This window comes from Streptomyces sp. DSM 15324, from assembly GCF_001514285.1.
Classification (GTDB): Bacteria; Actinomycetota; Actinomycetes; order Streptomycetales; family Streptomycetaceae; genus Streptomyces.
Map to the genome: position 1 here is coordinate 685067 of NZ_KQ949023.1, position 57671 is coordinate 742737.

The 57671-nt window shown below is 72.3% G+C and carries 43 protein-coding genes and 4 pseudogenes (2 of these 47 running past the window's edge); 23 read left to right on the forward strand and 24 right to left on the reverse strand.

Annotated features, from left to right (window positions below; translation table 11 throughout):
- Positions 1-1042, reverse strand: the 5' portion of a protein-coding gene (locus AQJ58_RS02930; protein ID WP_067244452.1) for an endonuclease/exonuclease/phosphatase family protein. Its footprint begins 71 nt before the window's first position; only the first 1042 of its 1113 coding nucleotides appear in the window; the start codon lies at positions 1040-1042; its stop codon lies off the left edge, out of view.
- 183 nt (positions 1043-1225) lie between these two features.
- Here AQJ58_RS02930 and AQJ58_RS02935 point away from each other — a divergent pair, with 183 nt between their 5' ends.
- The 3 genes from AQJ58_RS02935 (at position 1226) to AQJ58_RS02945 (ending at position 3865) form a co-directional block, all read left to right on the forward strand.
- Positions 1226-2236 carry an aldo/keto reductase gene (locus AQJ58_RS02935; RefSeq protein ID WP_067244453.1) on the forward strand — a complete coding sequence of 337 codons (1011 nt, stop codon included), beginning with the start codon at positions 1226-1228 and terminating at the stop codon, positions 2234-2236.
- A gap of 26 nt (positions 2237-2262) precedes the next feature.
- Positions 2263-2886, forward strand: a complete 624-nt coding sequence (locus tag AQJ58_RS02940) for a TetR/AcrR family transcriptional regulator (RefSeq protein WP_067244455.1) — start codon at positions 2263-2265, stop codon at positions 2884-2886.
- A gap of 67 nt (positions 2887-2953) precedes the next feature.
- Positions 2954-3865 carry a UTP--glucose-1-phosphate uridylyltransferase gene (locus AQJ58_RS02945; RefSeq protein ID WP_067244456.1) on the forward strand — a complete coding sequence of 304 codons (912 nt, stop codon included), beginning with the start codon at positions 2954-2956 and terminating at the stop codon, positions 3863-3865.
- On the opposite strand, the gene AQJ58_RS02950 is transcribed toward AQJ58_RS02945, so the two are convergent.
- The 3 genes from AQJ58_RS02950 to AQJ58_RS02960 all read right to left on the reverse strand — a co-directional run bounded on the left by AQJ58_RS02950 (position 3862) and on the right by AQJ58_RS02960 (position 6931).
- Positions 3862-5004: a serine hydrolase domain-containing protein gene (locus tag AQJ58_RS02950; RefSeq protein WP_067244458.1), complete on the reverse strand. Its 1143-nt coding sequence runs from the start codon at positions 5002-5004 to the stop codon at positions 3862-3864. The two genes, AQJ58_RS02945 and AQJ58_RS02950, sit on opposite strands and share 4 nt — an antisense overlap.
- 96 nt (positions 5005-5100) lie before the next feature.
- Entirely contained in the window at positions 5101-5328 is a 228-nt protein-coding gene (locus AQJ58_RS02955; protein ID WP_067244460.1) for a hypothetical protein, read from the reverse strand.
- 166 nt (positions 5329-5494) lie between these two features.
- Entirely contained in the window at positions 5495-6931 is a 1437-nt protein-coding gene (locus tag AQJ58_RS02960; protein WP_067244462.1) for an MFS transporter, read from the reverse strand.
- Between the two features lie 101 nt (positions 6932-7032).
- On the opposite strand from AQJ58_RS02960, the gene AQJ58_RS02965 reads away from it, so the two are divergent.
- Complete coding sequence (locus AQJ58_RS02965; RefSeq protein WP_067244464.1) at positions 7033-7929, forward strand: helix-turn-helix transcriptional regulator; 897 nt, start codon at positions 7033-7035, stop codon at positions 7927-7929.
- Here AQJ58_RS02965 and AQJ58_RS43225 read toward each other — a convergent pair.
- The 3 genes from AQJ58_RS43225 to AQJ58_RS02980 all read right to left on the reverse strand — a co-directional run bounded on the left by AQJ58_RS43225 (position 7907) and on the right by AQJ58_RS02980 (position 10487).
- The gene (locus AQJ58_RS43225) at positions 7907-8383 is read right to left on the reverse strand and encodes a hypothetical protein (RefSeq protein ID WP_067244465.1); all 477 of its coding nucleotides are present in this window, start codon (positions 8381-8383) and stop codon (positions 7907-7909) included. The genes AQJ58_RS02965 and AQJ58_RS43225 overlap by 23 nt on opposite strands.
- Positions 8380-8961, reverse strand: a complete 582-nt coding sequence (locus tag AQJ58_RS02975) for an RNA polymerase sigma factor (RefSeq protein ID WP_067244467.1) — start codon at positions 8959-8961, stop codon at positions 8380-8382. The genes AQJ58_RS43225 and AQJ58_RS02975 overlap by 4 nt, the downstream gene beginning before the upstream one ends.
- A 71-nt stretch (positions 8962-9032) precedes the next feature.
- Positions 9033-10487 (reverse strand): MFS transporter, encoded by a 1455-nt coding sequence (locus AQJ58_RS02980; protein WP_067244468.1) that lies wholly within the window; start codon positions 10485-10487, stop codon positions 9033-9035.
- A gap of 65 nt (positions 10488-10552) precedes the next feature.
- Between AQJ58_RS02980 and dusB the strand changes: the two genes are divergently transcribed.
- Entirely contained in the window at positions 10553-11707 is a 1155-nt protein-coding gene (gene dusB / locus AQJ58_RS02985; RefSeq protein WP_067244470.1) for a tRNA dihydrouridine synthase DusB, read from the forward strand.
- 31 nt (positions 11708-11738) lie between these two features.
- Here the strand turns inward: dusB and AQJ58_RS02990 are convergent, their stop codons facing one another.
- The 3 genes from AQJ58_RS02990 to AQJ58_RS44190 all read right to left on the reverse strand — a co-directional run bounded on the left by AQJ58_RS02990 (position 11739) and on the right by AQJ58_RS44190 (position 17640).
- Positions 11739-13547, reverse strand: coding sequence for an alkaline phosphatase family protein (locus AQJ58_RS02990; protein ID WP_067244472.1), 1809 nt, complete (start codon positions 13545-13547; stop codon positions 11739-11741).
- 224 nt (positions 13548-13771) lie between these two features.
- A complete protein-coding gene (locus AQJ58_RS02995) occupies positions 13772-15712 on the reverse strand; it encodes an amylo-alpha-1,6-glucosidase (RefSeq protein WP_067244474.1) in 1941 nt (646 codons plus the stop codon).
- Positions 15709-17640: an MGH1-like glycoside hydrolase domain-containing protein gene (locus tag AQJ58_RS44190; protein ID WP_234359938.1), complete on the reverse strand. Its 1932-nt coding sequence runs from the start codon at positions 17638-17640 to the stop codon at positions 15709-15711. The genes AQJ58_RS02995 and AQJ58_RS44190 overlap by 4 nt, the downstream gene beginning before the upstream one ends.
- A 124-nt stretch (positions 17641-17764) precedes the next feature.
- Between AQJ58_RS44190 and AQJ58_RS03005 the strand changes: the two genes are divergently transcribed.
- The 5 genes from AQJ58_RS03005 (at position 17765) to AQJ58_RS03025 (ending at position 26345) form a co-directional block, all read left to right on the forward strand.
- Positions 17765-18985 (forward strand): ROK family transcriptional regulator, encoded by a 1221-nt coding sequence (locus tag AQJ58_RS03005; protein ID WP_199844516.1) that lies wholly within the window; start codon positions 17765-17767, stop codon positions 18983-18985.
- A gap of 408 nt (positions 18986-19393) precedes the next feature.
- On the forward strand, positions 19394-22114 hold the full coding sequence (gene ppdK, locus AQJ58_RS03010; RefSeq protein WP_067244477.1) for a pyruvate, phosphate dikinase: 2721 nt from the start codon (positions 19394-19396) through the stop codon (positions 22112-22114).
- Positions 22115-22880: 766 nt separating this feature from the next.
- Positions 22881-23297 carry a hypothetical protein gene (locus tag AQJ58_RS03015; protein WP_067244479.1) on the forward strand — a complete coding sequence of 139 codons (417 nt, stop codon included), beginning with the start codon at positions 22881-22883 and terminating at the stop codon, positions 23295-23297.
- 85 nt (positions 23298-23382) lie between these two features.
- Positions 23383-24051, forward strand: a complete 669-nt coding sequence (locus AQJ58_RS03020) for an ABC transporter ATP-binding protein (protein ID WP_234359939.1) — start codon at positions 23383-23385, stop codon at positions 24049-24051.
- The gene (locus tag AQJ58_RS03025) at positions 24048-26345 is read left to right on the forward strand and encodes an FtsX-like permease family protein (protein WP_067244481.1); all 2298 of its coding nucleotides are present in this window, start codon (positions 24048-24050) and stop codon (positions 26343-26345) included. The genes AQJ58_RS03020 and AQJ58_RS03025 overlap by 4 nt, the downstream gene beginning before the upstream one ends.
- Positions 26346-26519: 174 nt before the next feature.
- Here the strand turns inward: AQJ58_RS03025 and AQJ58_RS44195 are convergent.
- Positions 26520-27001 (reverse strand): annotated as a pseudogene (locus AQJ58_RS44195) (SulP family inorganic anion transporter); the annotation flags it as partial.
- A gap of 138 nt (positions 27002-27139) precedes the next feature.
- A pseudogene (locus AQJ58_RS40345) lies at positions 27140-27256 on the reverse strand (carbonic anhydrase); the annotation flags it as partial.
- Between AQJ58_RS40345 and AQJ58_RS44200 the strand changes: the two are divergent.
- Positions 27231-27605, forward strand: a pseudogene (locus tag AQJ58_RS44200) (sensor histidine kinase); the annotation flags it as partial. The pseudogenes AQJ58_RS40345 and AQJ58_RS44200 sit on opposite strands and share 26 nt — an antisense overlap.
- Before the next feature lie 267 nt (positions 27606-27872).
- Here the strand turns inward: AQJ58_RS44200 and nirD are convergent.
- From nirD to AQJ58_RS03045, 3 genes are read right to left on the reverse strand one after another with little or no spacing between them, the layout of a single operon-like run.
- Positions 27873-28226 carry a nitrite reductase small subunit NirD gene (gene nirD / locus AQJ58_RS03035; RefSeq protein WP_067244484.1) on the reverse strand — a complete coding sequence of 118 codons (354 nt, stop codon included), beginning with the start codon at positions 28224-28226 and terminating at the stop codon, positions 27873-27875.
- On the reverse strand, positions 28223-30826 hold the full coding sequence (gene nirB / locus AQJ58_RS03040; RefSeq protein ID WP_067244486.1) for a nitrite reductase large subunit NirB: 2604 nt from the start codon (positions 30824-30826) through the stop codon (positions 28223-28225). Before nirB ends, nirD begins: the two co-directional genes overlap by 4 nt.
- Complete coding sequence (locus AQJ58_RS03045) at positions 30826-32040, reverse strand: NAD(P)/FAD-dependent oxidoreductase (RefSeq protein ID WP_067244488.1); 1215 nt, start codon at positions 32038-32040, stop codon at positions 30826-30828. Before AQJ58_RS03045 ends, nirB begins: the two co-directional genes overlap by 1 nt.
- A 149-nt stretch (positions 32041-32189) precedes the next feature.
- Here AQJ58_RS03045 and AQJ58_RS03050 point away from each other — a divergent pair, with 149 nt between their 5' ends.
- Positions 32190-32972, forward strand: a complete 783-nt coding sequence (locus AQJ58_RS03050; RefSeq protein WP_067244490.1) for a sulfite exporter TauE/SafE family protein — start codon at positions 32190-32192, stop codon at positions 32970-32972.
- Positions 32973-32978: 6 nt separating this feature from the next.
- Here AQJ58_RS03050 and AQJ58_RS03055 read toward each other — a convergent pair whose 3' ends face one another.
- The 3 genes from AQJ58_RS03055 to AQJ58_RS03065 form a co-directional block, all read right to left on the reverse strand.
- Positions 32979-33668, reverse strand: a complete 690-nt coding sequence (locus AQJ58_RS03055) for a class F sortase (protein ID WP_199844517.1) — start codon at positions 33666-33668, stop codon at positions 32979-32981.
- Between the two features lie 119 nt (positions 33669-33787).
- A complete protein-coding gene (locus AQJ58_RS03060; RefSeq protein ID WP_067244492.1) occupies positions 33788-34315 on the reverse strand; it encodes a hypothetical protein in 528 nt (175 codons plus the stop codon).
- Between the two features lie 234 nt (positions 34316-34549).
- The gene (locus tag AQJ58_RS03065; protein ID WP_067244494.1) at positions 34550-34984 is read right to left on the reverse strand and encodes a gamma-glutamylcyclotransferase family protein; all 435 of its coding nucleotides are present in this window, start codon (positions 34982-34984) and stop codon (positions 34550-34552) included.
- 258 nt (positions 34985-35242) lie between these two features.
- Between AQJ58_RS03065 and AQJ58_RS03070 the strand changes: the two genes are divergently transcribed.
- Both AQJ58_RS03070 and AQJ58_RS03075 read left to right on the forward strand, forming a co-directional pair.
- Positions 35243-36892: a M4 family metallopeptidase gene (locus tag AQJ58_RS03070; protein WP_067244496.1), complete on the forward strand. Its 1650-nt coding sequence runs from the start codon at positions 35243-35245 to the stop codon at positions 36890-36892.
- 160 nt (positions 36893-37052) lie between these two features.
- Positions 37053-37796: a DUF6215 domain-containing protein gene (locus AQJ58_RS03075; protein ID WP_067244498.1), complete on the forward strand. Its 744-nt coding sequence runs from the start codon at positions 37053-37055 to the stop codon at positions 37794-37796.
- A gap of 54 nt (positions 37797-37850) precedes the next feature.
- Here AQJ58_RS03075 and AQJ58_RS03080 read toward each other — a convergent pair whose 3' ends face one another.
- The gene (locus AQJ58_RS03080) at positions 37851-39383 is read right to left on the reverse strand and encodes an MFS transporter (protein ID WP_067244500.1); all 1533 of its coding nucleotides are present in this window, start codon (positions 39381-39383) and stop codon (positions 37851-37853) included.
- A gap of 219 nt (positions 39384-39602) precedes the next feature.
- Here AQJ58_RS03080 and AQJ58_RS03085 point away from each other — a divergent pair, with 219 nt between their 5' ends.
- On the forward strand, positions 39603-40331 hold the full coding sequence (locus AQJ58_RS03085; protein WP_067244502.1) for a TetR/AcrR family transcriptional regulator C-terminal domain-containing protein: 729 nt from the start codon (positions 39603-39605) through the stop codon (positions 40329-40331).
- A 3-nt stretch (positions 40332-40334) separates the two neighbouring features.
- Here AQJ58_RS03085 and AQJ58_RS03090 read toward each other — a convergent pair whose 3' ends face one another.
- Entirely contained in the window at positions 40335-42446 is a 2112-nt protein-coding gene (locus AQJ58_RS03090; protein ID WP_067244503.1) for a molybdopterin oxidoreductase family protein, read from the reverse strand.
- A gap of 328 nt (positions 42447-42774) precedes the next feature.
- On the opposite strand from AQJ58_RS03090, the pseudogene AQJ58_RS03095 reads away from it, so the two are divergent.
- The 3 genes and pseudogenes from AQJ58_RS03095 to AQJ58_RS03105 form a co-directional block, all read left to right on the forward strand.
- Positions 42775-44304, forward strand: a pseudogene (locus tag AQJ58_RS03095) (amino acid adenylation domain-containing protein); the annotation flags it as partial.
- A gap of 551 nt (positions 44305-44855) precedes the next feature.
- A complete protein-coding gene (locus AQJ58_RS03100; RefSeq protein ID WP_067244505.1) occupies positions 44856-46103 on the forward strand; it encodes a ferredoxin reductase domain-containing protein in 1248 nt (415 codons plus the stop codon).
- A gap of 14 nt (positions 46104-46117) precedes the next feature.
- Positions 46118-46885 carry an enoyl-CoA hydratase-related protein gene (locus AQJ58_RS03105; protein ID WP_067244507.1) on the forward strand — a complete coding sequence of 256 codons (768 nt, stop codon included), beginning with the start codon at positions 46118-46120 and terminating at the stop codon, positions 46883-46885.
- Between the two features lie 50 nt (positions 46886-46935).
- On the opposite strand, the gene AQJ58_RS03110 is transcribed toward AQJ58_RS03105, so the two are convergent.
- Complete coding sequence (locus tag AQJ58_RS03110) at positions 46936-47613, reverse strand: SanA/YdcF family protein (protein WP_067245703.1); 678 nt, start codon at positions 47611-47613, stop codon at positions 46936-46938.
- Positions 47614-47827: 214 nt separating this feature from the next.
- On the opposite strand from AQJ58_RS03110, the gene AQJ58_RS03115 reads away from it, so the two are divergent.
- A complete protein-coding gene (locus AQJ58_RS03115; RefSeq protein ID WP_067244509.1) occupies positions 47828-48619 on the forward strand; it encodes a sirohydrochlorin chelatase in 792 nt (263 codons plus the stop codon).
- 39 nt (positions 48620-48658) lie between these two features.
- On the opposite strand, the gene AQJ58_RS03120 is transcribed toward AQJ58_RS03115, so the two are convergent.
- Positions 48659-49138: an MSMEG_6728 family protein gene (locus AQJ58_RS03120; protein WP_067244510.1), complete on the reverse strand. Its 480-nt coding sequence runs from the start codon at positions 49136-49138 to the stop codon at positions 48659-48661.
- 59 nt (positions 49139-49197) lie between these two features.
- On the reverse strand, positions 49198-50079 hold the full coding sequence (locus AQJ58_RS03125; RefSeq protein WP_067244512.1) for an SDR family oxidoreductase: 882 nt from the start codon (positions 50077-50079) through the stop codon (positions 49198-49200).
- Positions 50080-50374: 295 nt separating this feature from the next.
- On the opposite strand from AQJ58_RS03125, the gene AQJ58_RS03130 reads away from it, so the two are divergent.
- The 4 genes from AQJ58_RS03130 (at position 50375) to AQJ58_RS03145 (ending at position 56250) form a co-directional block, all read left to right on the forward strand.
- Positions 50375-51628, forward strand: a complete 1254-nt coding sequence (locus tag AQJ58_RS03130) for a deoxyguanosinetriphosphate triphosphohydrolase (RefSeq protein WP_067244514.1) — start codon at positions 50375-50377, stop codon at positions 51626-51628.
- A gap of 143 nt (positions 51629-51771) precedes the next feature.
- On the forward strand, positions 51772-53037 hold the full coding sequence (locus AQJ58_RS03135; RefSeq protein WP_067244515.1) for an NAD(P)/FAD-dependent oxidoreductase: 1266 nt from the start codon (positions 51772-51774) through the stop codon (positions 53035-53037).
- 29 nt (positions 53038-53066) lie between these two features.
- Positions 53067-54974 (forward strand): DNA primase, encoded by a 1908-nt coding sequence (gene dnaG, locus AQJ58_RS03140; protein ID WP_067244517.1) that lies wholly within the window; start codon positions 53067-53069, stop codon positions 54972-54974.
- A 115-nt stretch (positions 54975-55089) separates the two neighbouring features.
- Positions 55090-56250, forward strand: coding sequence for an RNA polymerase sigma factor (locus tag AQJ58_RS03145; RefSeq protein WP_079078666.1), 1161 nt, complete (start codon positions 55090-55092; stop codon positions 56248-56250).
- Positions 56251-56287: 37 nt separating this feature from the next.
- On the opposite strand, the gene AQJ58_RS03150 is transcribed toward AQJ58_RS03145, so the two are convergent.
- Positions 56288-57671, reverse strand: the 3' portion of a protein-coding gene (locus AQJ58_RS03150; protein ID WP_067244521.1) for an ABC transporter ATP-binding protein. It continues 545 nt past the right edge of the window; only the last 1384 of its 1929 coding nucleotides appear in the window; the start codon falls outside the window, past its right edge — the gene reads right to left on this strand; its stop codon occupies positions 56288-56290.

The window sequence follows — 57671 nt, forward strand, 5'->3', positions numbered from 1 at the left end:
AGGACTTGATGCCCTCCGCGTAGATTCCGCGAGTCTCCAGGCCGACATGCTGCACCTCGGGCCACAGTGACGGCGGGAGCAGCACGTAGTCGAGCTTGTCGTCGGTGTTCCGGCAGTCCCCGTGGGTGCCGGGCAGTCCGCGGTAGGCGGGGTGGCTCATGACGTCCCGCAGGCCGGTCTCCCCCAGCTCCACGGCCGGTGTGCTGTCCGGGTCGTCGTTGAGGTCCCCGGCGACAACGACGTGCGGGGTGCGCTCCGACGCGGCACGGTAGATCTCCGCGACCCGCCGTGCCTGGGCCAGCCGCAGATCCGGGTCGTCCTGGAACTTGCTCTTGAGGTGGTTGCCGAGGATCACGAGCGTCGATCCGTCGAGCTCGATCTCGAACTCGGGGCAGTCCCGGCTGAAGAGGCGCTCGTCGGGGCGGTCCGGGCGGGTGTCGAAGACATGGGTGCGGACGGAGGTGATCGGGTACCGGCTGAAGATCCCGACGTCGATGCCCCGGGGGTCGTTGCCGTCGACGAGCAGGTTGTACGGGTACGGCCGCCTGCCCAGTGCCCCGTGCAGGACCTGCGTGTTGAACCGCTCCAGGGCGAGCCGGTCCTCCACCTCCACGGTCAGCAGGATGTCCGCGTCGACCTCCGAGACCACCCGGCCGGTGTTGCGTACGACGCCCAGATCGAGGTCGTCCTGTCCCAGCTCCGCCCAGCCGGCCCACCCGGCACGGCCGTTGGCGGTGACCTCGACCCGGGTGCTCTCGCCCGACCCGGTCGTCTTGAACAGCCCGGAGCCCTTGCCGGGGCGGGACTGGTTGACGAAGATCGGCGGCGGGTCCTCGGGGTTGATCTCGTACGCCCGGTGCTTCTCGATGAGCCTGGCGATCTCCCCCTTGTCCGCGGGCTGGTACACCGGCAGATCGAGGAGCGCGACCAGCTTGGCGAAGTCGCTGACGATCTCATCGCGCTCGGCCGCCTTCTCGAGACGGAAGGCCGTGGGCCGGCGGAACAGGTTCTCCATGTTGAACGTGGCGATACGGATGCTCATGGCAGACCTCCACGGCGGCGCGCAAGGGCCGCTCGGCCGGTGGCAGGCGCCGCCTGGGTGACTGCGCACCGACATGTCCCATTGTCCTCGCCATGCCCGGCGCGTCGACCGGACAGGTGCCGGTCGACGGGTGACAGATGACAGATATTGAAATCTGTCATCTGTCATGTCAGGGTGGAACCCATGACCCTCCCCACCCGCCCCCTCGGCAGCACCGGCCCCCACGTCTCCGCCCTCGGCCTCGGCTGCATGGGCATGACCGCCCTCTACGGCGGCGCGGATCCCGCCGAGTCCGTCGCCACGATCCACGCCGCGCTGGAGGCCGGCGTCACCCTGCTGGACACCGGCGACTTCTACGGCATGGGCAGCAATGAACTCCTCATCGCCGAGGCCCTGCGCACCGCGCCCGCCGCCCGGCGCGAGCAGGCCCTGCTCAGCGTGAAGTTCGGCGCCCTGCGCGGCCCGGACGGCTCCTGGCTCGGCTACGACGGCCGGCCCGCCGCCGTGAAGAACTTCGCCTCCTACTCCCTCCAGCGCCTCGGCGTCGACCACCTCGACGTCTACCGCATCGCCCGCCTCGACCCCGACGTCCCCATCGAGGAGACGGTCGGCGCCCTCGCCGAACTCGTCGAGCAGGGATACGTCCGGCACATCGGCCTCAGCGAGGTCGGTGCCGCGACCATCCGCCGGGCCGCCGCGACCGCCCCGATCGCCGACCTCCAGATCGAGTACTCGCTCATCTCCCGGGGCATCGAGCGGTCGATTCTGCCCGTCACCCGCGAACTGGGCATCTCCGTCACCGCGTACGGCGTCCTCGGCCGGGGCCTGATCTCCGGGCACTTCACCGCCGAACGGCAGCTCGCCGCAGGCGACTTCCGGACCTTCTCGCCCCGCTTCCAGGGCGACAACCTCCGGCACAACCTGACCCTGGTCGAGGCGCTGCGCGCGGTCGCCGACCGCAAGGGCGTCACCGTCGCCCAGACCGTGATCGCCTGGGTCCTCGCCCAGGGCGAGGACATCGTCCCGCTGATCGGCGCCCGCAGCCGGGAGCGGCTCGCGGAGTCGCTGGGCGCCCTGGACGTCGTCCTCGACAAGGCGGACCTCGCGGAGATCGAGGAGGCCGTGCCCGCCGACGCGGCGGCCGGTGCCCGCTACGCCCCCGCCGCGATGGAACACCTCGACAGCGAGCGCTGACCCACCTGCCCGGTACCGTCTGAACCATGGCCCCGCCGCAGACCTCCGAGATCCTGACCCCCGAGCGCATCCTCGAAGCGACCGAGGAGGTGCTGCGGCGCCACGGCCCCGCCAAGGCCACCGTGGTCGACGTGGCCCGCGCGCTCGGGGTCAGTCACGGCAGTGTCTACCGCCACTTTCGCACCAAGGCGGCGCTGCGCGAGGCGGTCACCCAGCGGTGGCTGGACCGCACCTCCGAAGCCCTCGCGGGGCTGGCCGCCGACGAGACGCGCGCCCCGCGGGCCCGGCTGCGCGCCTGGCTCGCCGCCCTCTTCGAGGCCAAGCGGCGCAAGGCGGGCGACGACCCCGAACTGTTCGCCACCTACCTGGTCCTGTCCGACGAGAGCGGCGAGGCCGTCGGCCGGCACATCGCCGACCTCACCGGCCAGCTCGCGACGATCGTCACGGCGGGCGTCGCGGCCGGCGACTTCGCCCCCTGCGACCCGGCCGTCGCCGCCCGCACCGTCTTCCACGCCACCGCCCGCTTCCACGACCCCCGCCACCGCGCCCTGTGGGAGCGGCCCGAGGCGCAGGCGGACTTCGAGGCGCTGGTGGACCTGCTGCTGAGGGGCCTGGGCGCCGCACAGGCGGCTCACATCCCGGCGGACTAGAGTGTGCGGCCGACCGCGCGCGGGACCGACCCCACGCGTGACACCGAGACGAACCGGGAGAGACCCCATGCCCCCGACGATCCGCAGGGCGGTGATCCCCGCCGCCGGACTCGGCTCCCGGCTGCTGCCGCTGACGAAGGCGACCCCCAAGGAGATGCTCCCGGTCGGCGACAAACCGGTGATCGAGCACACCGTGCGCGAGCTGGTGGACTCCGGCATCACGGACATCACCATCGTCGTCTCCGGCGGCAAGTCCCTCATCCAGGACCACTTCCGCCCCAACCCCGCGCTCGTCGAGCAGCTCCGCGCCGACGGCAAGCCCGCCTACGCCGACGCCGTCGAGGAGATCGCCGAGCTGGCCCGCCGGGGCCACATCACCTACCTCGACCAGCGCGGCCCCTACGGCAACGGCACCCCGGTCCTCAACGCCGCCCGCTCCTTCGGCGACGAACCCGTCCTCGTGCTGTGGCCCGACGACGTGTTCGTGGCCGAGGTCCCCCGTGCCCAGCAGCTCATCCGCGCCCACGAGCAGACCGGCTGCCCCGTCCTCGCCCTCATGCCGATGGACCCCGCCGACTCCCAGCGCTACGGCGTCCCCCTCGTCAAGGAGGACCTCGGCGCCGGCACCCTGCGCATCACCGGCCTGGTCGAGAAGCCCGAGCCGGAGGCCGCACCCTCCTCCTACGCGGCCATCGGCGGCTATGTCATCACCCCCGGCATCGTCGACGAACTCCGCGAGCAGACCCGCCGCTGGTACGAGCACCGCACCGGCGAGATCTACCTGACCGACGCGATCAACGCCTACGCCGCCACGCGCGCCGTCTACGGCCAGGTCATCCAGGGCCGCTGGTACGACACCGGCAACCCCGCCGACTACCTGATCGCCCAGATGGCCCACGCCCTGGCCCACCCCGAGTACGGGCCGCGGCTGCGCGGCCTGGTCAGCGACCTCGACGGCACGCCCGACGGTACGCCCTAACGGGCCTGCGCCGTCGCCGCGCACCGCCAGAAGTCCCGCATCAGCGGGGTCGGCGTCGGGTTCTCCATCGCCACCTGGGTCAGCAGGACCGTGACCGTGCCGGTGGCCGGGACGAGGTGCGCCGTGGTGCCCGTGCCGCCGACCCAGCCGTAGCGGCCGGGCACGTTCCACGGGGCCAGGGGAGCGATGTCCACCTGGCCGCCGTAGCCCCAGCCCTGGCCCTCCAGGAACAGGGCGCCCCCGTCGCGCTGACCCGCGCCGAGGTGGTTGCTCGTCATCCGGGCGACCGAGGTGGGGGAGAGCAGCCCGCCGGCGCCGTCCAGGAGCAGCCGGGCGAAGGCCAGCCAGTCGTCGGCCGTGGAGACCAGGCCCCCGCCGCCCGAGGGGAAGGCGGGGAGCCGGCTCCACTGGCCGTCCGGGCGGTCCGTCACCTCCAGTGCCCCGGCGCCGTCGGGACGGTACGCGGTCGTGAAACGGTCCCGCTTCTCCTCGGGGACCGTGAACGCGGTGTCCTTCATGCCCAGCGGCTCCAGCAGCCGCTCGGCCAGGAACCGCGGCAGGGACCGGCCCGACGCCCGGGCGATCAGCACACCCTGGAGGTCGGACGCCGTGCCGTACAGCCAGGCCTCGCCCGGCTGGTGCAGCAGCGGCACCCGGGCCAGCTCGGCCAGCCAGACCTCCGGGGCCGGGTACGCCTGCGGCGCCCGACCGTCCTTCTGCACCCCGAACAGCGCCTGCACCGCCGGGAGCGTGAAGTCGGACGGAAAGCCCCAGCCGGGACGGGAGGACAGCAGGTCCTCGACGGTGATCGGGCGGGCCGCCGGGACGACGTCCGTCACAGGACCGGACGGCGTGCGCGCCACCACGGGGCGGGCCAGCTCCGGAAGCCACTGCGCCACCGGTGCGTCCAGGGCGACCACGCCCTCGTCCACCAGCATCAGCAGCGCGGCCGCCGTCAGCGGCTTGGTGATCGACGCGATCCGGAACAGCGAGTCCCGGGCCATCGGGGCGGAGCCCTCGGCGTCGACCGAGCCCACGGCCACCACCTCCACCTCGTCCCCGCGGGCCACCAGGCCCACGGCCCCGGGAACCGTCCCGTCGTCGACGTACCGTCGCAGGGTGGTGTGGAGCGTGCTCATGGCGGGGGCCTTCCGTGCGGGAACCACGAGAGCTGTCCTGCCTACGACTCCCCGCGCGCCCGGAACTCATCGCCGGTCATGGCCGGTCGCCTCAGGTCATCGCCGCTCCTCGCCGGACCGCCCCTCGGCCGGGTCCACCGTCGCCTGGTGTGCCTCCGCGAGATGGTCGGCCGCCTTCAGCCACGGCAGGAACTGGGCGCCCTCGCGCCAGCCGCACGTGTCGCACTCGACGGTGCGCCGGACGCCCGCCCGCCGCACCCGGACGACATGCCCGCGCCCGTGCCGGTCCCAGCGGCTCACCTTGCTCTCGTCGATCCGCGCCACGACGCCTCCCGCATCCCGGTCCGGGCCCACCCCGGTCGGCAAGGAGTGTGCAGCACGGGCGACGGCAACGGGGCGCTTCCGGGCTGGAGTTGACCAAGCCGTTCCCTCGCGGTGACGGACCCGGTGACCGACGTGCCGACCCACGCGCCGGCCGGCCGGACCGGCGTCAGCCGATCCTGCGGGGCAGACGCAGGCTCAGCAGCCCCGTCACCACCACGCCCGCCACCTGCACGGCCAGCGTCGCCACCAGGGCGTCCCGCACGCCCGACCCCGGGACCAGGGAGAGGAACAGGGTGCCGAGGGTGGCCACCCCCAGGGCCAGCGAGGCCTGCTGGGTGGTCACCATCATCCCACTGCCCACACCCGCCCGCGCCGACGGCACCTCGGACATCACCAGCCGCATGACGACCGGGAGTTGGAAGGCCTGCCCGGCACCCGCCACCGCCGTGCCCGGCAGCAGCTCCAGGACGCCGACGTCGGGCCAGTCGGCGCGGACCGTCAGCAGGATCAGCAGCACACCGATGCCCTGGAGCGCCGCCCCCGCCGTCACCACCCGCGACCCGAACCGGGCCACCAGACGGGGGCCGGCCAGTGAGGCGAGGAAGAACGCCACGGCCATCGGCGCGAGCGCCAGCCCCGCCCGGACCGGGCCGAGCCCCGCCCCGCTCTGCAACGCCACCGCCACCACGAACATGAACCCGCTGAAGCCCACCGCGAGCGGCGCCATGATCGTCAGCCCGCGCCGCAGCGTGGTGAGCGCGAGCAGACTCGGCGGGACCAGCGGCGTCCGGCCGAGCCGGTCGGCGCGCCGCTCGACGCCGTAGAACGCCGCCGCCACCAGCGGGAACGCGGCCAGCGACAGCCAGGTCCAGAGCGGCCACCCGGCCGCCCGGCCCTCGGTCAGCGGGGCGAGCAGCGTCAGCAGGGCGGCGGCGAGCAGGACGGTGCCGGGGCCGTCCACCGGCTCGGGGTGCGGGGAGCGGCTCTCCGGGACGGTCCGCACGGCCAGGACCAGGCCCACGACGACCACGGGCACGTTCACCAGGAACACCGAACGCCAGCCGGTCCCGGCCAGGTCCGCCGCCACCAGCACCCCGCCCAGGATCTGGCCCGCCACCATGGACAGGCCGGCCGTGGCGCCGTAGAGGCTCATCGCCCGGGCCCGGCGCGGACCCTCCGTGGACGACTGGATGGTGGCGAGGACCTGCGGGACCATCGCGGCGGCCGAGGCGCCCTGCGCCACCCGCGCCAGGACCAGCGGCCACGCGCCGGGGGCGAGCCCGCAGGCCAGCGAGGTCAGACCGAAGGCCGCCATACCGCCCAGGAACAGCCGGCGCCGGCCGAAGAGATCGCCGAGCCGGCCGCCGAGGACCAGCAGCACGGCGTACGCGACCCCGTACCCGGCGACGACGAGCTCCAGGACGGACTCGCCCGCGGCCAGGTCCCGGCCGATGGTCGGCAGGGCCACGTTGACGATGAAGAAGTCGATGAGGGGCAGCGCCGCACCGAGCAGCACGGTGAACAGGCCGAGGGGGCCGAGAGGACGGGCCGGGACCGCGGCGCGGACGCCCGACGCGGCGGTGGTGGTCGTTGACTGGGTCACGTCCCCGAGCGTGCGCCGCGCCCCAGACGGGTACCAGAGTGTCCTTATCCTGGTGTCAGCACTACCTGGCAACAGGGTCCGCGCCCCGGCAGGCTGGAGGCATGACGACGATGTTCCAGGAGACCGCGCCCACCGCGCCGACGTCCAACGGCTCCGGCGCGGCGATACGGCGGCACGAACTCGCCGGTTTCCTGCGCAGCCGCCGCGAGCGGATCACCCCGGAACAGGTCGGCCTCCCGCGCGGCGCCCGCCGCCGCACCCCGGGCCTGCGCCGCGAGGAGGTCGCCCATCTCTCGGCGGTCGGCGTGACCTGGTACACCTGGATCGAACAGGCCCGGGACATCCATGTCTCCGTGCAGGTCCTGGACGCCCTGGCCCGCACGCTCCTGCTCGACGCCGGGGAACGCGCCCACCTCTTCCAGTTGGCCGGCGCCACCGACCCGACGCCCGCGGCGAACTGCGAGGGCGTCACCGACGCCATGCGCATGACCCTGGACCAGCTCGACCCGCTGCCCGCCTGCGTCCAGAACAGCCGCTACGACATCCTCGCCTACAACCGCACCTACGCCCGTCTCTTCAACGACCTCGACGCGATCCCGCCCGAGGACCGCAACTGCATGCTCCTCGTCCACACCCACCCCGACTGGCGGGCCGCGATCGTCCACTGGGAGGAGACCACGCGGCTGATGGCGGCCAAGCTGCGCGCCGCCATGGCCGGGCACCTCTCCGAGCCGGCCTGGAAGATGCTGGTCAAGCGGCTCCAGGCGGAGTCCCCGGAGTTCCGCGAGAACTGGGAGCGCTACGAGGTCGTCGCCCACCGCACCAAGAGCAAGGAGTTCCGCAACCCCTACGTCGGTCTCCTCACCCTCCACCACACCGACCTGTGGCTGAGCCCGGACCACGGGGCCCGCCTGGTGTCGTACACACCGGTGGACGAGGAGAGCCGGGGGCGGCTGGAGAGGCTGTACGCGTTGTTCAACGGGAACGGCACAGGGTGACCTTGTCACCGGGGTGCAGGACGACCGGCAGCCGCCAGCTGCTGACCGTCGAGGAGCGGCCGGCCTTGTCCACCGCTACGAGATAGGGCCGCCCCGAACCGTCCGTGCAGGACTGCAGGACGACCTTCGATCCCCACTCCGTCATCTTGATGTGGTCCTCGCTCAGGGTTTTCGCCAGCTCCTGTCGGTCCACCTCACGCAGGCTGCGCTTCTTCAACGTGAGCGTCACGCTGCCGTCCCCGTGCCGCTCCACCGCATACGCCCCCGACCCGCCCGCCGACCCCGGCACCGCGACCGCCACCGCCGCCGCGACGGCACAGGCCCCCAGGGCGAGGGAGACCCGCCGCCGGGTGACGAGCGGCCGCGGCCTCGGGGCGCTCACCTCCTCCCGCAGCTCGATCTCCCGCCGCAGCTCCGCCAGCAGCCGGTCCTCGAAGCTCTCCCGCGCGCTCATGCCTCTCCTCTGACCACGTTCAGCACCGACAGGTCCGGCACCACCGACGCCTCCGTCTCCGCCTCCGCGCGCAGCGCCTTGCGGGCCCGGTGCAGCCGGACCCTGGCCGTCACCTGGCGGATGCCGAGCGCGGTGGCCGCCTCCGCGACCGTCAGCTGATCCACCGCGACCAGCTCGATCACCGCCCGTTCGCCCTCGGGCAGCCGGGACAGCGCGGCCAGCAGCCGCCGGCCCGGGCTCTCCGCGTCGAGCTTGTCCTCCAGCCGGACGATGTCGTCCGCCTCGAGCAGCCGGCGCCCCGAGAACCGCCGGTTCCGCTCCGCCTCCCGCGCGACCCGGCGCCGCTCCGAGGAGACGACGTTGCGCGCGATGCCGTACAGCCAGGCCGTCTCGCTGCCGAGGCCCGGCCGGTAGGTGTGGGCCGAGTCGAGCACGGCGAGGAAGATCTCGGCGGTCAGATCGGCCGCGGTGTGCGGGTCGTCCACCCGCCGCGCCACGAACCGCGTCACCGCGTCCACATGCCGCCGGTAGAACTCCTCGAACCCCGCTAAGAGCCCTGTTCGCTCCCCGCCCTCCACGGACGCCTCCCTCTCCTCGGCTGCACCCGTACTTGGTACGGGCCCCGGGAAGCGTTACGGCGCCTCGGCGGTCAGGCGTTCACCCCGGACGCCGCCCCCCTGGCGTCCCGCGGCTCCTCCTCCAGCCGGCGGGCCGTCCGCTCCGCCGTGCGGCGGGCCCAGGGGCCGGTGGTCAGGGTGCCGAGGGCGAGCACCAGCAGGCCGCAGGCGGTGAGGATCCACCAGCCGGGGACGGCGGCGGCGACGAAGGTCTCGCGGTACGAGGTCACGCTCACGCCCGCCGCCAGCACCGCGCCGACCACCGCGACACCGAGGGTCTGGCCCAGCTGCCTGCTGGTGGAGGCGACCGCCGCCGCGACCCCGGCCTGGCTGCGGGGCATCCCCGAGACCGCCGTGTTGGTGATCGGCGCGTTCACGAAGCCGAAGCCGATGCCGAAGAGGGTGTAGCCGAGGAACAGCGTGACGTTCGAGGTCTCCGCGTCGAGGACCGCGAACAGCAGCGCGCTCGCCGTCATCGCGACGCCCGCGACGACCAGCGGCAGCCGGGGGCCGCGGCTGCCCACCAGCCGGCCGGACAGCGGCGCGCACAGGAACATCGGCACGGCCATCGGCAGCATCCACAGCCCCGCCTCCAGGGCGTCCAGCCCGCGGACGTTCTGGAGGTAGAGCGTGGACAGGAAGAGGAACCCGCCGAGCGCCGCGAACGCGCTGATCGCCACGACCGTCGCCCCGCTGAACGGAGCCGAGCGGAAGAAGCGCAGGTCGATGAGGGGTTCGGCGCGGCGCGGCTCGTAGATCAGCAGTCCGGTGAGCGCGCCGAGCGCCAGGGCGGCGAAGGGGCCGCTGGTCGCGAGGCCCGCGCCGGGCGCCTCGATGATCGCGTACGTCAGGGAGCCGAAGAGCGTGATCACCAGCAGCTGGCCGACGGGGTCGGGGCGGCGGGCCCGCGGCGCGCGGGACTCGGGGACGAAGCGGAGGGTGAGCAGCAGGGCCGCGAGGCCGACCGGGAGGTTGACCCAGAAGATCGCGCGCCAGCCCACCGCCTCCACCAGCGCCCCGCCGAGCAGGGGGCCGGCCGCCATCGAGATGCCCACGACCGCGCCCCACACCCCGATCGCCCGGGCCCGCTCCCGGGGGTCGGTGAAGGTGTTGGTGATGATCGACATGGCGACCGGGTTCAGCATCGAGCCGCCGACCGCCTGCACCATCCGGGCCGCGATCAGCAGGTCCAGGCTGGGCGCGAGGGAGCACAGCAGCGAGCCGAGGGAGAACACCACCAGGCCCGCCATGAACACCTTGCGGCGGCCGATCCGGTCGGCGGTGGAGCCCGCGAGCATCAGCAGCGCGGCCAGGACGACGGTGTAGGCGTCGATGGTCCACTGGAGTCCGGCGGTGGAGGCGTGCAGATCGCGCTCCATCGCGGGCAGCGCGACGTTCAGGGCGGTGGTGTCGAGGCTCACGATCAGCAGGCTCATGCAGCAGATCGCGAGGACGAGCCGACGGCGGCGGGGGCTGAGCTCGGGCATGCGTGAATAGTACGCCTAACTAATGAATATGGCTCGTGGGGCGTGCCGTACGTGAGAATGGGCAAATGTCCACGACCGCGCCCTCGCCGAACACGACCCTGCGGATCGGCCCGCACGCCGTCCAGCCGCCCGTAGTCCTGGCCCCCATGGCCGGCATCACCAACGCGCCCTTCCGCACCCTGTGCCGGGAGTTCAGCGGCGGCAAGGGCCTGTTCGTCAGCGAGATGATCACCACCCGGGCGCTGGTCGAGCGCAACGAGAAGACCATGCAGCTGATCCACTTCGACGCGACGGAGAAGCCGCGCTCGATCCAGCTGTACGGCGTCGACCCCGCGACCGTCGGCAAGGCCGTCCGCATGATCGCGGAGGAGGGCCTCGCCGACCACATCGACCTGAACTTCGGCTGCCCGGTCCCGAAGGTGACCCGCAAGGGCGGCGGCTCGGCCCTCCCCTACAAGCGCCCCCTGCTCCGCGCGATCCTGCGCGAGGCGGTGTCCGGCGCCGGGGACATCCCGGTGACGATGAAGATGCGCAAAGGCATCGACGACGACCACATCACCTACCTCGACGCCGGCCGCATCGCCGTGGAGGAGGGCGTCACCGCCATCGCGCTGCACGGCCGCACCGCCGCCCAGCACTACGGCGGCACCGCCGACTGGGAGGCCATCGCCCGGCTGAAGGAGCACGTCCCCGAGATCCCCGTCCTCGGCAACGGGGACATCTGGTCGGCCGAGGACGCGCTGCGGATGGTCCGCGAGACCGGCTGCGACGGGGTGGTCGTCGGACGCGGGTGCCTGGGCCGGCCGTGGCTGTTCGCCGACCTGGTGGCCGCGTTCGAGGGACGCCACGACGACTTCCGCAGGCCGCCGCTGCGGGAGGTCGCCGACGTGATGGTCCGGCACGCGACCCTGCTCGGCGAGTGGATCGGCGACGAGTCCAGGGGAGTCGTCGACTTCCGCAAGCATGTGGCCTGGTATCTCAAGGGCTTCGCGGTCGGCAGCGAGATGCGCAAGCGCCTCGCCGTCACCTCCTCCCTGGAAGAACTCCGTTCCGGGCTGGACGAGTTGGAACTCGACCAGCCCTGGCCCGTCGGCGCCGACGGGCCTCGCGGCCGTACGTCCGGCAACAACCGGGTGGTGCTGCCGGACGGCTGGCTGAAGGACCCGTACGACTGCGCGGGCGTCGGCGAGGACGCGGAACTGGACACCTCCGGCGGCTGAACCGCCCGGCCGCCCGCGGTCGGTGGGGCGGTCAGTCCTTCTTGGGGTGCATGGTGGAGCCGTAGGCCGTCAGGAAGCGGTCGCGGAAGGAACTCATCTTCCACACCGGGGCGTTGTGGGCGGGCCGCAGACCGTCGGTCCACTTCCAGCTCGCGATCTTGTCGAGGACCTTCGGGTCCTTGGCGACGATCGAGATCGGCACGTCCCGGCTGGCGTTCTCCCCGCTGACCCGGGAGATCGGCTGGTGGTCGCCGAGGAAGACCAGGACGGTGTCGTCACTGCCGTAGCGCTCCAGCCACTCCGTCAGCGCGGTCACCGAGTACTGGATCGACTTGCCGTACTCCTCCTTGGACTTGGTGGGGTCGGCGATGACGTCGGACGCCTTGTTGCCGGCCGCCTCGATCGCGTCGAAGACCGAGCCGTCACCCAGCTCGTCCCAGCCGACCATCTTGGGGATCGGCGCCCACGGCTGGTGGCTGGAGGTCAGGATGATCTCCGACATCAGCGGCTTGTCGCGCCGCTTGGAGTGCTCCAGCTGCTGGAACGCCTCCAGCGCGTACTGGTCGGGCATCGTCGACCAGCTGAACTTCGGTCCCCGGTAGCCCATCTGGAAGGCGTTGTAGACCTTGTCCAGGCCGTAGAACTTCGCCTCCGGCCAGCCCTTCTGCACACCCGGCATGATCCCGACGGTGTCCCAGGCGCCCGTCTTGCGAAACGCCTTGGTGAGGGAGAGGTGGTCGCTGGCCATCACCGTGCGGTAGCGCTGCTGGTTGTCGACCCACAGCCCGGACAGGGTGGTGGAGTGGCCGAGCCAGCTGCTGCCGCCGTACGTCGCCGAGGTCAGCCAGCCGCTCTTCGCGCGGAAGCCGGCCTTCGCGAGGGCCTCGGTGCGGGCCTGGAGGGTGGCGTCCACGCCGGGGGCCATGATCGGGTCCTCGATGGCGCTGCGGCCGTAGCTCTCGATGAACGTGAAGATCATGTCCTTGCCGCGCAGATCGGGCACGAGCTGGTCGGCGGGGGTGTTGCCGAAGGTGTCGCTGCGGGTCTCCTTGCCGAACGCGGCCTCGTCCCGGATGGTGTCCCGCACCTTCCGGGCCTCGGACTGGAGCTGGTTCGCCACCCGGTCGGAGGCGACCGGGATCCCGGCGTACTGCAGGCCCAGCACCGAGCAGGTGATCCAGGCGGTGCCCGCGATCAGGGTGCCGCGGGTGGCCCTGCGGGGGTCGCGGACCAGGATGTTGCTCAGCCGGACGGTGGCCAGCGCCGTCACCGTGATCACGAGGACGACCAGCAGGACCACGCCGACCGCCGCCGCGAGGGCGGCGGTCCTGCCCAGGGTGTCCGCGAGATACGACTGCGCGTCGTCCAGCAGGCCCCAGTCGAGGACCAGGTTGAAGTCCCGGCCCAGGTAGTCCACGAAACCGATGTCGAGCAGGTTCAGCACCGTCAGCGCGCCGAGCACCGCACCGCCGAGCGCCGCCAGCGCGATGCGCGGCCTACGGGGCAGCGCGAGCAGCACCGCCGCCCCGATGATCGCCTCACCCGGCAGCCGGATGAACCGGTTCACCTGCAACGCGGCCATCCGGTTCGGCAGCAGCAACGCCCCGATCACCCACACGAGCGACAACAACGTCACCGCCCACCACACCCCCCGTGCGGCCCCGGGATGCCGCCCCCGCCAGCCCCGCAGATAGGCGATCCGGGCCTTGAGGGAGGGGTGCGCGGCGGAGGCACCCTCGGAATCGGTGACCGGCTCGGAGACGGATTCGGTGACGGGCTCGGTGACGGGCTGCTCCGAGGGGGAGTCCGCCGGTTCCTGCTCGGGTGCCGAAGGGGGCACGTCGGCGTCCTCGGGGTCTTTCGAAGCCGCCGGCTGGGGTGAGGGAGTGGAGACAGGCACCCGAGGGTCCTTCCGTACGAAGCCCGGTGTTCGGCGGACCCGGCGCGGGAAGCCGGATCCGCCTCAGTTTCGTACGGCCTGCCCCCGGCCCGTGTTCAGCCCCCTCGGCCAGTGGTCGGCAAACACCGTGCAAACCTCACCCCAAGCTCCCCGCCCGGCCGCCGCTACGCCCCGCCGACCGCCGTGAGCAGCGCCAACGGGGTGGCCGCCGCACGGGACTCCCGTACGCACGCGTGCGGGTAGGGAACCGGTTCGGCGTGGGTGTCCCGGCCGTAGCCGGCGAGCACCTCGGGGAGCCGGTGCCCGGTCGCCGTCGCCGCGTCGACCAGCGCGCGGGCGACCGTGCGGGCCTCGTCGTGCAGCCCGTACCGCGCGAGCCCCAGGGTGATCAGCGCGTTGTCGTGCGGCCAGACCGAACCCCGGTGGTAGGAGAGCGGGTGGTACGCCGGCTGCCCGGCGGCGAGCGTGCGTACGCCCCAGCCCGAGAAGAAGTCGGGTTCCAGCAGGCGCCGGCCGACGACTTCGCCGTACTCCTTGTCCAGGAGCCCCGACCACAGCAGATGCCCGGCGTCGGAGGCCAGCGCGTCGACCTGGCGGCCCGCCCCGTCCAGCGCGAGCGCAGGGAAGGAGTGCTCCGGCATCCAGAAGTCCCGCTGGAAGCGGTCCCGCAGGTCGGCGGCCGCCTGTTCGAGGAGGGCGGCGTACGTGGTGTCCTCCCACACCGTGCGCGCCACCCACGCCGTGCGGCGCAGCGCGTCGTACGCGTACCCCTGCGCCCCCGCCGCCATGACCGCCCCGGTGGCACGGGTGCCGTCGGCGGAACAGATGGAGCCGGGGGAGTCCTTCCAGTTCTGGTTGGCGAGGCCGCCCTGGTCGGCGCGGTAGATCAGATAGCCGCGGGTGGTCAGGCCGCCGTGGTCGAGCATCCAGGCGACCGCCGCGCGGGCGTGCGGCTCCAGTCGGCGGGCCAGCGCGGTGTCGCCGGTGTGTTCGACGTACGCGCCGAGCACGACGAGGAAGAGCGGGGTCGCGTCGACCGAGCCGTAGTAGCGGCCGTAGGGGACCTGCCCGAAGTGGGCCAGCTCGCCGTGCCGCACCTCGTGGACGATCTTGCCGGGCTGGGACACCGACGGCGCGTGGGACTCGGTCGCCTGGGCGGCGGCGAGCGCCGGGAGTGTGGCGGCGGCCAGCTCCGGTCGGTAGGGCAGCGCGAAGAGGGAGGTGAGGAGGGCGTCGCGGCCGAGGAGGGCGAGGAACCAGGGCGCTCCGGCGGCCGGTACGCGCAGCTCCTCGCCGTCCGGACCCTTGGCCTGAACTTGGAGCGTGGCGAGATCGGCGAGCCCTCGAACACAGGCGGTCGCCAGTTCGGGCCATTCCGTAGGAAAAGCGACACCTTCCATGAACTGTCCCTCAAGCGCAAGAGCCTTTTCAGCCATTGCGGAAGGGGAGCAGGGGACGCGTAGCGCACGCTTCTCGCCATGCGGCCGGGCCATCACGCGCAGGATCAGCTCGGCGCTGCCGTGCGCCTCCAGCTCCAGCGTCCACACCAGCCGGCGGGCGCCGGTGCCGGTCTCCTCGACGGCGTCCGGGGCGGGTTCGGCGGTCACCGTCGTACAGGACCGCCACTCCCCGCGCCGGTAGCCGAACTCCACGCCGTCGTCGAGGATCTCGCGGCGGCGGACGACGCCCGTCTTGGCGTACGTACGGTGGTCGGCGCGCAGCTCGAACTGGTCCGTGAAGTCCGCGTCCACGGTCAGGGCGAGCCGGACCGTGGTCGGCACCGGACGGTTGCCGACCACCCGTACCGACTCCACGAACGAGCAGTCCCCGACGGCCTGTTCACGGAAGAGCGTGCAGGACGGCGGCTCGTCGCGCCCGCCGCGCGGGACGAGCACACAGCGGGTGGTGTCCCCGCCCGCGACCGGCGCGAGTTCCTCCGGCACCGCGCCGTCCACCGTGAGCTGCCAGCGGCTGAGGTGCCGGGCGTCCCGGACGAACAGCCCCTGCGGGGCGGAGCCGACGCCCCTCACCCCGCTGATGTCCCCGCGCTCGCCGACAGCGGCGAACGTCCCGCCGTACACGAGCAGATGATGCCGGTCCGTCATCCCCGGTCCCCTCCCTTGTCGGTCGCGGTGTGCTGGTGGAGCAGGTCGAGCGTGAGTGCGGCGGTCCAGCTGAAGCCGGTCGCGCCGCAGGCCTCGCCGGTGTACGGATCGACGTACTCGGCGAAGTCCGAGGCCGGCGCGGTGTCCAGGACGTCCTGGCGCAGCGCGTCCGCCTCCGCGAGGTGGCCGTGCAGCCGCAGGCCGCGCTCCAGGAGCCAGGCCGTGTTGAACCAGGCCGGGCCGCGCCAGTAGCGGTGCGGGTCGAAGGCCTCGGCGAGCAGGTCGTAGCTGGGGACGAGACGGGTCGTCGTACCGACCCCGAAGTGCGGGCCCCGCAGCGTGCGGACGACTCCCGCCACCACCTCGCGCGGCAGGTCCGGCAGGAGCAACGGCACCAGCCCGGAGACCCCGCGCTCGCGGATCAGGGCGTCATCGGGCCGGGGCCCGGAGCCTCCGCCTGCGCGGACCTCGACGGCTTGAGGCCGCGGCTGGGAGCCGCCGCGTTCACCGGCCGGGTCGCCCTCGGCTCGGGGCTGGGGGGTTCCGCCTTCGCCGGCCGGGGCTCCCTCGGGGTGGGTTTCGAAGTCCGCGCGTGCGCCGGTCGGGTCGCCTCGGTCGGCGTCCCCGGCGCCTACCGCGGCGTAACCCGGGCGGGACCGTGGGCCGCTGCCTTCGCCGGCCGGGTCGGCCTCGGGGTGGGTCCCGAAGCCCGCGCGTGCGCCGGTCGGGTCGTCTGCCGGGCGGGACCGCGGACTGCTGCCTTCGCCGGTCGGGTCCCCCCAAGGCCGGGCTTCGGAGCCTGCGCGGGTGCCGGCCCGGGGGTCCTGGGGCCGGGCTCCGGAGTCACTGTCCGACCGGACGCGGGCGTCTTCGGGCCGGGGCCCGCGCTCTCCGCCCCCGTGCCCTGGCCCCGGCACGGGCCCGCAGCCCCCGCGTCGGCGGCCCTGGCTCTCGGCGCCCCGCACGTCCCGGCAGAAGAACATGCCCTCCACCGGGTCCCACAGCCGTTCCACGAGCGCCGCCGTGAGTCGCTCGGCGCGCGCGTGGCGGGCGGTCGCCGTCGCCCCCAGCTCGCGCGCGATCCGGGCCAGGGCGTGCTCGGAGGCGATGAGCAGCGCGTTGAAGGAAGGATCCTCCACCGCGAAGTCGCCCCTCCCGTCCGCGTACCCGGCGTCCCGGTAGTCCGTCGCCAGCCGGACGTAGCGCCCGTAGTCGAGGTCCGTCGGCCGGTCCTCGGCCGCCCCGTGGTCGAGGTCGGCGCGCCGGAAGGAGCGGGCCGGGGCCGGGGCGACCCGGGAGAGCGGGGCGTCCCAGCTCGGCGCGTTGTCCATGCCCTGCTCCCAGGGGTGGACGACGCAGACGAGGCCGGCCCCGCCCAGGTCACGCCGGTGCAGCAGATAGCGGTGCCAGGCGGCCAGCCGTGGGTAGACCCGGGCCAGGAAGCCCCGCGCCCGGGACAGCCCCGGGTCGGCGCGGTGCACCAGCCAGGCCGCGAGCGCGTGCACCGGTGGCTGCACGATGCCCGAGGTCTGTACGGTGCGCGGGGCGCCCGCAGCGCGCCCCGCGGTCGAGGAGCGCCAGAAGTCGGGGCTCGGGAAGTAGGCGTCGAGCGGCACGGAGGGGTTGAAGACGATGTGCGGGATGCGCCCGTCGCCCCACTGGGCGGCCAGCAGGGTCTCCAGCTCGGTCTGCGCCCGCAGCGGCGAGACGTGCCGCAGGCCGATCGCGACGAACGCCGAGTCCCAGGACCACTGGTGCGGGTACAGCCGCCGCGAGGGCACCGTCGAGGTGCCCGTCCAGTTGCCCTCCAGCACCTTCACCGCGCCGTCGTGCACCGCTCTGAGGTGCGGCGGACCCGGTGGCGCCGAAGGATCGTATACGGCGGTGAACTCCGCCGGGCGGGCGATGAGCTGGGCGGTGCGATCCACTCGGGGCTCCCCGAAAGACGTCAAGGCGGCCCCCTGGTTCGGCAGGGGCTACCGTAGGGTTACGTCTATTTAACACGCAAAACTCAATATGTAATGCAAGCTTGAGAAGCACAAGGGGGTGCGCATGACTGGGCGTCCGGGACGGACCGGCAGGGCGGGTGGTCAGGCCGGCGCCGGAGAACTGCTCGAACTGGTGCGTAGCGGGCGGGCGACGACCCGCGGTGCCCTGCAACAGGCGACGGGCCTCTCCCGGGCGACGGTCGGACAGCGTCTGGACCGGCTGTTCCGGGCCGGCTGGCTGCGCGAGGGCGCGGGCGGGCCGGTCGGCTCACCGCAGGGCGGGCGGCCCTCGATCACCCTGGAGTTCGACGACGACCACGCGGTGGTGCTCGCCGCCGACCTGGACACCCGGCACGCCCGCGCGGCCGTGCTGTCGCTGACCGGCGAGATCCTCGCGGAGCACTCCGGCGCGCTGGCGGTCGAGGACGGCCCGGACCTCGTCCTCGGTGAACTGGGCGGCTGGTTCGCCGAGTTGCTGGAGAAGGCGGGCCACCGGTCGCAGGAGGTCTGCGGCATGGGCCTCGCCGTGCCCGGTCCGGTGGACAGCGACACGGGCCGGGTGATGCAGCCGCCGATGATGCCCGGCTGGGACGGCTACGACATACGCGGGCGCCTGGCCAGGTCGTTCACCGAGCGCACCGGAGCCCCCGCGGTCCCCGTCCTCGTCGACAACGACGCCAACCTGATGGCGTACGGCGAACAGCGCACCGGCCACCCCGACTGCTCGGCGTTCGTCCTGGTCAAGGTCTCGACGGGGATCGGCGCCGGGGTCGTGGTGAACGGCTCGGTCTTCCGCGGCATCGACGGCGGCGCCGGGGACATCGGACACATCCGGGTGGGCGCCGAGGCGCTGTGCCGGTGCGGCTCCTACGGCTGTCTCGCCGCCGTGGCCAGCGGTGGTGCCGTGGCCCGCAGGCTGGCGGAGACCGGGGTGCCGGCGGCCTCCGGCTCGGACGTACGGGACCTGCTGGCGGCCGGGCACCCGGGGGCGGCGGCGCTGGCCCGGGAGGCCGGGCGGCAGGTGGGGGACGTCCTGGCGACGGTCGTGACCCTGCTGAACCCCGGGGTGCTGATGATCGCCGGGGACCTGGCGGGCACCCCCTTCCTCACCGGGGTGCGCGAGCTGCTCTACCAGCGTGCCCTGCCCCGCTCCACCGCCCGTCTGGACGTGGTGACCTCGCGGCTGGGGGAGCGGGCGGGGCTGGTGGGAGCGGGTGCGCTGGTCGTGGAGCACCTGTATGCACCCGAGCGGGTGGAGGAGCGGTTGCTGGCCCTGGGGGTGTGAGGGACGCTCGTGAGTGCACCGCGGTGGTCCGGATGGTGAAATCCGAGCCGCTGCGACGGCGTGATTCTCGCCACCCTTGAGGGGGGTATTGCTCAGATGAGCGGATCATGGATCGAATGCACTTCCTCAAGGGGTGGCACTGGGTGCCACCCTTCGATCGTTCATCGATCGAAATCAGACGTGCGGGATGGCTGCTCATCTGAGCGGAAAAACGCACCTGTGGGCGGCATCGCGTTCAACAAGTGAAAACATGCGCCGGTCTTCGCTTGCCAAGCCTTGACTTTCGATCCACTGGCTGACGACGGGTTACGGGCGCATGACGCACAAGTGGACGTACCCAGGCTCCTTCGATCTGGGTATGTTCCTCGCCGTCAGGGCAGCCACCGCGTCCTCGAGGAGTCGAGACCCGTGTCGGAAAACAAAGAACCCCACGTAGTGAAGTTCGTTTACGACTTCACCGAGGGCAACAAGGACCTCAAGGACCTCCTGGGTGGCAAGGGCGCCAACCTCGCCGAGATGACCAACCTGGGCCTCCCCGTCCCGCCCGGCTTCACCATCACCACCGAGGCCTGCAAGGTCTACCTGGAGAGCGGCGAGGAGCCGGCGGCACTGCGTGACGAGGTGAGTGCGCACCTCGTCGCCCTCGAGGAGCGGATGGGCAAGAAGCTCGGCCAGGCCGACGACCCGCTGCTCGTCTCGGTCCGCTCGGGCGCCAAGTTCTCCATGCCCGGGATGATGGACACGGTCCTCAACATCGGTCTCTCCGACAAGTCGGTCCAGGGCCTCGCCCGGCAGGCCGGCGACGACCGCTTCGCGTGGGACTCCTACCGCCGCCTCATCCAGATGTTCGGCAAGACCGTCCTCGGCGTCGACGGCGAGCTCTTCGAGGAGGCCCTCGAAGGCGCCAAGGCCGCCAAGAAGGTCACCGTCGACACCGAGCTGGAAGCGGCGGACCTGAAGAAGCTCGTCACCAAGTTCAAGAAGATCGTCAGGACCGAGGCGGGCCGGGACTTCCCGCAGGACCCGCGCGAGCAGATGGACCTCGCCATCAAGGCGGTCTTCGACTCCTGGAACGGCGACCGCGCCAAGCTCTACCGCCGCCAGGAGCGCATCCCCGGCGACCTCGGCACCGCGGTCAACGTCTGTTCCATGGTCTTCGGCAACCTGGGCCCCGACTCCGGCACCGGCGTCGCCTTCACCCGCGACCCCGCCTCCGGCCACCAGGGCGTCTACGGCGACTACCTCCAGAACGCCCAGGGCGAGGACGTCGTCGCGGGCATCCGCAACACCGTCCCGCTCGCCGAGCTGGAGCGGATCGACAAGAAGTCCTACGACCAGCTCCTCGGCATCATGGAGACGCTGGAGAACCACTACAAGGACCTCTGCGACATCGAGTTCACCATCGAGCGCGGCCAGCTGTGGATGCTCCAGACCCGGGTCGGCAAGCGCACCGCCGGTGCCGCCTTCCGTATCGCCACTCAGCTGGTCGACCAGGGGCTCATCGACGAGGCCGAGGCGCTGCAGCGGGTCACGGGCGCCCAGCTCGCCCAGCTGATGTTCCCGCGCTTCGACGAGGACGCGAAGGTCGCCCAGGTCGGCCGGGGCATCGCCGCCTCGCCGGGCGCCGCCGTCGGCAAGGCCGTCTTCGACTCGTACACCGCAGTGAAGTGGTCCCGCTCCGGCGAGAAGGTCATCCTGGTCCGCCGGGAGACCAACCCCGACGACCTCGACGGCATGATCGCCGCCGAGGGCATCCTGACCTCCCGTGGCGGCAAGACCTCCCACGCGGCCGTCGTCGCCCGCGGCATGGGCAAGACCTGTGTCTGCGGCGCCGAGGAGCTCGAGGTCGACACCAAGCGCCGCCGGATGACGGTCCCCGGCGGACACGTGGTCGAGGAGGGCGACGTCATCTCCATCGACGGCTCTTCCGGCAAGGTCTACCTGGGCGAGGTCCCGGTCGTCCCGTCCCCCGTCGTGGAGTACTTCGAGGGCCGCATGCACGCCGGCGCCGACGACGCCGACGAACTCGTCGAGGCCGTCCACCGGATCATGGCCTTCGCCGACCGCAAGCGCCGGCTGCGCGTGCGCGCCAACGCCGACAACGCCGAGGACGCGCTGCGCGCCCGCCGCTTCGGCGCCCAGGGCATCGGCCTGTGCCGCACCGAGCACATGTTCCTCGGCGACCGCCGGGAGCTGGTCGAGCGCCTGATCCTCGCGGACACCGAGGCCGAGCGCGAGGAGTCCCTGGCACAGCTCCTGCCGCTGCAGAAGAAGGACTTCGTCGAGCTGTTCGAGGCGATGGACGGCCTGCCCGTCACCATCCGCCTCCTCGACCCGCCGCTGCACGAGTTCCTGCCCGACATCACCGAGCTGTCGGTGCGCGTGGCGCTCGCCGAGTCCCGCCAGGAGCCGCACGAGAACGAGCTGCGCCTGCTCCAGGCCGTCCACCGCCTCCACGAACAGAACCCGATGCTGGGCCTGCGCGGCGTACGGCTCGGCCTGGTCATCCCCGGCCTGTTCACCATGCAGGTCCGCGCCATCGCCGAGGCGGCCGCCGCCCGCAAGAACGCCAAGGGCGACCCGCGCGCCGAGATCATGATCCCGCTCGTCGGCACCGTCCAGGAGCTGGAGATCGTCCGCGAGGAGGCCGACCAGGTGGTCGCCGAGGTCGAGGCGGCCACGGGGGTCTCCCTGAAGCTGTCCATCGGCACGATGATCGAGCTGCCGCGCGCCGCACTGACGGCCGCGCAGATCGCCGAGGCCGCCGAGTTCTTCTCCTTCGGCACCAACGACCTCACCCAGACGGTCTGGGGCTTCAGCCGGGACGACGTGGAGGCGAGCTTCTTCACGGCGTACCTCGAGAAGGGCATCTTCGGGGTTTCCCCCTTCGAGACGATCGACAAGGACGGCGTCGGCTCCCTGGTCAGGGCGGCGGCGACGGCCGGCCGCGCCACCCGCCCCGACCTCAAACTCGGCGTCTGCGGCGAGCACGGCGGCGACCCCGAGTCGGTGCACTTCTTCCACGAGGTGGGCCTCGACTACGTCTCCTGCTCCCCCTTCCGTATCCCGGTGGCCCGCCTCGAAGCGGGCCGCGCGGCCACCCAGTCGGCGGGCAGCGACCACCGCTGAGCCCCTCCGGGGGCCTGTGAACCCCGGAGCCGCCGTCGGTCCCCGACCCTCAGCACCGATCGGCGGCGGCTCCGGCACGCAAGAGGAGGGCGGCACCCTGTGCAAAGGTGCCGCCCTCTTGGGCTGTCCACACCGCTGGTCCGGCATCTCCTGTGCCACGCCAAGACGCCGGCCCTGGACGACACGGTCCGCGCGAACATCGCGTGCGCCAGGCGAAAATCGTCGACGCGGCGAAGGCGGCCGACGCGCACGACTTCATCACCGCACTGCCCGAGGGCTACGACCCGCAGATCACCCTGGCGCACGGCCCGGCTCCCCATGGGCCGACTCCCACCCCTCACCATCGCCCGCACGGTCCTGCGCGACACTCCGGCCCTCGTCCATGACGAACCCACCACGGGCGTCGACGCCCTCGCGATCCACCACATTCTCGAATCCCTGCGCCGTCTGATGACGGGCCGCCACCACGAACTCGGCCGCTGGGCACGGAATACACGCATCTGTACGGCTCCCAGAACCTGGCGACGACGACGGCCTCTGCCCTGCCATGACGAGGGAGGCGTACGCGCTTGCGGGGCAGGGCGAGGGCGGCGGGTACTGGGCGGGCCGGTGGCTTGGCCTGCGCCCCGTGGCGCTTTTTCGGTGTCCGGTTTTCGATCACCTGATGTGGTGGTGGATCGGAGACTAAAGGATTCGCCATGTGAACCTGACGCTACTTTCTGTAGCGGCCGAGGTCGATGGGACTTCCGGGTTCAGGAGTGTAGGCATGAAGAGCGCTGTGCTCGGTGCAGTGGCGGCAGGGCTGTTGGTGGCCGGAACGGGGGCCGCAGTGGCCGATTCGTGGCACAGGATCTCCCTGATGGAGACCACTGGTGCCTCCTTCCGGGAGGGGCGTTACCGCTTCAATGCGCCAGAGCGGGAGCACGGGTCGTTCGAGTGGAAGGGCAAACTGAGCGACACGGAGCGTGAGGACGGACACAACGTCTACATGTTGGTACGTGTTGAAGGACACTCCTGGGTCCGCTATCGCGGCAAGCAGGGGAAGGCGGTCTCCCTGCATGGCTCGAATTGGGACGGTGCCCAGCTCTACACCAGCAAAGCGGAGATGAGGGTTTGTCGTGATCGCGGCAGCCTCAGGCCCGACAACTGTTCTCGCACCAGGCCGTTCTCCAACCCCCGATAGAAGCCTTTCGGAATCGTGGGGCCCAGATGCCTGCATCTGGGCTCCCGCTCGTCATAGGGAAACTGTCATCAATACGCCAGAAGTCTTGTGTGCCAGAGGCCTCGAACTCTTCTACGGGGAGACGCCCGCTGTCAGGAACGCCGACATCAGCCTGCACCAAGGTGAAGTCGTAGCGATCACTGGGCAGAGCGGCTCCGGCAAGTCCTCGTTGCTGTACTGCCTCGCCGGGGTCCTGCCTGCGGCGGGCGGTGTAGTCCGCTTCGAGGGACGCGACCTCGGTGAGCTTGACGATGAGGAACTCAGCGCGCTGCGCCGTGAGCGCTTCGGCTTCGTATTCCAGTACGGCGAGCTGATCCCGGAGCTCACCGTGGAGGAGAACACGGCTTTGCCGCTACGTCTGGCCGGACAGCGCAAGGCGGAAGCGCTGACCGCTGCAGGCGAGGTTCTGGGCCGGCTCGGCCTTGCTGACCTACGACAGCGGCGGCCATCCCAGGTATCTGGAGGGCAGAGTCAACGCATCGCGGTTGCTCGGGCATTGGTACATCAGCCGGCCGTGATTTTCGCCGACGAACCGACTGGATCGCTTGACAGCGCCAATGCCACGGCGGTGTTGGAGGAGTTTCTGTCCCTTGCGCGCTCTCAAGGGGCAGCGGTAATCCTAGTCACGCACGACCCCCAGGTGGCCTCTCGCGCCGACAGTCAATACGTCATGTGTGACGGCATTCTCGCGGCCTTGGCCCGGGAGGGGAAATGAGCGAGCTCCTTTTGGGTTTGCGGTTGCTGCTGGGCAGTGGTCGGGGTAACCGCATCCGGTTTCTTCTCATGGCGGGAGGCAGCGCGGTCGGCGTGTGCTGCCTAGCCATGGTGCTTGCGATTCCCGGGATCTTGGCCGCGCAGGACGGACGCAAGGCGGCCCGCGAGTCGGAATGTCGTCGCGACGAGAGCCGAGTTTGCGTTGGAGCTGGAAAAGCTCCACTTGAGCTCGAGCTCACTGATCCTTACGGCTCCCGGCCCATGACCCGCATCTTCCACGCACCGGGCGCCACCACCGTCCATCCAGCGCCGGGGCTAAGCGCGATGCCCGCTCCCGGCGAAGTGTTCGTCTCACCTCGACTGCACGAGGAGCTCAAAAAGGAGCCAGGTCTCATCCAGCTGGTTCCCGGGAGGGAACGGGGAATCATCGGCGCTCAGGGCCTGGCGCACCCTGACGAGTTGTATGCGTACATTGGTGTCAGTCGAGACAAGCTGAAGAACGGCGAGCCCGTTACGTCCTACGGCTGGCGGTTCACCAATGACGAAACAGTCGAGCCTTCAACGCTGGACATCGTGCGGTTCACACTCGCTGGTGTTGTACTTCTTCCGCTAACCGTCTATTTGTCCGTATGTGCGCGATTGTCAGCTTCTGCGCGGATCCGTCGCCTTGCTGCGCTACGGCTGCTCGGGCTGAGCAAGAAGGGCGTTCAACGCGTCAATGCAGCTGAGACGGTGGCTGCGGCGCTGCTTGGTGCCGTACTCGGTCTGAGTATCTATGCGGTCGCCAATCAGCTCATCTCCCGCATCGGTCTTCCTGGCTTCCGGTGGTACCCGTCAGATGGTGCGTTGTCCCTGTCCACCGTGCTCGTCTGCTTGGTCGGTTGTCCGGCGCTCGCGTGGGTCGCAGGAGTAGTGGGAGCCAGGAAGGCTGCGGCGAACCCGTTGGCTGTCCGGCGGAGTGCTATGGAGGAGCCTCCCGCCAAATGGGGGTTGCTCCCGCTCCTGCCAGGACTGGGCATCGTTACCGGGTATTGCGTAGCAGGGGCAACAGGGCATGCGCCGAGGGACACATCGCTCTCATCGATTCTCATGCCACTGGCCGTCACTCTGGTCGGTATTGGGCTCGTATTGTCGCTTCCTGTGCTCTCGCGAACTCTGGCCCGAATCCTGGCACGCGCCAGCCGCTCCTTGTCCCTCGGTCTGGCCATGAGGCGCAACGAGGTGGAACCGGGCGGGGCCCTGCGAGTAGCGACTGGCTTGGTGCTGTTGATCTACGCCGGATCGCTTGTGCAGGGCGTTCTCATCGAATTGGATCAGGTTTCCAAGAATACTGCTCCAGTGCAGACTTACGAACTCCCGCTCGATAGCGTCTCAAGAAAACGACAACAGGAATTTGAGAAAGTCTCGGGAGTTCAGGGTCATGTGGTCGAGGCGAGCACATGGACGGACCTCAATGCCGACACGACAGAGGAAGCTGTCAGCGTCGTGATTGCCACGTGTGCTCAGTTGCACGGGGTCGCGCCTATGGTGAAAGGCTGCGTGAATGGGCGGCCTATGCGGTTGGTGGCCCCGAAGCAGGTATATAACGAGGCCAGTAGGCCTGGAGAAATCTATCCGCTCCACCTACGCGACCAGGTAAATCGACGGCGTGTTTTCAAGGTTACGGTGCCGAAGGATGCGGTCCGCTACCAAGACAGCGCGGCAATCTCCATTGTCGAAAGCGGCGCCGTGCTCCTTCCGCCCTCTTCCCTTCCTGCCGGGTTCCGCCCCGAAAAATCTACTCTCGTCCTCCTCAGCAGCTCCGATCCTGCCACCGTCCGGGCTGTTCTGGACGACTTCGGTGCGGTCGATCCCACGGCCAGGGTGGAGACTCCCGGCGTTGTGGTCAGTGCCCTTCAACAGATCGCCGTGGTCAGGACGATCCTCGCTATGGGGATGGTCCTCGGCCTCATCATTGGCGTGGCTGCCTATCTTGTGGCCGCCACCGACCGCGCTATCGAACGCCGACCGCAGGTCACCGCCCTGTCTCTCCTCGGCGCACGGCCCCGCACCTTGCGAGCTGTGCAGGTGACGCAAGTTGTCCTCCCCCTGGCTGCTGGTTTGGTGCTGGCCGTCATGGCTGGCAAGGCTGCCGAGTCCAGTTACCTGGTAACGGGGGGAGGAGCGATTTTCTGGGACGGGGACGGGGTGCCGTTGTTGCTGGCCTGTGCTCTTGGGGCTGTCGTGATTGCCGGCCTTGGGTCTCTGCCGCTGATCGGCCGGCGTATCGATCCCGAGCTCATCCGACGGGACTGACCGTCGAGGGGTTGGAGAAGAGAGGGGCGGCACACTCCCGGGGGTGTCGTCCCTCTCCTGTGTGGGGTCCATGGGGAGTTCCGGGTGTCCTTGCGCTGCTGGGGGCGGTCGCCAGGCGCAGGACAAGGGATTCGTGTGTATGAGTTCGAGGGAGCGTGGGCCCTGGGGTGGAGGTCAACGTCCTGCATAACCCGGGGCGTACTCCTCTGTGTGGTGTGGGGCGAAGTCGTCCGGCATGGAGGTCGTGTCCAGGTAGAACCACTTGGCGGTGGGGCCGGGGGGGTGGAGGTGTGCGGCGGGGGAGGGGGGTGGGGTGGGCCGGTTTCGGAGGGGGCGGTGGGCCAGTCGGTTTCCGTGGGCCGGTTGTGGGTGGGGCGTGAGGGGTGGGGCTGGTTGGGAGAGGGATGGTGGTCCGGGGTGAGTGTGCCCGGCAGTAGGAGTTCCACCCGGGTGCCCTTGGCTCGTTGTTGGGTCGTGAACTGGTTCACCTGGCTGCGGCACGCGTGGTCCAGGTGGGTGACGCCGGTCAGGTCGAGGCGGATGCGGGGTTTGCCGGATTCGGCGGCCGACTCCAGGGCCTCGATCACCTGCGGCAGGCGCAGGAAGGTCGCGTTGCCAGTCATGACCACCTTCGCCGTGTCCTCCTCCAGGTGCTGCCACCAGGGACGCCGTGATCTCCGTGGCCAGGTCGGGCTCCGCGGCCTTCGCCGGGCACTGGGCCATATTCTTCACAGGGTTCTTCGTCTTCGGGGTCCGGGCCCTCGCTCCCCTTGTCCTTGTGGCGTGCGCGCCGCTCATGCCGCGTGCACCCGGAACAGGCCGTCTTCGTCCAACTCGTGCACCCGGCCGGTGTCCACCTCGTAGTACCAGCCGTGCAGCCGCAGCCGACCACTGTCCAGCCGACGTCGAGCGGACGTCGAGTTGCATGTCATGGACAAGGGGCCCGGGATGACCGAGGAGCAGCGCCGCCGTGCGTTCGAGCGCTTCTGGCGCGCCCCGGGCGCCCCGAAGGGCGGTACGGGGCAGGGGCTGGCCCTGGTGCAGCGGCTGGCCCATGCGAGCGGGGGCGAGGCGGTGCTGCGGTGGGCGCCGCTCGGCGGTCTCGACGCGGTGGTCCGGCTGCCGGTGGCGCCGGACCGGGCCGGCGGCGGTCCGGGGGTCCCGTCGCAGGGCTTGAGGAGACCGCTCCAGACGGCCGCCCCCGGGCGGGCGGCGCTGACGGCGTACGGAAGGACCGACGGCGACCCGGGTCGACGCTGACCCGGGTCACCGTGGGGCCCACCGCCGCCGGTGGGGCTCACGCCTGCCGGTGGGGCTCACGCCTGCCGGTGGGGTTGGCCGTCTCCGGTGGGGCTCACGCCTGCTGGTGTGGTTCCCCGCCGCCCTCGGGGCTTGCCCCCCGCCGGTGGGGTTCCCCGTCTCCGGTGCGGTTCAGGCCCGCCGGTGTGGCTCCCCGCCGCTCCCGGGGCTCACCCCCTCCGGTGGCGCTCGCCGCCGCCCGCGTGGCTTCCCCGCCGGCTCGCGTGGTCAGGCCGCCGCGCGTACCTCGTACGTCGCGATGCGTACCGTCTCGTCGTCCAGGCACTCCCCCGACACCAGGTCGAAGCGCTGCTTGAGCAGCGGCGAGGCGACGAACGGGCGGCCCCGGTGGGTGCCGGTCAGGCCGCGGGAGAGGACCGCCGCGCCGCTGAACGGGTCACGGTTGTCGACGGCGTACAGCTCGCCCGCGCGGTCGCGGAAGAGGGCGACCTGGCGGCCGTCGGGCAGCAGGGCGGCCACGCCGCGGCCGGGGGTCAGCGCGGTCAGGTCGCAGACGGTGAACCAGTCCTTGTCCAGGCGGAGTTGGATTTTGAGGTCGGTCGTCTCGGGGGCCAGGGTCATCGCTGGGCGCTCCCTTCCAGGGGACGGTGGCCGATGGTCAGCAGCGGCAGGTCGGGCTTGATCTGGTCGCGCTCGGGGACGAAGCCGACGACCGGGTCGGGGGTGTCGGGCGCGTTGACGAAGGACACGAACCGGGCGAGCTTCTCTGGGTCGTTGATGGTGGTGGCCCACTCGTCGGCGTAGTGCGCCACGTGGTCCGCCATCAGCGACTCCAGCTCCTCGCAGATCCCGAGGGAGTCCTCCACGACCACGTCACGGACGTGGTCGAGGCCGCCGGGGATCCGCTCCAGCCAGGTGGAGGTGCGCTCCAGACGGTCCGCGGTGCGGATGTAGAACATCAGGAAGCGGTCGATCAGCCGGATCAGTTCGGCGTCGGTGAGGTCCTGGGCGAGCAGGTCCGCGTGGCGCGGGGTGGCGCCGCCGTTGCCGCCGACGTACAGGTTCCAGCCGTTGGAGGTGGCGATGACGCCGAAGTCCTTCGACTGGGCCTCGGCGCATTCGCGGGCGCAGCCCGAGACGGCGGACTTGAGCTTGTGGGGGGAGCGCAGGCCCCGGTAGCGCAGCTCCAGGTCGATCGCCATGCGGACGGAGTCCTGGACGCCGTAGCGGCACCAGGTCTGGCCCACGCAGGACTTGACGGTTCGGAGGGACTTGCCGTACGCGTGGCCGGACTCGAAGCCGGCGTCCACCAACCGGGTCCAGATGAGAGGGAGTTGCTCGACTCGGGCGCCGAACATGTCGATCCGCTGACCGCCGGTGATCTTCGTGTAGAGGCCGAAGTCGCGGGCGATCTCGCCGATCACGATCAGGCCCTCGGGGGTGATCTCACCGCCGGGGATGCGCGGGACGACGGAGTACGAGCCGTTCTTCTGGAGGTTGGCGAGGAAGTGGTCGTTGCTGTCCTGGAGCGCCGCCTGCTCGCCCTCCAGGACATAGCCGCTCGCACCGATCGTGGGGGCCAGCGAGGCGATGATCGAGGCGATGGCCGGCTTGCAGATCTCGCAGCCGTCGCCGCCCCGGGCCTCCTCGCGGCCGTACCGGTCCAGCAGGCCCTGGTAGGTGTTGATGCGCAGGGCGAGGACGATCTCGTACAGCTCCTCGCGGGTCTGGGTGAAGCAGCCGCACAGGCCCTTGTCGACCTCGACGCCGGACGCCTCCAGTTCTGCGGTGACCAGCCGGCCGAGGACCTTGACGCAACTGCCGCAGCCCGTACCTGCCTTGGTGCACTTCTTGACCTCGGGCACGGTGGTGCAGGAGTGCTCGGTCACCGCGCCGCGGATCGCGCCCTTGCTGACGTTGTGGCAGGAGCAGATGATCGCGTCGTCGGGGAGGGCGGACGGGCCGAGCTGGGCGCCGCCGCTCGCGCCGGCCGGCAGGACCAGCGACTCGGGGGAGACCGGCGGGACGGACCCGGTGAACGCCTTCAGCGTGCCGTACGCCTCGGCGTCGCCGACCAGGATGCCGCCGAGCAGGGTGCCGTCCCGGCCGATGACCAGCTTCTTGTACAGGCCCGCGCGGGAGTCGGAGTAGACGACGTCGAGGCAGTCGGCGGTGGTGCCGTGCGCGTCGCCGAAGGACGCCACGTCCACTCCGAGCAGCTTCAGCTTGGTGGACAGGTCGGCGCCGGTGAAGGCGGCCTCGTCGGCGGCGATGGTCGCCGCGGCCGTCTCGGCCTGCTCGTAGCCGGGGGCGACCAGGCCGTAGACCCGGCCGTCCGCCGCCAGCGCGCACTCGCCGATCGCGAACACGTGCGGGTCGTTCGCCGTACGGCACTGCGCGTCGACCGCGATGCCGCCGCGCTCGCCGACGGTGAGGCCGCAGTCCCGGGCGAGCTGGTCCCGCGGCCGGACACCGGCGCTGAACACCACCAGGTCGGTGGCGAGTTCGGAGCCGTCGGACAGCTTCATCCCGGTGACGGCACCGGTCTCGTCGACCACGATCTCCTGGGTGCCCACGCCCGTGTGGACGCTCAGGCCCATCTCCTCGATGGTGCGCAGCAGGGCCGCGCCGCCGCCCTCGTCGACCTGGACGGGCATCAGCCGGGGCGCGAACTCCACGATGTGGGAGGTGAGTCCGAGGCCCTTGAGGGCGCCGGCCGCCTCCAGGCCGAGCAGGCCGCCGCCCACCACGGCACCCGTCGTCGCGGTCCTGGCGTACTCCTCGATCGCGAGGAGGTCCTCGATGGTGCGGTAGACGAAGCAGCCCCGGGCGTCCTGGTGGGGGACGGGCGGGACGAAGGGGAACGAGCCGGTGGCGAGGACGAGGGTGTCGTAGGCGACGACCCGACCGGACTTCGCGGTCACCGTCCGGGCCGTGCGGTCGACCGTGACGGCCGGGTCGCCGACGTACAGCTCGATGCCGTGGGCCGCGATGAACTCCATGTCGGTCAGGGAGAGGTCCTCGGGCGTCCTGCCCGAGAAGTACGAGGTGAGCGCCACGCGGTCGTACGCGGGGCGGGGCTCCTCGCAGAGCACCACCACGCGGTGCGTGGCGGTCAGGCCGCGCTCGGCGAGCGCTTCCAGGAAGCGCTGGCCGACCATGCCGTGGCCGACGAGCACGATCGTGGGGGTGGCCTCCGTGGCCTCCGGGGTGGCGGTCATCAGGAGCCTCCGTCGTGGGTGAGCAGGTGGAGCAGGGGGCCGCCGTCGGACGGGAGCGGCTCTGCTCCCTCCCAGGCGCGCGCCAGCGCGCCGACGGTGCCGAGTGCGCCGACGAGGACCCCACCGACCAGGCGGTCGTCGCGGACGACGACCTTGCGGTAGGTCCCCCGGGTGGCGTCGGCGAGCTGGACGACGTCGTCGCCGGGGCGCGGCTCGGTCTCGCCGAACGCGGCGAGGTCGAGGACGCCGTTCCCGGAGAGGGTGAGCCGGGTGAGGGCGCGGGTGCCGGTGTAGCGGGCGGCCGGGTCGCCGGCGAGCGACTCGGCCAGGATGTCGGCCTGTTCGAGCGCCGGGGCGGCGAGGCCGTACACGGTTCCGTCGTGCTGGGCGCAGTCCCCGATCGCGCGGATGTGCGGGTCACAGGTGCGCAGCGTGTCGTCGACGAGGATGCCCTGGTGGACGGCGAGCCCCGCCTCCTTGGCGAGCCCGGCGCGCGGGGAGACCCCGCAGGCCAGCACCACCAGGTCGGCGTCGAGCGCGTAGCCGTCGGACATCTCCACGGAGCGGACCGCGCCGCCGACGCAGCGCACGTCGCGGACCCGGCACTCGGTGTGCACCTCGACGCCCAGGTCGGTGAGGTGCCGGCGCACCAACCGCGAGGCGGTGGGGTCGAGCTGACGCTCCATCAGTCGCTCGGACTGCTGGGCCAGGACGACCTGGGCGCCGCGCGTGGCGAGGGCCCGGGCGGCGGACACCCCGAGGAGTCCGCCGCCGATGACGACGGCCCGCGCGCCCGGCCGTACGGCCTTCGACAGACCGAGGCAGTCGTCCAGGGTGCGGAACGCGTGGACGCCCTCGGGCAGCACGTGGTCCGGGGTGAACAGACCGCGCAGGGGCGGCAGTACGGGGTTGGAGCCGGTGGCCAGGACCAGCGTGTCGTATGCGATCTCCGAGCCGTCCGCGCAGGTGAGGGTGCGCCGGGTGCGGTCGATGCCGGTGACCTTGGCCCGGAGCAGTCCGGCGGGCGCGGGCAGCGCGATCACCTCGGGGGCGTACCGGCCGGCCAGCACCTCGGCGAGCAGGACCCGGTTGTACGGGCGGTGCTCCTCGTCGCCGACGAGCAGCGCGGGCACGCCCAGCTCACCGAGCCGGCGGGCGAGTCGGACGCCCGCGAGGCCGGCGCCGATCACCACCACACGCGAATTCGAGGTCATGCCCTTGAGCGTGCGGTGCGGAGGTTACCCGGTCGCATCACGGCTGTTTCCCCGGAGGAACGCTGCCCTCAGCGGGGGAGGGGCGGGGGTGTGAGGGTTTCCGAGGGGTGCGTGGCCTGTGCATTCATACGGGCCGTAGGGTCCTGACCATGCCCGACATACCCCTCGCCATGATCGCCCTCCTCTGCCTGGCCGCGCTCGCCGCGGGCTGGATCGACGCGGTGGTGGGCGGAGGCGGGCTGCTGCTCCTGCCGGTGCTGCTGCTCGGCCTGCCCGCCGGGACCCCGGCCGCGTTCGCGCTCGGCACCAACAAGGCGGTGGCGATCGTCGGCACCTCCGGTGCGGCGGTGACCTACGCCCGCAGGGCGCCGGTGGAGGTGCGCACCGCCGTACGGATCGGCCTCGCGGCGCTCGCGGGGTCCTCGGCGGGGGCGTTCTTCGCGGCCGGGATGAGCACGGAGGTGCTGAAGCCGCTGATCATGGTGGTGCTGCTGCTGGTGGCCGCGTTCGTGATCCTGCGCCCCGCCTTCGGCACCGCCCCGGCCACCGGCCCCGCCACCCGCCGCCAGGTCCTCGCCGCGATCGGCCTCGCGGGCCTCGGCATCGGCTTCTACGACGGTCTGATCGGCCCCGGCACGGGCACCTTCCTGGTCCTCACGCTCACCGCGACCCTCCACCTCGATCTGGTCACCGCCTCGGCCACCGCCAAGATCGTCAACTGCTGCACCAACGCGGGCGCCCTCGCCACCTTCGCCTGGCAGGGCAGCGTGCTGTGGCAGCTGGCCGCGCTGATGGCCCTCTTCAACCTCGCGGGAGGCACCCTCGGCGCCCGCACGGCCCTGAAGAAGGGCAGCGGGTTCGTGCGGGTGGTCCTGCTGACGGTGGTGTTCGCGCTGGTGGGGAATCTGGCCTGGCAGCAGTGGGTCGCCTAGCCCCGCCTAGCCACGGCTGCCGGTGAGGTGGGCGAAGACGACCACGTTGCCCTGGTAGCCGGTGGTCTTCGCGTAGGCGCCGCCGCAGGTGATCACCCGTAGCTCGGGGCGGGCGGCGGCGCCGTAGACCCTGGCGTCGGGGAAGTGGCGGGCGTCGTAGACCTCCACCGCGTCCACGGTGAAGACGGCGACCGTGCCGTCGCGGCGGTCCACCTCGACGGTGCTGTGCTTGCGCAGGGCGCCGAGGTCGTAGAAGACGGCGGGGCCGTCGGCGGTGTCGACGTGGCCCGCGACGATCGCGGTGCCCCGTTCGCCGGGGGTCGTCCCCGCCTCGTACCAGCTGGCCAGGTTCTCGCGGTTGGCGGGCGGGGCGGCGAGGCTTCCCGCCGGGGTGAGGGACAGACCGGTCAGCGGGGCGTCGACGTGGAGGGCGGGGATACGGATACGGGTGGGCGGGGACGGCGGGAGTGCCGGGAGCGCAGGGGCGGAACGTATCGCCGTGTTCGTGCCGTTGCGGTTGCCGCCGCTGCTACGGCCGGTGCCGGTGCCCGTGCCCGCGTCCTCGCCCGAGTGCGCCTGGGCGGCCGTCGGCTGCGGCGGGGCGTGGGTCTCGGTGCCGTGGTGCAGCAGCCAGGTGCCCGCGCACAGGGAGGCCACGGTGACGGCGGCTATGAGGGTGTTGCCGACCCTGCGCATGCGGATCCCGACCTCTCTGTCTACGGGCGCCCCGTACCCCCCTCCGGGCCGCGAGGGGCGTCGGGCCCGGAGGGGGAGGGGACATGCGGTACCGCTGGACGGACAGCGGAGGGTGTCCGTCAGATCCCGTCGCCTCTCGCCCGGCGATGCAGGAGCCAGGTACCGCCCGCGGCGGCGACGGCGAGTGCCGCCACGCCGGCCGCGGTCTGCACGGGGTCGGGGCCGAGTGCGCCGCCGACCCCCGTCTTCACACTTCCGCGCGGGGCGACCGGCCGCCGCGCCGAGGCCAGCGCCACCTCCAGGTCCCCGGTGAGCCGTGGGCCGCCCCGCGCGCACTGCGCGACGATCTCGTACGTCCCCGGCTGCGCGCTCGGCGGCACCCGGAACGTGCCGCTCGCCCCGCCTCGCTGCCCGCCCGGCACGAGGGTGAACCGGCCGGCGCCCACCGCGCCCGCGTCGCCCGCCGCCGTGCCGTCCGTGCCGCACGCCGCGGTGTGCACCGTGACCGGGTCGCCGGGGACGACCCCGACGGGGCGGATCTCCAGGTCCGTGCCCACCCCGCGCGCCCCGTTCGCCGGGACGGCGGTCCCGCCCGCGACGGCGACGGCGAGCGCGGTGCTGGTCAGCAGACGGGTGGTACGTCGCATCGTCGCTCCCTCGCAGCGCCTCGGATCGTGTCCCTGCCCTTTCGAGGTAAGTCCCCGCAGGACGCCGGCGCTCCCTGAAGGGCTGTCAGGAATGGGGTGAACGGGTGTCGGGGCGCGCCGGGACCGGGGGGTGCGGGCGTCCGTTTCGGCAGGTCACCGGGGTGGGTCCGCAGGGCCGGGAAAAGGCGGCGGAAAAGGTGCCCCCAGGGGGTGTGAACGGGTGACCGAGGCCGGTCAGCGGCGGGCCGACCAGTCGCCGCCCCGCAGACGCTCGCCCCGTGCGCGCAGCCGGGCGGCCACCGCGGGGGCCGCCAGATAGACCCAGGCCCGCACCGGGCCCGCCTCCGTCGTCACCTCGCGGACCACCCGCTCGTACAGGCTGCGCGGATCGCCCGGCGTGTACTCCTCCAGCCGGTCCAGTTCGGCGAGCAGCCGCCCGTAGGTCCCGGGGCGGGCGGTGACGAGATCGCCGGTGACGGTCCCGCCGGGTTCGTCGACGGCGTAGGGGTAGCCGGGGCCGTCGTAGAGCACGGCGTCCGTCAGCCGGGCCGGTTCCTCGCGCAGGGTGCGGCCGCGCAGGAAGAGGCCGTGATTGACCTCGCCGGGGCGCAGGGTGCCGTAGACGAAGAACGGCAGGTGGGGCCGGGGCGGGGTGGTCGGGTCGCTCACGGGGACGATTCTCTCCCGGGCGGGTGCCTGCCGGGAGTGCCTCCCTTTCACCGGCCCCTCCTCGTGGTTCAGGGGCGGAGGCACTCTGGACATGACTTGTCATGCCCTCTTAAATCGCAGGACGGCATCAGGCACCGCTCTCAGCACGACCTCAGGCACGACCTAAGGCACCGCTTTCAGGCACGACCTCAGGTACCACCTCTGCGCCACCCCCACACGCGCCCCCACGGCGCCCTTCCGAGGAGACCGAGCAGACTGATGAGTCGGATACGGCAGCACGTCCGAGGTTCCCGTCTCGCCACCGCCGGCATCGCCGTCACCACGGCCACCCTGCTGGCCGCCGTACTCTCCCCGGCCGCCGACGCGGCCGGCAGACCCACCCGCGCCACCGCGCTCGACCACGCCGCGGCCGCCCTCGTCGAGCACGCCGCGAGCCTGGGGCTGACCGCCCCCCAGGACACCGCCGTCCGGGACGTCGTCATCGACAAGGACGGCGCCCAGCACGTCCGCTACGACCGCACCTACCGCGAACTCCCCGTCCTCGGCGGCGACTTCGTCGTCCACCTGGCGCCCGACGGCACCTACCGCACGGCGAACCGGGCGACCCGGGCGGCGATCTCGCTGCCCACCATCACCCCCCGTATCTCCGCGCCCAAGGCCGCCGACGCCGCCGTGAACGCGCTGCGCGCGGCGGCCGGCCTCGGCAAGGCCCTCAAGCAGGTCAAGGCCAAGCCGCAGCTGGTCGTCGACGCCCTGCACGGCACCCCGAAGCTCGCCTGGCGCACCGACGCCGTCGGCCTGGACTCCCTCGGCAACCCGGTCGCCCGCACGGTGCTGACCGACGCGCGCACCGGCGCGCAGATCGACGCCTGGGACTCCATCGAGACGGTGACCGGCGACGGCAAGTCCCTCTACGGCGGCACGGTGCCGCTGGAGACGACGCTCTCGGGATCGTCGTACCAGCTCAAGGACCCCAACCGCGGGAACACGTACACCGGTGACGCGGCGAACAAGACCGACCTGTGCATCTTCGGCATCTGCATCAGCCGCGCGCCCGCGACGCTGTTCGCCGACACCGACAACCACTGGGGCACGGGCGCCTCCTCCGACCGCTCCACGGCCGCGGTCGACGCGCAGTACGGCACCAACGTGACCTGGGACTACTACAAGAACGTGCACGGCCGCAACGGCATCGGCAACGACGGCAAGGGCTCCTACAACCGCGTCCACTACGGCAACGCCTACAACAACGCCTTCTGGGACGACAGTTGCTTCTGCATGACCTACGGCGACGGCGACGGCACCCAGCTCGGCCCGCTGGTGGGGCTGGACGTGGCGGGGCACGAGATGTCCCACGGCGTGACCTCGAAGTCCGCCAACCTGACCTACTCGGGCGAGTCCGGCGGCCTGAACGAGGCCACCTCGGACATCTTCGGCAGCCTGGTCGAGTTCTACGCCAACAACGCCTCCGACACAGGTGACTACCTGATCGGCGAGAAGATCGTCCGCTCCGGCTTCGGCCGGGACGCCCTGCGGTACATGGACAAGCCCAGCAAGGACGGCAGTTCCGCCGACTACTGGAGCAGCTCGGTCGGCAACCTCGACGTCCACTACTCCTCGGGTGTCGCCAACCACTTCGCCTATCTGCTGGCCGAGGGCAGCGGCTCCAAGACCATCAACGGCGTCACCTACAACTCCCCGACGTACAACGGCTCCACGGTCACCGGGATCGGCCGGGACAAGCTGGGCGCCATCTGGTACCGGGCGCTGACGGTCTACATGACGTCGTCCACGAAGTACGCGGGCGCCCGGACGGCGACCCTCAACGCCGCCCGTGACCTCTACGGCTCCGGCAGCACGGAGTACAACGCGGTCGCCGCCGCGTGGACCGCGGTGAACGTGAACTGAGCCCGGCCGCGGGGCCGTTCGGTCCTGCGCGGTGTGCGGGAGGCGAGTGCGCCAGGTGAAGGGGGCGTGAAAGCTACTCGCTTTCCCGCACACCGCACATCCGGTTAGGCTCCCTGCGCGCACGACCGGCGCGACCAGGGGGAACCGGGGGTAACAACGCATGACCGAGGAAGCCGGGAGAGTCGCGGCGACCGGGCGGGGGCCGAACGCGTGGGTGCAGGTCATCTCGGCGTTCGTGGTGGTGGCGGCGCTGGCGGGGGGCTTGTGGAAGGCCCAGAAGGACCACGTCGCACGGGAGGACGCCGCCGCGGCGGCGCCCGTCGGGCCGATCTCCTGCTCGTCGGCGGCACCCACCGGGGTGCCGACGATGGTGCGGGCCGGGGTGAAGTACGTCTCCGCCAACCAGCTCTGCCAGGCGCTGAACCGCCCCGACCTGGCCGCCCTGCTCGGCACCCCGGGGGAGCGGGCGCTGTCGTACAGCGGTGACGACGACTCCGTCACCCTGGGCGGCAGTGACGTCCCGGCACCCGAGATGAACGTCACCCTGCGCACGTACTCCGTCGAACTCTCGGCGTCCTTCGACCACTTCGCGGTCCAGGACATGGCCGGCCTGCTGGGCGGCGACGCCCGGGAGCGCACCTTCCTCGGGCGCCCGGCGGTGCTGTACTCGGACCGGACCTACTCCTACTTCTGGGGCATCCGTCCCCCCGAGGACCGGGCCGCCGGCGCGCCCAGCCACCCCACCCGCCGGCTCGTCGTCGCCCGGGACCCGAAGGACGGCGGCGGCTCCTACGACATCGCCCTGTGGCGCGAGGACGCCGAGCGCCCGGACGACGCGGTGCTCCTGCGGCTCGCCGCGCGGATCCTGCCGACCTTGCCGGGGTGGGGCGGTTCCGGCTCCTGACGCGCCGACGGCCGGCACCCCGCACGGGGTGCCGGCCGTCGGCGGTGGCGGGGCTCAGGCCGCCGTCTCCCGCTCCCACGAGGCGGGCTGCTGCGGGGCGGGCTGCTGCGGGGCGGTGGCCGGCCGCGGCGCCCGCCCGGGGTTCCGCATGACCAGCGCCGCCAGGACCGCCGCCGCCAGGGTGCCGATCGCGCCGACCGTGAAGGCCGTGGTCATCGACGCGGTGAACGCCTCGCGGGCCGCGTGGACCAGTGCCGGGTCGCCGTGCGCAGTCGCGAGCGCACCGGCGATCGAGCGGCGGGCGGCCTCGGGGGCGTCGGCCGGCATCCGCTCGGTGTAGCCGCCGGCGAGGAGGGAGCCGAGGATCGCGATGCCGAGGGCGGTGCCGGCCTGCTGCACGGTGTCGTTCAGGGCCGATCCGACGCCCGCCTTGTCCTCGGGGATGGTGCCCATCAGCGCGCTCACCGCGGCCGGCATCGCCATGCCCGCGCCGAAGCCGAGCAGGCCCAGGGCGACGGCGGGGACGGTGAACCCGGAGCCGGCGTCGACCGTGGTCAGCAGGGCGAAGCAGACGGCCATCACCAGCAGGCCGGCGACGACGACGCGCCGGTTGCCGGTCCGCGCCGCCAGCTTCACGCCGAGTGCGTTGCCCGCCAGCGCGGCGACGGCGAGCGGCAGGAAGGCCAGGCCCGCCTCGATGGGGGAGCGGCCGAGGACGAACTGAAGGTACTGGGTGAGGACCAGCAGCAGGCCGCCGTTGCCGATCTGGACGAGCGCCAGCGACAGCGAACCGCCGCTGAAGTCACGGTGCTTGAACAGGACCAGCGGGACCATGGGGGTCTCGGTGACGTTCTCCCAGACCACGAAGCCGGTCAGGGCGAGGACGGCCACCGCGAGGGAAAGGGCCGAGCGGCCGCCGAAGGCCCCGTGCTGCGGGATCTCGATGATCCACCAGACCAGCGCGGTCATGCCGACCGCCGAGAGCACGGCGCCCAGCGGGTCCGGCTTCTGCCAGGGTGCCCGCGACTCCGGCATCAGGACCACACCCGCGACGAGGGCCAGGGCGACGACCGGGACGTTCAGGAAGAAGATCGAGTGCCAGGAGAAGTGGGCGATCAGGACGCCGCCCAGCACCGGACTGCCGACCAGGCCGAGCATCGACACCGAACCCCAGGCCGCCATGGCCTTCCCGCGCTCCTCCTCGTCGAAGACCGTGATGAGGATGGAGAGGGTGGAGGGCATGATCAGCGCGCCGCCCACGCCCATCGCGGTGCGGACGGCGATCACCTCGCCGGGGCTGGTGCAGACCGTCGCCGCGAGGGAGGCGGCCCCGAAGAGCACCAGGCCGATCAGCATCACCCGCCGGCGGCCGAAGCGGTCGCCGAGGCTGCCCGAGGTGAGCAGGAGACCCGCGAAGACCAGGATGTAGGAGTCGAGGATCCACTGGGTGTCCTGGGCGCTCGCCCCGAGGTCCTCGGTCATCGAGGGCACCGCGACGGTCAGCGCCATGCTGTCGATCGTCAGGACCAGCGTGCTCAGGCACAGCACCACGAGGATCCACCAGCGGCGTGGAGTGCGGCTTTCCATGGGGTCGGGTCCCTTCCCGTCGGGGTGCGTACGGTGTTCCGCCGTGTGCGTACACCGTTCCGCTCGGTGCGTACAGCGTTCTAGGCGATGCGTACGGTGTTCCGTGCGATGCGAACACTGTACGCAGAGCGGAACGGTGTGCGCAAGGCTCGAACTCTGTACGCTTGAGGCGCACGATGTACGCCACCCGTCCTTCGACCCCGATCCGGAGGGGATCTCATGGCCGCCGCCCGAACGAAGAACCCGAACCCCGTGCCCTCCGTCTGGACCCGGCAGAAACGCGAACCCGACCAGCCCTCGCTGAGCCGGGCCGCGATCGTGCGGGAGGCCGTCGCGATGCTGGACTCCGAGGGCATCGAGGCGCTGAGCATGCGCAAGCTCGGCGCCCGGCTGGGCGCGGGCGCGACCTCCCTCTACCGGCACGTCGCCACCAAGGACGAGCTGATGGAACTCGCGGTCGACGAGGTCGCGGCCGAGGTGCACGTCCCGGCGATCGAGGGCGCCGACTGGCGTACGGCCGCCACGGGGGCCGCCGCCTCCTTCCGGGCCGCGGCCCTGCGGCACCCCTGGCTGTCCTCGGTCCTCGGGCAGGCGGGCCTCGCCTACCTCGGCCCCAACCTCATGGCCTTCTCCGAGCGCCTCGCCGCCCTGTTCACGGCCGCCGGGTTCCCCGAGCCGAACCGGGCGGCCGAGCCGCTGCTCAGCTATGTCATCGGCATCAGCACCACCGAGGCGGCCTGGCTCACCACGGTCGCCCGCTCCGGCGAGACCGAAGCCGAGTTCCTCGCGCGCCTCATGCCCGCCGCCCAGCGGGCCGCCGCGCCCTACGAACACCTCGCGGTGGAGTACGCCGTCGAGACGGCCGACCCCACCGCCCTGCGCGAGGAGAAGTTCCGCTACGGCCTGGAGACCGTCCTCGACGGCCTCGCCCTGCGTCTGCCCCGCTGAGTCCTACGGGGCGGCGATCTCCACCCGCACCGCGCACACCTTGAACTCCGGCATCCGCGAGGTCGGGTCCAGGGCCGGGTTGGTCAGGGTGTTGGCGCGGCCCTCGCCCGGCCAGTGGAACGGCATGAAGACGGTGTCCGGGCGGATCCCGGGGGTGATGCGGGCGGGTGCCACGGCCCGGCCGCGCCGGGACACCACGGCCAGCGGATCGCCCTCGGACGCGCCGAGCCGCGCCGCGAGCCGGGGGTGCAGCTCCACGAACGGGCCGGGCGCGGCGGCGTTCAGCTCGTCCACCCGGCGGGTCTGCGCACCGGACTGGTACTGCGCGACGACCCGGCCGGTGGTGAGGAGCACCGGGTACTCCTCGTCCGGCTCCTCGGCGGCCGGCCGGTGCGAGACGGGCACGAACCGGGCCCGCCCGTCCGGGGTCGCGAAACGGTCGAGGAAGAGACGGGGAGTGCCGGGGTGCGCTGCCGACGCCGGTGACGGGTCTGTCGCCGACGCCGGCCCCGCCGCCGGGCACGGCCAGAACACGCCGTTCTCCTCCGTCAGCCGCCGGTAGGTGATCCCGGAGTAGTCCGCGATGCCGCCCGCGCTGGCCCGGCGCAGTTCCTCGAAGACCTCCTCGGGCTCGGTGGGGAAGCCCTTCTCCACGCCCAGCCGGTCCGCCAGTTCGTGCAGGATCTCCAGATCGCCGCGGACGCCGTCGGGCGGGGTCAGCGCCCGTCGGCGCAGCAGCACCCTGCCCTCCAGGTTGGTCGTCGTGCCCGTCTCCTCCGCCCACTGGGTGACCGGCAGGACCACGTCCGCGAGGGCCGCCGTCTCCGACAGCACCACGTCGCACACGGCGAGGAAGTCCAGCGCCCTGAGCCGCTCCTCCACATGCGCGGCCCGCGGCGCCGACACGACCGGGTTGGACCCCATCAGCAGCAAGGACTTCACGTCCGTGCCGAGCGCGTCCAGCAGTTCGTAGGCGCTGCGTCCCGGTCCGGGCAGCGTGTCGGGGTCGACGCCCCACACCTCGGCCACGTGCCGGCGCGCCGCCGGATCGTCCAGCTTGCGGTAGCCGGGCAGCTGGTCGGCCTTCTGGCCGTGCTCACGCCCGCCCTGCCCGTTGCCCTGGCCGGTGAGGCAGCCGTAGCCGGACAGCGGCCGGCCCGCGCGTCCCGTGGCCAGGCAGAGGTTGATCCAGGCGCCGACCGTGTCGGTCCCCTTGGACTGCTGCTCGGGTCCGCGCGCGGTGAGCACCATCGCGGCCTCCGGCTCGCAGAACAGCCGTACGGTCTCGCGGAGTTCGGGCACGGACACCCCCGTGATCCGTTCCACGTACTCCGGCCAGTGCGCCATGGCCGTCGCGCGGGCGTCCTCCCAGCCGACGGTCCGTTCGGCGACGTACTCCTCGTCGACCAGCCCCTCGGCGACGACGAGGTGCAGCAGTCCGAGCGCCAGCGCGAGGTCGGTCCCCGGCCGCGGCGCCAGGTGCAGGTCGGCCTGCTCGGCGGTCCGGGTGCGGCGCGGGTCGACGACGACCAGCGTGCCGCCGTTCTCCCGCAGTTCGTGGAGGAAGCGCAGGAAGGGCGGCATGGTCTCGGCGGGGTTCGACCCGACGAGGATCACGCACCCTGTGCGCGGGATGTCCTCCATCGGGAACGGCAGCCCCCGGTCCAGGCCGAACGCCTTGATGCCGCCCGCCGCCGCCGAGGACATGCAGAAGCGGCCGTTGTAGTCGATCTGCGAGGTGCCGAGCACCACGCGCGCGAACTTGCCGAGCGCGTACGCCTTCTCGTTCGTCAGCCCGCCCCCGCCGAACACCCCGAGCGCGTCGGCGCCGTACGCGGACCGTACGCGGGTCAGCTCCCGGGCGGTCCGGTCCAGCGCCTCCTCCCAGGAGGCCGGCACGAGTGCGCCCCCGGAGCGCACCAACGGCGAGGTCAGCCGCACGCCCGGCGCGAGCACCGCCGGCGCTGTGCGGCCCTTGCCGCACAGCGCGCCCCGGTTCACCGGGAAGTCCGGGCGCTCGACCACCTCGACTCCCCCCGTGGGCAGGGGCGACAGGGCCATCCCGCACTGTAGGGCGCAGTACGGGCAGTGGGTGGGCGTCGAGGTGGTCCGCATGCGGTTCAGCGTGCGTCGCCCGTGTTACGCCCCGTGCGGTCTCCCGTTACGGCGGTGTGGTCGTGCCCTCCCCGGCGCGCGGGCGTCGGCGTGAGGGGTGCGTGAGGAGCGGGTGTGGCGCAAGACACCTCACGTGTCTCATTTTGTCCCGTAGTTGGCCGGTCTCCCATGGTTGAGAGTGGAAAAGTCGCCACTACAGTCGAGAGACGCGTACGACCCGCACGTCATCGCACGGCATCGCACGACCGCACGGCGTTCGAAATCCCGGGCACGTCACGGCCCCGGACATGTCACCCGACACTCGAACCAGCCTGGAGGTCCCCCGAACATGCCTCTGCGCCATCTCACCCCCCATGACCGGCAGCTCTTCCTCCGGTACGGCCGCGGCCCCGCCGTCCACGTCCCGGATCCGCTGATCCACCGGGCCGTCGAACGGCAGGCCGCCGCCCATCCCCACGCGGTCGCCGCCGAACACCAGGGCGCGACCCTCACCTACGGCGAACTGGACCGGTACGCCGACGCCGTCGCCGCCCGGCTGGCCCGCGAGGGCGTCCGACCCGGCGATCACGTCGGACTCTTCGTCCGCCGCTCGATCCCGATGCTCGTCGGCCTCCTCGGCATCCTGAAGGCCGGCGCGGCCTACGTCCCCCAGGATGTCGGTCTCGCGCCGCGCGCCCAGCTCGACCACGTGGTGCGCACCGCCGCGGCCGCCGTCGTCCTCACCCAGCGCGAGCACCTCGCGCGGGTGCCGGCCGGCCCCCGGGTGATCGCCCTGGACGATCCCCTGGACGACTCCCTGGACGACTCCCTGGAACCGGCTCCGGCGCCCCGCCCCCGGATCGCCCCCGACGACGGCTGCTACGTCCTGTTCACCTCCGGCACCACAGGCCGCCCCAACGGGGTGAAGGTCACCCACCGCAACGTCGCCAACATCCTGCTCACCGAGCCCGGTGCGCTCGGCATCCGCCCCGGCGACCGCGTGGCCCACCTCCTCAACGTGGCCTTCGACATGGCCGCCTGGGAGATCCTCGGCTGCCTGGCACACGGCGCCACCCTCGTCCTCCGCGGCAAGGACATCGCGGCGGCCGCGCGCACCGCCACCGTGCTGATCGCCACCCCGACCGTGCTGTCCGGCATCGACCCGGCGGCCTGCCCCCGGGTGCGGGTGGTGGCCGTCGCCGGGGAGCCCTGCCCCCGCCCGCTCGCCGACCGCTGGGCCCGCGGCGCGGCCTTCTTCAACTGCTGCGGCCCCACCGAGACCACCATCGTCAACACGATGAGCCGCCACGACCCGGCCGACCCGCTCCTCACCATCGGCCGCCCCACGCCCAACAACACGGTGTACGTCCTCGACGCCGACCGCCGTCCGCTGCCCATCGGCGAGACCGGCGAGATGTGGGCGGGCGGTGACTGCGTCTCGGCGGGGTACCTCGGCGACGAGGCCCTGAACGCCGAGCGGTACGCCCCCGACCCCTTCCTCGGCGGCGGCCGTCTCATGTTCCGCACCCGCGACCTGGGCCGCTGGACCCCGGACGGCCGGCTGGAGCACCTCGGCCGCACCGACGACCAGGTCAAGGTGCGCGGCTTCCGGGTGGAGCTGGACTCGGTCTCCTCGGTCCTGGAGCGGCTCCCCGGCTGCACCCGGGCGGTGACCCTGCGGCGCGACGCCCGCAGTCTGGTCTCGTTCGTGTGCCCGGCGGACGTCGACCCGGACGCGGCCCGCCGCGCGGTCGCCGAGGTGCTGCCGTACTACTGCGTCCCCGTTGATGTCATGCCCCTGACATCCTTACCCGAGACCGACCGCGGCAAGATCGACAAACCGGCGCTGCTGCGGCTGGCCCAGGACAGGGCGACGGTCCCCGGGGACCGGGACGGGGTGGCGGTGTCCGAGGGCCGGGACTGTGCGGTGGTGTCCGAGGGCCGGGACGGGGTGGCGGTGTCCGAGGGCCGGGACGGTGCGGTGGTGTCCGAGGGCCGGGACCGTGCGGTGGTGTCCGGGGACCGGGACGGGGTGGCGGTGTCCGAGGGCCGGGACGGTGCGGTGGTGTCCGAGGGCCGGGACTGTGCGGCGGTGTCCGAGGGCCGGGACTGTGCGGTGGTGTCCGGGGACCGGGACGGGGTGGCGGTGTCCGAGGGCCGGGACCGTGCGGTGGTGTCCGGGGACCGGAACCGGGTGGCACTCTCCGAGGGCTCCGACCGTGCGGCGGTGTCCGGGGACCGGGACCGTGCGGCGGTGTCCGGGGACCGGGACGGTGCGGCGGTGTCCGAGGACCGGGACCGTGCGGCGGTCTCCGAGGAGCGCGACCGAGCGACGGGGTCCGAGGGCCGGGACCGGGTGGCAGTCTCCGAGGGCCGCGACCGTGCGGCGGTCTCCCAGGACCGGGACCGGGACCGGGTGGCGGTGACCCGGTGACGACCTCCCTGGACCGTGCCTCCCTCGGACCGCCCCCGCTGCTGTCCGCGCCCCGCCGCCTCCTCAAGCACCCCCGCCTGATGCACTACAACCGCCTCGCGGCCCTGGTCCTCACCGTCAACGCGGCCTATGCGGGGCTCAGCCGGCCCCTGGCCGACCGCTCCCTCGCCCACGCGGCCCTCGCGAACCTCGCCCTCGCCGTCCTCGTCCGCCAGCAGTACGTCGTCAACCTCCTCTTCAAGCTGGCGACTTCGGCCCCGACCCACTGGCCGCTCCGGCTGCGCTGGACGCTCGGCAAGGTCTACCACTTCGGCGGACTGCACGTGGGCGGGGCGCTGGCGGGCGCCGCCTGGTTCCTGGCGCTCACCCTGCGGACACGGAACGGGCCGCTGCTGGCGGTGAGCTGGACCCTGGTGGCGCTCCTGGCACTGATCGTGGCGACCGCCCTGCCCCCCTTCCGCTCCCGCCGCCACGACACCTTCGAGAAGATCCACCGCTTCGGCGGCTGGACCGCCCTCGCCCTGTTCTGGACGCACACCCTGATGTCGGCGCCCGGCCCGGTGCCGGTGGCGGTGCTCGCGGTCGTCACCTTCAGCGTCGCGCTGCCCTGGCTGCGGCTGCGCAAGGTCGCCGTGCACATCGAACGCCCCTCCCCGCACGTGGCGTTGGCCCGCTTCGACTACGGCGAGACCCCGTTCGCCGGCTCCTCCACCGCCATCAGCCGCAGCCCGCTGAGGGAGTGGCACTCCTTCGCCAACGTCCCGGCCCCCGGCGAGTCCGGCTTCCGGCTCACCATCTCGCGGGCCGGCGACTGGACCGGCTCCTTCATCGACGACCCGCCCGCGACGGTCTGGACGAAGGGCATCACCACGGCCGGCGTCGCCAACATCGAGGTCCTCTTCCGCAAGGTGGTGTACGTGGCGACCGGCAGCGGCATCGGCCCCTGCCTGCCCCATCTGCTCGCCGCCGAGGTCCCCTCCCGGCTGGTCTGGGCCACCCGCGACCCGCGCGCGACCTACGGCGACGCCCTCGTCGACGAGATCCTCGCCGTCCAGCCGCACGCCGTCGTCTGGGACACCTCCCGCGACGGCAAGCCCGACATGGTGGCCCTCGCCTACGCCGCCTACCGGGACTTCGGGGCGGAGGCGGTCATCTGCATCTCCAACAAGAAGCTGACCTGGCAGGTCGTGCACGGGCTGGAACGGCGCGGGATTCCGGCCTACGGCGCGATCTGGGACTCGTGAGAGGAGCCGCCGGGATGACGAACCTGAAGCTGGAACGCGAGGGCGCGGTCGTGACCGTGACCCTGCACCGCCCGCACGTCCGCAACGCCCTGGACTCGGCGCTGCTGGCCGAACTCATGGACGCCTTAAGCCCGTTGGAGGAGGACCCCACCGTCGGCTGTGTGGTCCTCACCGGCTCCGGGCGGGCGTTCGCCGCGGGCGCCGACATCCGGGAGATGGCCGACCGGACGGCCGTGGAGATGAGGGACGCGGACTGGTTCGGCGGCTGGGAGGAGTTCGCCGACCTGCGCCTGCCGAAGATCGCCGCGGTGGACGGGTACGCCCTGGGCGGCGGCTGCGAGCTGGCGATGATGTGCGACCTGGTGATCGCGGGGGAGTCCGCGCTGTTCGGCCAGCCGGAGATCACCCTCGGCGTGATCCCCGGCATCGGCGGCACCCAGCGGCTGACCCGCCTGGTCGGCCGCGCCAAGGCGATGGACCTCATCCTCACGGGCCGCACCATGGACGCCGCCGAGGCGGAACGCGCGGGCCTGGTCTCCCGCGTCGTCCCGGACGGCCGGGCCCTCACCGAGGCCCTGGCGGCGGCCGCGACGATCGCCTCGTACGGCCGGCTCGCCGTGCGCGCGGCCCGGGAGTGCGTGGACCGGGCCCTGGAGACCGGCCTGCGCGACGGCGTCCGCCACGAACGGCGCGTCTTCCACGCCCTGTTCGCGACCCAGGACCAGAAGGAGGGCATGACGGCGTTCCTGGAGAAACGCCCGCCGGTGTTCCGGGGCCGCTGACGACCGGGGGCGGGAGCGGCGGCCTCACTCCCGCCCCCGGTCACTCCCTGTCACTTCCCTGCCGCGAGCGCCCGCGCCACGCCCTTCTCCTTCGGGCCGAGGAACCGCGGATCCGGCTCGAACAGCGCGTCCAGGGCCGCCTTGCCGGCCGCGAAGATCTCCCGGGTGCCCCCGTAGTACCAGGTCACATCGTGCTTGGCGGCGACACCGACACCGTAGGAGTCCACGCCCGCCGCCTCGCACAGGGCGACCGCCCGCCGGATGTGGAAGTCCTGGCTGATCAGCACCGCCCGGTCCACCCCGAAGATCTTCCTGGCGCGGACACAGGAGTCCCAGGTGTCGAACCCGGCGTAGTCGCTGACGATCCGCCCGTCCGGCACCCCGTGCCGGGTCAGGTAGGCGCGCATCGCGTCCGGCTCGTCGTAGTCCTCGCGGCTGTTGTCGCCGGTGACCAGGACGACCTCGATCCGGCCCGCCCGGTACAGCTTGGCCGCCGCGTCGAGCCGGTGCGCCAGGTACGGCGACGGCTCGCCGTCCCACAGCCCGGCCCCGAAGACCACGGCGACCTCCCGGCGCGGCGCCCCGGCCGTCGTGCCGATCCGGTCGCCCGTGGACACGAACAGCCAGGTGGCCGGCAGCAGCGCGAGCACACACCCGGCCATCGCCGTCTGCACCAGCCGGCGCCACCCGGCACGGGTGCGCGGCAGCCGCGGTCGACGGATCTTCATGAGGTGCCCCCTGCGTGCGTCCGGGTCGCGTGGATCGGCGTCGGAATCCCGTTCGGCCAGGAAAGACGCGGCGTACGGTGATCCGGTTCGCTCCCGCACCGGAGGTTCCTCCCACCCGGACCTCACGGCGCCCCGGCGCCCGCCGTGAGCGCCCGGAAAATTCTCGTGACGGTCAGGCAACGGGGGTGCAACCTCGCCCCGCGACGATCGGAGCATGAGCCAGCCACGCCTCGTCCAGCTCGACGCCCGCCGGCGCCCGGCCCCGCCCGCACTGGTGGTCGTCGCCCACGGCAGCCGGGACCCGCGCGCCCTGAGCACCGTACGCACCCTGCTCGACCGGGTCCGCGACCGGCGCCCCGGCCTGCCGGTGCACCTCGGCCACATCGAGCTGAACGAGCCGCTGCTCACCGACACGCTGGCCGCCCTGGACGCCCGCGGCACCACGGACGCCGTCCTGGTCCCCCTGCTCCTCGCTCGCGGCTACCACGTCAGGCGGGACATCCCGGAGATGGCGGCGACCGCCCGGGTACGCACGCGCGTGGCGGCCCCGCTCGGCCCGCACCCCCTCCTGGTCGACACCCTGCACACCCGTCTGCTGGAGGCGGGCTGGCCCCCGGCCCTGACCTCCGACGACCGCCGCGCGAGCGCGGTGGTCCTGGCGGCGGCGGGCTCCCGCGACCCGGACTCGGCGACCGACACCCGCCGCACGGCACAGCTGCTGGCGAAGCGCCTGGGCGTCCCGGTGGTCCCCGCGTACGCCTCCACGGCCACCCCGACCGTCGACACGGCACTGCGCGCGCTGGCGGCGAGGGGCCGGGACCGGGTGGCGGTCGCCTCGTACTTCACCGCGCCGGGCCGCTTCGCCCGGGAGTGCGCCGAGCAGGCCCCCTGGATCGCCTCGGCCCCCCTGGGCACCCACCCCGCGATGGCCGACCTGCTGCTCCACCGCTACGACCGGGCCCGCTCGGCCCCGACGGTCGCCGCGCCCGAACGCGCGTCGGCCTGACGCCGGGGCGGCGCCCGACGACTCGCCGTCGCCCTCGACTCACAGCGCCTGCCGGGCCGCACGGTCCGACGTCGGCCACACGTAGGGCAGGTCGTCGGGGACACCGGGAAACAGACCCGCGTACAGGTCACGGTCCTTGCGGACCAGCGCCGAGCGGTGGCTCTCGTGGAAGGCGTCGTCGCCGAGCCACGGTGGCAGCTCCCCGGCGGCCGCCAGCTCCACCTGGCCGCGCACCGCGACCCCCGGCCGGGACGCGGCCAGACCGGTGACGAGGGAGGCGGCGCAGCTGTCCTGGTGCCCCTGCTCCCGCCAGACCCGGCAGATCTCCAGGCCGTAGCGCACGAGCGCCTCCTCGTACCCGGCCCACATCCGTACGGCCGGGTGCCTGCGCCACCCGTAACCGGGCACGGTCAGACCCCGCAGGACCTGGAGTGCCTCGACCCGCTGCTTGCCCAGCCGACGCCGGTCCAGGAGCAGCGCCGTACGCCGGAAGTCGGGGTCGGGCAGGAACGTCTGCATCGATGGTCTCCCTTCGCACGCGGCGCCGCGTGCGGCGTGGGCCGCGAGCCGGTACGACGTCAGGGGCGCCGCCGGGACGCCGCACGGTCGGCACGGCCGCCCGCGCCGAGCGGCCCGGTGTACCGGAGCGGCCCCTCGGCCTCCAGCCGGGGCAGGACCCGCCGCGACACCCGAAGGACCACGGACGGCAACGCCGCGCGCACCGGCTGGACCAGGCGCAGCCACGCCGGCGCGTAGACGGCCGTACGGCGGCGCTCAAGGCCCCGTACCAGGCGGGCGGCGACCAGGTCGACGGGGTACACCCGGCGGGCGGGCGGGGGCATGTGGGTGCGCAGTTCCCGCAGGACGACGTACCGGTCCGCGTCGCGGATCATGTCCGTGTCGGTCCAGTTGATGTAGGCGATGCCCACGCCGACCCCCCGGTGCGCCACCTCCGCCCGCAGGGTGTGAGCGAAGGCCTCCGCCGCCGCCTTGGACGTGCAGTAGGCGCTCATCAGGGGGGCGGCGCCGATCGACGCGAGGGAGCCGATCTGGAGGAAGTGGCCGGCCGTGTCGAGCAGGTCTGGCAGGAACACCCGGGCGGTGTGGGCACTGCCGGTGACGTTGACGTCGATCACGCGGCCCCAGGCGGCCGGATCGCAGGCGAGGAACGGACCGCCCTCGGCGATGCCCGCGTTCGACACCACGGCCGAAGGGGGTCCGAGGCGGGCGCGCACGGTGTGCGCCGCGGTGTCGAGCGCGGCGAGGTCGGTGACGTCGACGCCGATCGCCACGGCCGGTCCCGGCAAGGACGCGGCCACCGCGTCCAGCGCCTCCTGCTCGTGGCCCAGCAGGGCCACCCGGGCGCCGCGCCGGGCGACCTCCCGCGCCATCGCCGCACCGAGGCCACGGGCGGCTCCGGTGACGACGACGGTCCGACCGGCGAGCGGGCTCCTGCGCACGTGTTCCCTTCCTTCCGCGGCTCGGGCTTCCTTCCGGACCCGTGACGGCCCGTGACTGGTCAGTGCCGGGTTCGGGTGCGGTCGCGGCGGGTCAGGAGCCGTTGGGTGCGGGCGAGGCCGGGCGGGCGGTGGCGGTGCAGCGCGCCGCGTCGGCCGACCCGTCACACCGCCGACCCACCACACTCGAATGCCCCGCGCGGCACAGAGCACACACGAAGTGCGCAAAGTGCGCACATCACCACGGACACCCCGGGTGCCACCCGATCGTCACCACCACCTCGCTTACTGTCGAACCATGCCCTATGACCTGCCGTCAGCCGAACGCTGGGCCCCCGAACCGGACAAGCGCCCCGGCCGCACCGCCTTCCAGCGCGACCGCGCCAGAATCCTGCACTCCTCGGCGCTGAGAAGGCTCGCGGGAAAGACCCAGGTCGTCACCCCGGGGGAGCCCGGCCAGGCGTGGGACGCCACCCCCCGCACCCGCCTCACCCACTCCCTGGAGTGCGCCCAGGTCGGCCGCGAGCTGGGCGCCGCCCTCGGCTGTGATCCCGACCTCGTCGAAGCGGCCTGCCTCGCGCACGACCTCGGCCACCCCCCGTTCGGCCACAACGGCGAACAGGCACTGAACGACTTCGCCCACGACTGCGGCGGCTTCGAGGGCAACGCCCAGTCGCTGCGCCTGCTCACCCGGATCGAACCCAAGCGCTTCACCGCCGAGGGCTCCGTCGGCCTCAACCTCACCCGCGCCACCCTCGACGCCGCCACCAAGTACCCCTGGCCGAGGGGCGGCCACCCCACGGACCCGGCCTCCCCCAAGTTCGGCGTGTACGAGGACGACCGGCCCGTCTTCGACTGGGCCCGCAAGGAGGCCCCCGGCACCCGCACCTGCTTCGAGGCGCAGATCATGGACTGGTCCGACGACGTGGCCTACTCGGTGCACGACGTGGAGGACGGTCTGCACGCCGGCCACATCGACCCCGCCCGGCTGCGCGCCGCACCGGAGCGCGCCGAGGTCTTCCGGGTCGCCGTCGGCCGGTACGTCCCCGCCGGCACCGACCCGGCCGAACTCGCCGCCGCCCTCGACCGCCTCCAGGACCAGGAGTGGTGGCCGCACGGCTACGACGGCTCGGCGGTCGCGCAGGCCCGCCTCAAGGACGCCACCAGTCAGCTCATCGGCCGCTTCTGCCTCGCCGCGGAGGGCGCCACCCGCGCGCGCCACGGCTCTGGGCCCCTCACCCGGTACGGCGCCGCGCTCGTCGTACCGCACGAGACGCGCCTGGAGTGCGCGGTCCTCAAGGCCGTCGCCGACCTGTACGTCATGCAGCGCGCCGAGCAGGAGCGGCTCCGCGCCGACCAGCGCATCGTGATCACGGAGCTGGCCGAGGCGCTCACCGCCCGCGCGCCCGAGGGACTCGACCCCCAGTTTCGCGCCCTGTTCGAACAGGCCGGCGACGACCGCGCCCGCAAACGCGTGATCGTCGACCAGATCGCCTCCCTCACCGACGCCTCCGCCCGCTCGCTCCACTCCCGCCTCACGGGGCACCCGTGACAGGGGAGGCACAAGTGAACGCAAGTGCACCCAAACGGACCCGAACGTGACCCAGCGTGGCCTGATCGGGTCACGTCCCCTTCCCCCATCACGCTCCGTGCGGGACGCTCGCATGTGGCGGTTCCCTTACGAGGAGGCATCACGTGGTCGACGCGGATCAGACATTCGTCATCGTCGGAGGAGGCCTGGCCGGTGCGAAGGCGGCCGAGACGCTGCGGGCGGAGGGCTTCACCGGCCGCGTGATACTGATCTGCGACGAACGCGACCACCCCTATGAGCGCCCGCCGCTGTCCAAGGGCTTCCTGCTCGGCAAGGAGAGCCGCGAGAGCGTCTTCGTCCACGAGCCCGCCTGGTACGCGCGCCACGACATCGAACTGCACCTCGGCCAGACCGTCGACGCGATCGACCGCACCGCGAAGACGGTCCGCTTCGGCGACGACGGCACCCTCGTCCACTACGACAAGCTGCTGCTGGCCACCGGCGCCGAGCCGCGCCGCCTGGACGTCCCCGGCACCGATCTCGCCGGCGTCCACCATCTGCGCCGGCTCGCCCACGCCGAGCGCCTCAAGGGCGTCCTGAGCGCCCTCGGCCGCGACAACGGCCACCTGGTGATCGCGGGCGCCGGCTGGATCGGCCTGGAGGTGGCGGCGGCGGCCCGCGAGTACGGCGCCGAGGTCACCGTCATCGAGCCGTCCCCGACCCCGCTGCACGGCGTTCTCGGCCCCGAGCTGGGCAACGTCTTCGCCGAGCTGCACCGCGAGCACGGCGTCCGCTTCCGCTTCGGCGTCCGGCTGACCGAGATCGTCGGCCAGGACGGCATGGTCCTCGCCGTGCGCACCGACGACGGCGAGGAGCACCCGGCGCACGACGTGCTCGCCGCGATCGGCGCCGCCCCGCGCACCGCGCTCGCGGAGGCGGCCGGACTGACGCTGGCCGACCGCGCCCACGGCGGCGGTGTGGCCGTGGACGCCCGGCTGCGCACCTCCGACCCGGACATCCACGCCGCCGGGGACGTCGCCTCCTTCCCGCACGGGCTCTTCGACACCCGGCTGCGGGTCGAGCACTGGGCCAACGCCCTCAACGGCGGACCGGCGGCCGCCCGCGCGATGCTCGGCAGGGACGTCACCTACGACCGGGTGCCCTACTTCTTCACCGACCAGTACGACCTGGGCATGGAGTACAGCGGTTGGGCGCCGCCGGGCTCGTACGACGAGGTCGTGATCCGCGGTGACGCGGGCAAGCGGGAGTTCATCGCGTTCTGGGTGAAGGAGGGACGCGTCCTCGCCGGGATGAACGTGAACGTGTGGGACGTCACAGAGCAGGTCCAGAAGCTCATCGCGGCCGCGACCCCGGTGGACACGGAGGCGCTGGCCGACCCCCACGTCCCCCTCGACCGTCTCCTCCCGTAGCTGTCCGCGCGCCCCCGTAGAATTCACGCGTGGCAGGACGGATCAACGACGAGGACGTGAAGGCGGTACGGGACGCGGTCCCGATCGACGCCGTGGTGTCCGAGTACCTCCAGCTGCGCAACGCGGGCGGCGGCAACCTCAAGGGGCTGTGCCCGTTCCACGACGAGAAGTCGCCCTCCTTCCAGGTCAGCCCCAGCAAGGGGCTCTTCCACTGCTTCGGCTGCCAGGAGGGCGGCGACACCCTCACCTTCGTGATGAAGGTCGACCACCTCACCTTCTCCGAGGCGGTCGAGCGGCTCGCCGCCCAGGCCGGCATCACCCTGCGCTACGAGGAGGGCGGCTACAACCCCTCCCACCAGCGCGGCGAACGCATCCGCCTGGTCGAGGCCCACAAGATCGCCGCCGACTGGTACACCGAACAGCTCGCCACCAGCCCGGAGGCCGACACCGGCCGCCAGTTCCTCGCCGAGCGCGGCTTCGACCAGGCCGCCGCCCAGCACTTCTCCGTCGGCTACAGCCCCCAGGGCTGGGACCACCTCACCCGCTTCCTGCGCGGCAAGGGCTTCACCGACAAGGAACTGCTGCTCTCGGGCCTCTCCCAGGAGGGCCGCCGGGGCCCCATCGACCGCTTCCGCGGCCGGCTGATGTGGCCCATCCGCGACATCGGCGGCGAGGTCGTCGGCTTCGGCGCGCGCAAGCTCTACGAGGCGGACAACGGCCCCAAGTACCTCAACACCCCCGACACGGCGATCTACAAGAAGTCCCAGGTGCTGTACGGCATCGACCTCGCGAAGAAGGACATCGCCAAGTCCTCCCGCGCGGTCGTCGTCGAGGGCTACACCGACGTCATGGCCTGCCACCTGGCCGGCGTCACCACCGCCATCGCCACCTGCGGCACCGCCTTCGGCGGCGAGCACATCAAGATCCTCCGCCGGCTGCTGATGGACAACGGCAGCGCCCGCGTGATCTTCACCTTCGACGGCGACGCCGCCGGACAGAAGGCCGCCCTGCGCGCCTTCGAGGACGACCAGAAGTTCGCCGCCGAGACCTACATCGCCATCGCCCCCGACGGCATGGACCCCTGCGACCTCCGGCTGATCAAGGGCGACGAGGCGGTCGCCGACCTGGTCGAACCCCGCACCCCGCTCTTCGAGTTCGCCCTGCGCCAGATCGTCGTGCGCTACGACCTCGACACCCCCGGCGGCCGGGCCGCCGCCCTCGACGAGGCCGCCCCCATCGTCGCCCGCATCAAGAACAGCGGCGCCCAGCACGAGGTCGCCGTCCAGCTCGCCGGCATGCTCGGCATCCTCGACACCCAGTTCGTCGTCAAACGCGTCGCTCAGCTGGCCCGGTGGGCCCGCGACCGCGGCGGCCAGGGCCCCGCGCCGGCCGGCCGCGGCGGCCCCCAGCAGCCCTACGAGGCCGCCCCCCGCCCGGCCACCGCCGGCCCGGCCCTCACCCTGCGCAACCCCGTCTACGCCACCGAGCGCGAGCTGCTCAAGCTCGCCCTCCAGCGCCCCGAACTGGTGTCCCCGGCCTTCGACGCGTACGGCGTCGACGAGTTCACCGCCGCCCCCTACGCCGCCGTACGCCAGGCCGTCCTGGACGCGGGCGGCGCCGAGTGGGGCGTGCAGGACGCCCAGGAGTACCTGATCCGCGTCCGCGAGGCCGCCCCCGACGACACCGTCCGCGCCATGGTCACCGAACTCGCCGTCGAGCCGATCATGCGCCGCACGGTCGACGAGGTCTACGCCGGCACGGTCCTCGTCCAGGTCCGCCGCCGCGCCGTCGAACGCCGTGTCCGTGACGTCCAGTCCCAGCTGGCCCGCCTCGGCGCCGGCGGCGACCAGGCCCAACTGGCCGCCGTGCAGAACGAACTGTGGGTGCTTCAGCAGTACGACCAGGCCCTCCAGGCACACGGCGCCGCAGCGCTCTGAACAGCTGGTTACGGACCGGACTCAAAAAGTCACCGCACGCCCCTCGTGGCGGGGATGTGTCGTACCCCACACTGGGTCCGGTGCCTGAGTCCTCGGAGCGGCCCCCGCAGTACCGCTGCCGCTCACCTCAGCAGCGATCATCCTGGAGGTCGCCCCCGTGCAGACCCAGACCCTGACGCAGAACGCCGGCACTGCCGACGACACGGAACCGGACGCCGAGAACGACGTCCTGGTCGCGGTCCCGCCGCAGCACCGTGCCGCGCACCACCCGGAGGCGGAACCGCCCCCGGAAGCCCTGGAGGAGGCCGCCGAGCCCGCCGAGCCCGTGGAGGCGCCCCCGGCCCGGACGGCCGCCGACACCAGCGGACCCTCCTCCGACCTCTTCCGCCAGTACCTGAGGGAGATCGGGCGCATCCCGTTGCTCACCGCGGCCGAGGAGGTCGAACTCGCCCGCCGGGTCGAGGCCGGGCTGTTCGCCGAGGAGAAGCTGAGCAGCGCGCCCGACCTGGACAGCGACCTCGCCCTCGACCTCGACCGGCTGGTCGTGATGGGCCGCATGGCCAAGCGCCGCCTCATCGAGGCCAACCTGCGGCTCGTCGTCTCCGTCGCCAAACGGTACGTCGGACGCGGCCTGACCATGCTCGACCTCGTCCAGGAAGGCAACCTCGGGCTCATCCGCGCGGTGGAGAAGTTCGACTACGCCCGCGGCTACAAGTTCTCCACCTACGCCACCTGGTGGATCCGCCAGGCCATGTCCCGCGCCCTCGCCGACCAGGCCCGCACCATCCGCGTCCCGGTCCATGTCGTCGAGCTGATCAACCGGGTGGTGCGCGTCCAGCGGCGGATGCTCCAGGAACGCGGCTACGAGCCGACCGCCGACGAGGTCGCCGGCCAGCTCGACCTCGCCCCCGAGCGGGTCGGCGAGGTGCTGCGGCTGGCCCAGGAGCCCGTCTCCCTGCACGCCCCGGTGGGGGAGGAGGACGACGTCGCCCTCGGTGACCTCATCGAGGACGGCGACGCGACCAGCCCCGTCGAGTCGGCCGCCTTCCTCCTCCTGCGCGAGCACCTGGAGGCGGTGCTCTCCACGCTCGGCGAGCGCGAGCGCAAGGTCGTGCAGCTCCGCTACGGCCTCGCCGACGGGCGGCCGCGCACCCTGGAGGAGATCGGGCGGATCTTCGGGGTGACCCGGGAGCGGATCCGCCAGATCGAGTCGAAGACCCTGAACAAGCTGCGGGATCACGCTTTCGCGGACCAGCTCAGGGGCTACCTGGACTGAGGGTCGCCCGCCCGGAGGTGGGCAACCCCCACACGCCCTAGTCCACCTCCGCCACCGCCTGCGCGAACTGCGCCTGGTACAGGCGGGCGTACGCCCCGCCCGCCGCCAGCAGCTCCGCGTGCGCGCCCTGCTCCACGATCGAGCCGTTCTCCATCACCAGGATGGTGTCCGCGTCCCGGATCGTGGAGAGACGGTGGGCGATGACGAACGACGTCCGGCCGTGGGCCAGCTTCGCCATCGCCTTCTGGATCAGCACCTCGGTACGGGTGTCGACCGAGGAGGTCGCCTCGTCCAGCACCAGGATCGTCGGGTCGGACAGGAACGCCCGCGCGATGGTGATCAGCTGCTTCTCACCCGCGCTCACCCCGCTGCCCTCGTCGTCGATCACGGTGTCGTACCCGTCGGGCAGGGTCCGCACGAACCGGTCCGCGTGGGCCGCCCGTGCCGCCTCCTCGATCTCGCCCCGGGTCACCTCGCGCGAGGCGCCGTACGCGATGTTCTCCGCGATCGTGCCGCCGAACAGCCAGGTGTCCTGGAGCACCATGCCGATCCCGGCGCGCAGTTCGTCCCGCGACATCAGGGCGATGTCCACGCCGTCGAGGGTGATCCGCCCGCCCGAGACGTCGTAGAACCGCATCAGCAGGTTGACCAGGGTCGTCTTGCCGGCGCCCGTCGGGCCGACGATCGCGACCGTGTGGCCCGGCTCCACCGTCAGCGAGAGGTCCTCGATGAGCGGCTTCTCGGGGTCGTACCGGAACGAGACGTGCTCCAGCGCGACCCGCCCGCGCAGCTCCTCCGGCGTGGCGCCCGCCGCCGGGTCGGCCTGCTGCTCCTCCGCGTCGAGCAGCTCGAAGATCCGCTCGGCGGAGGCCACGCCCGACTGCACCAGGTTCGCCATCGACGCGACCTGCGTCAGCGGCATCGAGAACTGACGGGAGTACTGGATGAAGGCCTGCACATCACCGATGGACAGGGCGCCCGACGCCACCCGCAGACCGCCGACCACCGCCACCAGCACATAGTTGATGTTCGACACGAAGAGCATCAGCGGCTGCATGATCCCGCTGTTGAACTGCGCCTTGAACCCCGCCTCGTACAGCGCCTCGTTCTGCTCGGCGAACTGCCGGGCCGACTCCTCCTGACGGCCGAACACCTTCACCAGCGTGTGGCCGGTGTACATCTCCTCGATGTGCGCGTTCAGCTTGCCGGTGGAGCGCCACTGCTGCACGAAGTGCGGCTGCGACCGCTTGCCGACCTTCGCGGCGACGACCGCCGACAGCGGCACGGTCACCAGCGCGACCAGCGCGAGCAGCCAGGAGACCCAGAACATCATCGCCAGCACGCCGATGATCGTCAGCAGCGAGTTGATGAGCTGGCCCAGCGACTGCTGGAGGGTCTGCTGGATGTTGTCGATGTCGTTC

What these genes read in the sequence shown, in the direction of transcription:
- AQJ58_RS02935 (WP_067244453.1), top strand. Translation starts at nt 1,226, where the DNA reads ATGACCCTCCCCACCCGCCCCCTCGGCAGCACCGGCCCCCACGTCTCC.
- AQJ58_RS02940 (WP_067244455.1), top strand. Translation starts at nt 2,263, where the DNA reads ATGGCCCCGCCGCAGACCTCCGAGATCCTGACCCCCGAGCGCATCCTC.
- AQJ58_RS02945 (WP_067244456.1), top strand. Translation starts at nt 2,954, where the DNA reads ATGCCCCCGACGATCCGCAGGGCGGTGATCCCCGCCGCCGGACTCGGC.
- AQJ58_RS02950 (WP_067244458.1), bottom strand. Translation starts at nt 5,004, where the DNA reads ATGAGCACGCTCCACACCACCCTGCGACGGTACGTCGACGACGGGACG.
- AQJ58_RS02965 (WP_067244464.1), top strand. Translation starts at nt 7,033, where the DNA reads ATGACGACGATGTTCCAGGAGACCGCGCCCACCGCGCCGACGTCCAAC.
- AQJ58_RS43225 (WP_067244465.1), bottom strand. Translation starts at nt 8,383, where the DNA reads ATGAGCGCGCGGGAGAGCTTCGAGGACCGGCTGCTGGCGGAGCTGCGG.
- AQJ58_RS02980 (WP_067244468.1), bottom strand. Translation starts at nt 10,487, where the DNA reads ATGCCCGAGCTCAGCCCCCGCCGCCGTCGGCTCGTCCTCGCGATCTGC.
- dusB (WP_067244470.1), top strand. Translation starts at nt 10,553, where the DNA reads ATGTCCACGACCGCGCCCTCGCCGAACACGACCCTGCGGATCGGCCCG.
- AQJ58_RS02995 (WP_067244474.1), bottom strand. Translation starts at nt 15,712, where the DNA reads ATGACGGACCGGCATCATCTGCTCGTGTACGGCGGGACGTTCGCCGCT.
- AQJ58_RS03005 (WP_199844516.1), top strand. Translation starts at nt 17,765, where the DNA reads ATGACTGGGCGTCCGGGACGGACCGGCAGGGCGGGTGGTCAGGCCGGC.
- AQJ58_RS03015 (WP_067244479.1), top strand. Translation starts at nt 22,881, where the DNA reads ATGAAGAGCGCTGTGCTCGGTGCAGTGGCGGCAGGGCTGTTGGTGGCC.
- AQJ58_RS03025 (WP_067244481.1), top strand. Translation starts at nt 24,048, where the DNA reads ATGAGCGAGCTCCTTTTGGGTTTGCGGTTGCTGCTGGGCAGTGGTCGG.
- nirD (WP_067244484.1), bottom strand. Translation starts at nt 28,226, where the DNA reads ATGACCCTGGCCCCCGAGACGACCGACCTCAAAATCCAACTCCGCCTG.
- nirB (WP_067244486.1), bottom strand. Translation starts at nt 30,826, where the DNA reads ATGACCGCCACCCCGGAGGCCACGGAGGCCACCCCCACGATCGTGCTC.
- AQJ58_RS03045 (WP_067244488.1), bottom strand. Translation starts at nt 32,040, where the DNA reads ATGACCTCGAATTCGCGTGTGGTGGTGATCGGCGCCGGCCTCGCGGGC.
- AQJ58_RS03050 (WP_067244490.1), top strand. Translation starts at nt 32,190, where the DNA reads ATGCCCGACATACCCCTCGCCATGATCGCCCTCCTCTGCCTGGCCGCG.
- AQJ58_RS03055 (WP_199844517.1), bottom strand. Translation starts at nt 33,668, where the DNA reads ATGCGCAGGGTCGGCAACACCCTCATAGCCGCCGTCACCGTGGCCTCC.
- AQJ58_RS03060 (WP_067244492.1), bottom strand. Translation starts at nt 34,315, where the DNA reads ATGCGACGTACCACCCGTCTGCTGACCAGCACCGCGCTCGCCGTCGCC.
- AQJ58_RS03070 (WP_067244496.1), top strand. Translation starts at nt 35,243, where the DNA reads ATGAGTCGGATACGGCAGCACGTCCGAGGTTCCCGTCTCGCCACCGCC.
- AQJ58_RS03075 (WP_067244498.1), top strand. Translation starts at nt 37,053, where the DNA reads ATGACCGAGGAAGCCGGGAGAGTCGCGGCGACCGGGCGGGGGCCGAAC.
- AQJ58_RS03080 (WP_067244500.1), bottom strand. Translation starts at nt 39,383, where the DNA reads ATGGAAAGCCGCACTCCACGCCGCTGGTGGATCCTCGTGGTGCTGTGC.
- AQJ58_RS03085 (WP_067244502.1), top strand. Translation starts at nt 39,603, where the DNA reads ATGGCCGCCGCCCGAACGAAGAACCCGAACCCCGTGCCCTCCGTCTGG.
- AQJ58_RS03090 (WP_067244503.1), bottom strand. Translation starts at nt 42,446, where the DNA reads ATGCGGACCACCTCGACGCCCACCCACTGCCCGTACTGCGCCCTACAG.
- AQJ58_RS03105 (WP_067244507.1), top strand. Translation starts at nt 46,118, where the DNA reads ATGACGAACCTGAAGCTGGAACGCGAGGGCGCGGTCGTGACCGTGACC.
- AQJ58_RS03110 (WP_067245703.1), bottom strand. Translation starts at nt 47,613, where the DNA reads ATGAAGATCCGTCGACCGCGGCTGCCGCGCACCCGTGCCGGGTGGCGC.
- AQJ58_RS03115 (WP_067244509.1), top strand. Translation starts at nt 47,828, where the DNA reads ATGAGCCAGCCACGCCTCGTCCAGCTCGACGCCCGCCGGCGCCCGGCC.
- AQJ58_RS03120 (WP_067244510.1), bottom strand. Translation starts at nt 49,138, where the DNA reads ATGCAGACGTTCCTGCCCGACCCCGACTTCCGGCGTACGGCGCTGCTC.
- AQJ58_RS03130 (WP_067244514.1), top strand. Translation starts at nt 50,375, where the DNA reads ATGCCCTATGACCTGCCGTCAGCCGAACGCTGGGCCCCCGAACCGGAC.